The sequence below is a fragment of the Stenotrophomonas daejeonensis genome (genome assembly GCF_001431505.1).
GTDB lineage: Bacteria > Pseudomonadota > Gammaproteobacteria > Xanthomonadales > Xanthomonadaceae > Stenotrophomonas > Stenotrophomonas daejeonensis.
On record NZ_LDJP01000010.1, the window covers coordinates 54474 to 111633 of the forward strand.

Here is a 57160-nt window from a genome sequence, read left to right on the forward strand (position 1 = left end):
GTGGCGCTGGCCACCGCGCTGGAGCAATCCGGCTACCTGGTCGGCGCGATCCGCCCGCCCACCGTGCCCGAAGGCAAGTCGCGGCTGCGCATCACCCTGTCGGCGCTGCACGGCGCCGAGCAGGTCCGGGCGCTGGTCGACGCCATCGCCCGTGCGCGCGACCTGCTGGCCTACGAGCAATCGCTCAACACCGCCAACGCCTGAGCGGAACGCCATGCACATCCACGTCACCGGCCGTGGCCCGGCACTGGTCCTGATCCACGGCTGGGCGCTGCACGGCGGCATCTTCGCGCCGCTGGTCGAACGACTGTCGCCGCGGTTCCAACTGCACGTCGTCGACCTGCCCGGCCACGGTTTCAGCCGCGACGACTCCACCCCGCTGCGCCTGCCGTACCTGGTCAACGCCATCGCCGCGGCCACGCCGCCGGCGGTGTGGTGCGGCTGGTCGCTGGGCGGGCTGGTGGCACTGCACGCGGCGGCGACGCTGCCGCAGGTGCGCGGACTGGCGATGCTGGCCGCCACGCCGCGCTTCGTCCGCGACGACAGCTGGCCCGACGCGGTCGAGCGCAGCGTGTTCGAGCAGTTCGGCCACGACCTGGAACAGGACTACCGTGGCACGCTGGAACGCTTCCTCGCGCTCGACGTGATGGGCTCGCAGCACGCGCGCAGCGAACTGCGGGCGCTGCGCGACGCCCTGGTCGAGCGCGGCGAGCCGGCCCCGCGCGCCCTGCACGAAGGCCTGTCCCTGCTGGAGCGCGGCGACCTGCGCGGCGCACTGCCCACCCTGCGCAAGCCGGGCCTGTGGATCGGCGGCCAGCGCGACCGGCTGGTGCCGGCCAGGGCCATGCACACCGCCGCCGCACTGGCACCGGCCGACCTGCACGTCGCGCACACCATCGACGGCGGTGGCCATGCGCCCTTCCTCGGCCATGCCGACCACGTGGCCGACCTGCTGCGCACCTTCGTCGACCGCTGCTCCTGAATCCCGCTCCACGCCGCCAGACCGCCATGCCCTCCCTGTTCGACCGCAAGCACGTCCGCCGCGCGTTCTCGCGCTCCGCCGCCAGCTACCACGCCGCCGCCGCGCTGCAGCAGGAAGTGGCCAGGCGCCTGCTGGAATCGCTGGACTACCTGGACGACAAGCAGCCGCAGGTGGTGCTCGACGTCGGCAGCGGCCCGGCGCATGCCAGCGCGACGATGAAGAAACGCTGGCCGAAGGCGCAGGTGATCGCGCTCGACCTCGCCCTGCCGATGCTGGCCGAAGCCAAGAAGCAGGCCGGCTGGTGGCGGCCGTTCTCACGCCTGTGCGCCGACGCGCGCGCGCTGCCGCTGGCCGACAACAGCGTCGACCTGATCCACAGCAACCTGTGCCTGCAATGGGTGGAAGACCTGCCGGCGGTGTTCGCCGGGTTCCGCCGCGTGCTCAAGCCCGGCGGCCTGCTGCTGTGCTCCACCTTCGGCCCGGACACGCTGATGGAGCTGCGCGAAGCCTTCGCGCAGGCCGACGACCGCGCGCACGTCAGCCACTTCGCGGCCATCGCCCAGTTCGGCGACGCGCTGATGATGGCCGGCTTCCGCGACCCGGTGCTGGACCGCGACCTGTTCACCCTCACCTACGACGACCTGCCGGCGCTGATGCGCGAGCTGAAGGCGCTGGGCGCCACCAACGCGATGAACGAGCGCCGCCGCACCCTCACCGGCCGCGGCCGCCTCGCCGCCGCGAGCCGCGCCTACGACGCCATGCGCCGGCCCGACGGCAAGTTGCCGAGCAGCTGGGAAGTCATCTACGCCCACGCCTGGGCGCCGGAACCGGGCGCCCCGATCCGCGAGCACGGCCACGACGTCGCCGCGGTGCCGGTGTCGGCGATCCCGATCCGCCGCAAGAACCCCTCGTAGGCGCGCACCTTGGTGCGCGAGAGGCTTTCCCAGCAATGCCCCCTCGCGCACCAAGGTGCGCGCCTACGGGCAGCTCAGCCGCCGACCTGCGCAATCCAGTCCTGCAGGTTGTAGTAGTTGCTGACCCGCGCGATCGCGCCGTCGCGGACCTCGAAGAACGCGCCGCCGGGCAGCACGTAGCGCTGGCCATTGGCCGGCGGCAGCCCCTCGTCGGTGTGGTGGTACTGGCCATGCACCACGTATTCGGCGGCCACCCGCGTGCCGTCGTCGCTGGCCATCACCACCACGTCGTGCAACTGCTCGCGGTAGCTGGCCTGCATGCGCCGCAGGAACGCGGCGAACGCCTCGCGGCCGGTTTCGCGCTCGCCCTGGTTCAGGTCGTGCGCGACGTCGTGGGAAAGGCAGCGCAGCATCCCGTCCCAATCACCGTGGTTGAAGGCGGCGTAGTAGTCGTCGACGAGGGCGGCGGCCCGTTGCCGGGCGGAGGAAGCGTCGTGGTTCATGCGGTTTTCCAGAGGTGGCGCGGCTCAGGCACCGCGGACGAACAGGTCGCGGTGGAAGAAGTAGATTTCCTGCGCGAGGAAGCGCCAGCTGGTGTGGAAGCTGCGGAAGCGCGTGCTCGGCGTGGAGCTGGCCAGCGCGTCGATGCCCAGCTCGTCGGACAGGCGCAGCGCGCGCGCCATGTGCAGCGGGTCGCTGACCAGGATTACCCGGTGCATGCCGTGCGCCTCCATCAGCCGCTTGGCCTCGATCAGGTTCTGGCGGGTGGTGCGCGAGCGGCTTTCGATCAGGATGTCCCGCGCGGGGACGTCCTGTTTCAGCGCATAACGGCGCGCCACCTGCGCTTCGGAGAAGCGCGCGCCGGCGCCGCCGAAGCCGCCGGTGAAGATCAGTTTGGGCGCATAACCCTGCCGGTAAAGGTCCAGGCCGTGGCGGATGCGCTCTTCGAACACCGGCGACGGCTTGGCGTCGTAGGCGGCGGCGCCGAGCACGATGATCGCGTCGGCCGGCGCGGCCTGGTCGCGGTCGCCCACCCAGATGATCCATGCCGCCACGCCCAGCAGCCACAGCAGCAGCAGCACGAGCAGCCGCCACAGCCAGCCGAGCATGCCGCGGGGACGCCTGCGGCTCATGCGCCGGCCCACGGCAGCACGTCCAAATCGACGTTGCCGCCGGACAGGACCACGCCCACGTTGCGCCCGGCGAAGCGCTGCGGCTGCGCGAGGATGGCCGCCAGCACCGTCGCCGACGATGGTTCCACCACCTGCTTGAGCACCTGCCACAGCAGCCGCATCGCCGCCACGGTGGCGGCATCGTCCACGGTGACGACCGTGGCGGCGCCATCGAGCAGCGCGAAGTTGGGCACGCCCAGCGCCGCGCGCAGGCCGTCGCACACCGTATCCGGCACGAACTCCACCTGCCGCGCATGCGCGGCCAGCGAGCGCGCGGCGTCGGCCGCACCGGCCGGCTCGGCCAGCACCAGTTCGCACCCCGGCTGCACCTGCCGCAGCGCCAGCAGCGTGCCCGCCGCCAGCCCGCCGCCGCCGACCGGCGCCACCACCACGTCCAGCGGCGTGCCGGCCTGTTGCAGCAGCTCCAGCGTCGCCGTGCCCTGCCCGGCGATCACCGCGGCATCGGCATAGGGATGGACCAGCGCCGCCCCGCTTTCCGCCTGCACCCGCGCACACTCGGCCTCGCGCGCGGCCTGGGTCGGCGCGCAGCGCCACAGCGTGGCGCCGTGGCGGGCGATGTTGGCCAGCTTGGCCGCCACCGCACCCTCGGGCACCACCACGTGGCAGGGGATGCCGCGCGAACGCGCCGCCAGCGCCAGCGCCGCGCCGTGGTTGCCGGAGGAATGGGTGACCACGCCGCGCGCGGCGCGCGCCTCGTCCAGCAGCCACACCGCGTTGCAGGCGCCGCGGAACTTGAAGGCGCCGCCGCGCTGCAGGTGTTCGGCCTTGAAATGCAGGCGGGCGCCGGCCAGCGCGTCCAGTTCGCGCGAACGCAGCACCGGGGTGACCGTGGCGTGGGGTGCGATGCGGGCGGCAGCGGCCAGTACGTCGGCCGTGCCTGGCAAGATGAGTTCAGGCATGGGGAAAGGTTAACGTAGGCCCGCCATGTCGGACCATCGCACCGCGGCCGCGGGAAAGTTAAGGGCCGATTCAACGCACGGGCCGGAAGCTGCCCACATACCTTGATTGGGGGGATCTCCATGAAAACACGCCTGATCCTTTCGGCCGGCCTGCTGCTGGGTCTGTCCGGCTGCGCCACCTACGATTACGTCGGCGGCGGCTCCGGCGGTTATTACCATGGTTCCCCGCAGGTGCAGCGCACCTATCCCTACGGCTATCCGTATGGCGCCTACGGCTACGGAGCCTACGGCTATGGCGGCTATTACGGTGGTTATGGCAGCTACGGGTACCCGTACCCGGTCTACCGTCCGCCGCATCGCCCGCCCCACAATGGGCATCGTCCGCCGCCGCAGGGCAACGGCCATGTCCCACCGCGCCCCGGCAACGGGCAACCGCCGCACCCGCCGCCGGCCAACGGCAGCGGCAAGGCGCCGTGGCGCGACCTGGACCGGCTGCAGCGGCCGCAGCCGCGCCCGGGCAAGACCGAGTCGCGGCCGGTACGGCGGCCGGTGCCGCAGGCGATGGCCCCGGCGCGCCCGGTGGTGCCGCAGCGCGCGGCACCCGAGCGACGGCCGTCACAAACCCGCAGCAGCCGCAACGTGCGCCAAGTGGAGCCTTGAAACACTTGCATTTGCGGAAAATACAGGCATCCTCTGCAGGACCCGGTGACCGATCACGTCATCAACTGACGCGGATCGGCATCACCTGAAACTTTCCATGTCGATGTCCGTCGGGAAATCTGGATCCCCCCTGTTCCGGCCCTGCCGGACATCGGCGCCTACGAAGAACGAAGCCCCGGCCAAGCCGGGGCTTCGTTCTTTCCGCAGTGCGGGCAACACCGCCGGTGGCAATGGCTCCCCGCGGTTTCCGCAAAGAAAAGGCCGACGAGTCCTGCGACCGTCGGCCCATGCTTCCCCGTTGTGCGCGTCGGCCGGCCCCTGTTCCAATTCCAGCCGCATGCGCTCGCAGCGCATTGCCACAGCGGGTGCAAGGTAGTTAGCTGCACATGACGTGCCAACTTTAGGGCGCGATTGCCGATGGCGGTAAAATCACCACGCCGTCATCACCGCGCATCGCACGCCCGTGACGACGGATTTCACACTTTCGATTCCCCACGCCCATGAACGACTCCTTCCATCGCCACGACGTCATCGTCATCGGCGGCGGCCACGCCGGTACCGAGGCCGCGCTGGCCGCGGCACGCGCCGGCGCGCGCACCCTGCTGCTGACCCACAACGTCGAGACCATCGGCGCGATGAGCTGCAACCCGGCCATCGGCGGCATCGGCAAGGGCCACTTGGTCAAGGAGATCGACGCGCTGGGCGGGGCGATGGCGCACGCCGCCGACCTGGCCGGCATCCAGTGGCGCACGCTCAACGCCAGCAAGGGCCCGGCGGTGCGCGCCACCCGCTGCCAGGCCGACCGCAACCTGTACCGCATGGCGATCCGCCGCATCGTCGAGGCGCAGCCGAACCTCACCGTGTTCCAGGCGGCGGTCGATGACCTGCTGATCGAGGGCGATGCGGTGCGCGGCGTCGTCACCCAGACCGGGCTGAGCTTCCACGCCCCGGCCGTGGTGCTGACCGCCGGCACCTTCCTCGCCGGCAAGATCCACATCGGCCAGACCCAGTACACCGCAGGGCGCATGGGCGACCCGCCGGCGACCACGCTGGCCGCGCGCCTGCGCGAGCGCCCGTTCGCGATCGACCGGCTCAAGACCGGCACGCCGCCGCGCATCGACGGCCGCTCGCTGGACTATTCGGTGATGGAGGAACAGCCCGGCGACGATCCGCTGCCGGTGATGTCCTTCATCGGCGACGTGGCCGAGCACCCGCGCCAGGTGAGCTGCTGGATCACCCACACCAGCGAACGTACCCACGAGGTGATCCGCAACGCGCTGCACCGTTCGCCGCTGTATTCCGGGCAGATCGAGGGCATTGGCCCGCGCTACTGCCCGTCGATCGAGGACAAGGTGGTGCGCTTCGCCGAGAAGGCCAGCCACCAGATCTTCGTCGAACCCGAAGGGCTGGACGTGGTGGAGATCTACCCCAACGGCATCTCCACCTCACTGCCGTTCGACGTGCAGCTGGAGCTGGTGCGCAGCATCCACGGCTTCGAGCACGCGCACATCACCCGCCCCGGCTACGCCATCGAATACGACTTCTTCGACCCGCGCGGGCTGAAGGCCACGCTGGAAACCCGGCAGGTCGCCGGCCTGTTCTTCGCCGGCCAGATCAACGGCACCACCGGCTACGAGGAAGCCGGCGCACAGGGGCTGCTGGCCGGCCTCAACGCCGCGCGCCTCGTGCAGGGCAGGGACGGCTGGTGCCCGCGCCGCGACGAGGCCTACATCGGCGTGCTGGTCGACGACCTGATCACCCACGGCACCAACGAGCCGTACCGCATGTTCACCAGCCGCGCCGAGTACCGGCTGCAGCTGCGCGAGGACAATGCCGACGCACGCCTGACCCCGGTCGGCCGTGAGATGGGGTTGGTCGATGACCGCCGCTGGGACGCGTTCTCGCGCAAGCAGGCCGCCGTGGCCGTCGAAACCGAACGCCTGCGCGGCCTGTGGGCGACGCCGGCCAACGCGCTCGGCCGCGAGGTACAGGAAGCCACCGGCGTGGCCGTAAGCCGCGAAACCAACGTGCTCGACCTGATCAAGCGCCCGGAACTGGATTACGCCAGGCTGATGCAGGTGCCCTCGCTCGGCCCCGGCGTGGACGATGCGAAAGTCGCCGAGCAGGTGGAAATCGGCATCAAATACGCCGGCTACCTCGGCCGCCAGCGCGAGGAAATCGAACGCCAGCAGCGCCACGAAAACACGGCGATCGCCGAAGGCTTCGACTTCGCCGCCGTGCGCGGCCTGTCCGCCGAGGTACTGCAGAAGCTCGAACGCGCGCGCCCGCAGACCATCGGCCAGGCCCAGCGCATCCCCGGCATGACCCCGGCGGCCATCTCGCTATTGCTGGTGCATCTGGAACGCGCGCGGCGCGGCAAGGTGGCCTGAGCCACGGCCTGCGTTCACTGCGGCGGCAGCCGGTACAGGCGATTTTCCATTCTGGATTGGATTCCCGTGGAACCCCGAATGCCGACGTGTCGCCTCACGCGCGGCACGCCATGCGGATCACGGCCAGGCCGGTGGGTTGGCCGCCCACGCCTGCTGCACTTCCGCCAGCGTGGCGCGCTCTTCGTCCTTCCATTCCGGCAGCAGCTGCGGGAAGCGCGCGGCATCGTTCCATTGCTGCGGCTCGGTACGCGCCGCCGCGGCATACCAGGCGATGGCTTCATCGCGGCGGCCCAGTTTCCACAGCGCCAATGCCAGCGTCGGCGGCACCCAGCCGGCGTTGCCGCGCACGCCCTCGGCGGCGATGCCCCAGTGCGCGAGGGCGGCCTGGGCGTCACCGCTGCGGTACAGGTCCCAGCCCTGGTTCCAGTGGATGCTGCGCGCCTGGATGGAGTTGGCCGATACCGACGACAGTGCCTCGCCGTAGAGCTGGGTGCCCAGTTCGGCGCGGCCTTCCGCATAGGCGATTCCGGCCAGCTGCACGGTGGCGTCGGCGCCCTTGCGGCCGCGTTCGCGCAGTTTCATCAGCTGGTCGACCAGCCCGTCCTGCTCCGGCGGCAAGGCCTGGACCGGCTTGGCGGCCATGTCCTCGTCGAAATAGAACTCGGCGATCTTCGGCAGGTTCTGCGCCTGCGCCGACGACAAGAACAGGCTCGCCAGCAGCGCCAGACCGGCAGCCACGGACTTCGTTGTACCCATACCCCACTTCCCCATCATTGAAGTTGTTGCCAAGCCAGCGATCCTAACGGTTCGGCGCACGGACCGCGACTTTGCCGGAATATCGCCGAAATCCGCACTGTTACAATCGCCAGCCGCGCGCCGCCCCGGTGCGGCTGCGGATGCCAGCCGTTCCTGCTTTGGGCCAGCCATGACCAGTACCGCCGAACTCACCTCGCCCGCCTCCGCCAACGATCCGTTGCTCGGGGTGCGCGACCGCGACTACACGCTGGAGCACAAGTACACCCGCATCGACGGCCGCATCTACCTGAGCGGGGTGCAGGCGCTGGTGCGGCTGCCGCTGATGCAGCAGCAGCGCGACCTCGCCGCCGGGCTGGATACCGCCGGTTTCGTCAGTGGCTACCGCGGCAGCCCGCTGGGCGGTTTCGACCTGGAGCTGTGGCGCGCGCGCAAGCATCTGGACGCGGCGAAGGTGAAGTTCGTGCCCGGCCTCAACGAGGACCTGGGCGCGACGATGGTATGGGGCACGCAGCAGGCCAACCTGTTCCCCGGCGCCAACGTCGATGGCGTGTTCGGCATGTGGTACGGCAAGGGCCCGGGCGTGGACCGCTGCGGCGACGTGTTCAAGCACGCCAACGCCGCCGGCACCTCGAAGCACGGTGGCGTGCTGGCGCTGGCCGCCGACGACCATGCCTGCCGCAGCTCGACGCTGCCGCATGGCAGCGAGGAGGAGTTCGTCAGCGCGATGATGCCGGTGCTGAACCCGGCCGGCGTGCAGGACATCCTCGACATGGGCCTGGTGGGTTGGGCGATGAGCCGCTACACCGGGCGCTGGATCGGCTTCAAGACGATTGCCGAGACGGTGGAATCCTCGGCCTCGGTGGATGTGAATCCGTTCGCGCGGCAGATCATCCTGCCGGAGGATTTCGAGATGCCGGCCGCCGGGCTCAACATCCGCTGGCCGGACCCGCCGCTGGAGCAGGAAATGCGCCTGCACCGCTATGCGGTGAAGGCCGCGCAGGCCTTCGCCCGGGCCAACGGCATCGACAAGGTGGTGATGGATTCGCCGCGCGCGCGGCTGGGCATCGTCACCACCGGCAAGAGCTACCTGGACGTGCTGCAGGCGCTGGAGTACCTGGGCCTGGACGAGAAGGCCTGCGCCGAGATCGGCATCCGCGTCTACAAGGTCGGCATGACCTGGCCGCTGGAACCGCAGGGCATCGGCGCCTTCGCGCGCGGACTGGAAGACATCGTCGTGGTGGAGGAGAAGAAGGCCTTCATCGAGCGGCAGATGAAGGAGTATTTCTACAACTGGCCGGCCACCTGGGGCGCGCGCCCGTCCATCGTCGGCAAGTACGACGAGCAGGGCGCGTGGATCCTGCCTTCGACCGGCGAACTGACCCCGGCCACCATCGCAGGCGTGATCGGCCGCCGCGTCCAGCGCCTGCTTCAATCCAGCTCGATCAATACCGAGTCGATCGAACAGCGCCTGCGCTGGATGGACGAGAAGGAAGCCGAGATGGCCCTGCCGCGCGCGCAGTTCCCGCGCGTGCCGCACTACTGCTCCGGCTGCCCGCACAACACCTCGACCAAGGTGCCGGAAGGTTCGCGGGCGATGGCCGGCATCGGCTGCCATTACATGGTGACGTGGATGGACCGCGACACCGACACCTTCACCCACATGGGCGGCGAAGGCGTCACCTGGGCCGGGCAGGCCGCATTCACCGACACCGAGCACGTGTTCCAGAACCTCGGCGACGGCACCTATTTCCACAGCGGTTCGCTGGCGATCCGCCAGGCCATCGCCGCCGGCGTCAACATCACCTACAAGATCCTCTACAACGACGCGGTGGCGATGACCGGCGGCCAACCCGTCGATGGCACGCTGACCGTGCCGCAGATCGCGCACCAGATGCGTTCGGAAGGCGTGCACACCATCGTGCTGCTGTCCGACGACGTGACCAAGTGGAAGCGGCGGCGCCACGAATTCCCGGGCGAGGTCGAGTTCCACGACCGCGCCGAACTGGATGCCGTGCAGCAGAAGCTGCGCAAGGTGAAGGGCACCAGCATCCTCATCTACGAACAAACCTGCGCCACCGAAAAGCGCCGCCGCCGCAAGCGCGGCAAGCTGGTCGACCCACCCAAGCGCACGATGATCAACTCGTTGGTCTGCGAAGGTTGCGGCGATTGCGGCGAAAAGAGCTTCTGCGTGTCGGTGCTGCCGAAGGAAACCGAGTTCGGGCGCAAGCGCGAGATCGACCAGTCCAACTGCAACAAGGATTTCACCTGTACCACCGGCTTCTGCCCGAGCTTCGTCACCGTGCATGGCGGCCAGCTGCGCAAGGACAAGAAGAGCGGTGCGGCCAGCCTGCTCGACAACCTGCCCGACCCGGCGTTCCGCAGCGATTTGTCGCAACCGTGGAATATTTTGATCACCGGCGTCGGCGGCACCGGCGTGGTCACCATCGGCGCGCTGCTCGGCATGGCCGGGCATCTGGAAGGCAAGGGTGCGACCGTGCTCGACCAAACCGGGCTGGCGCAGAAGGGCGGCGCGGTCACCACGCACATCCGCATCGCCAACACCCCGGCCGACATCCACGCCGTGCGCATCGCCGCCGGCGAGGCCGACCTGGTGCTGGGCTGCGACATGGTGGTGGTCAACGACTACTGGGCGCTGTCCAAGGTGCGCGGCGAGCGCTCGCAGGTGGTGCTCAACACCTACGAGGCGATGCCCGGCACCTTCACCACCCGCCCGGACATGCAGTTCCCGGCTGCCGACATCATCGCCGGGGTGAAGGTGGCGCTGGGCGGGCGCGACCCGATCCTGCTCGATGCCACCCAGCTCGCCACCGCGCTGCTCGGCGACGCGCTGGCCACCAACCTGTTCATCCTCGGCTTCGCATGGCAGCAGGGCCTGGTGCCGCTGTCGCTGGAAGCGCTGATGCGCGCCATCGAACTCAACGGCGCGGCCATCGAAATGAACCAGCGCGCGTTCGCGTGGGGCCGGTTGACCGCCATCGACCCGCAGGCCGTGCAGCAGGCCGCCGGGCTGGTGCGCAACGCGCCCACCGAGGCCGAGCGCACGCCCGGTGCGTTGCAGGAACTGCCGCCGGGCGACTGGGAAGGCAGCGAGGCCGGCGCGCCGTCGGCACCGCGCAATCCGGGCAACGAGCCGGAAGTGCGCGGCCTGCCTTCCAACGACGCACGACCGGGCGACGTCACCTTCGCCACGCTGGACGACGCGCGCCTGTCGCGCTCGCTGGACGAACTGATCGCCCGCCGCAGCGCCTTCCTGATCGACTACCAGGACGCCGCCTACGCCACCCGCTACCGCCAATTGGTGGATGCCGTGCGCAAGGCCGAGCAGCACGTCGCACCGGGCAGCACCGCGCTGACCGAGGCGGTGGCGCGCTACTTCTTCAAGCTGATGGCCTACAAGGACGAGTACGAAGTGGCCCGCCTCTACACCAGCGGCGATTTCCTCAGGCAGGTGCAGCAGAAGTTCGACGGCGACTACCAGGTGCGCTTCCACCTCGCACCGCCGCTGTTTGCCAAGCGCGACGAACACGGGCAGTTGCAGAAGAAGGAATACGGCCCGTGGATGTTCAAGGCCTTCGGCCTGCTGGCGAAGCTGAAGTTCCTGCGCGGCGGCCGCTTCGACGTGTTCGGCTACACCGCCGAGCGCCGTGGCGAGCGCCAGCTGATCGCCGACTACGAAAAGACCGTGCAGGAACTGTTGGCCACGCTCGACGCCAACCGGCTGCCGCTGGCGGCGGAGATCGCCAGCATCCCCGAGCACATCCGCGGCTACGGCCACGTCAAGGAACGGCACCTGCACGAGGCCAAGGCACGCGAGGCAGCGTTGCTGGCGACGTGGCGCAACCCGAGGGCGCTGCATATCGTGCAGGCGGCTTGAAACACCAGAAATAGCAACCCATACATTGCATTTCGCAAATGCAATGTATGGGTTGCATCTTGGAATTGAAACCTATCGGTTGCATTTGCCATCGGCAAGGCATACGTTGCCAAGTCACTGCCGGGGTACCGATATGGAACGCATGACATCCACCGCATTTACCATCCGCACAGCCCGGCAACTGGGTCCACTGATGCGTGCCTTCCGCAAGCAGGCCGGGCTCAGTCAGGCCCAACTGGCCGAGCGCCTCGGTATTTCCCGCCAAGCCATCACCGCCCTGGAGCGCGCGCCGGAGTCCGCCACCTTCGAGCGGTTGATGCGGGTATGGGCCGAACTGGGGCTGGCCGTCTCCCTGCAACCGGACCTGCGCGTCGCCTCTCCGCCAGCGCTGGAGTGGTAAGCCATGCCCGAACTGCGGGTCTGGATGAATGGTGTGGAAGTCGCCATCTGGCAGGACGAACCGCGCGCCGGTTCGCGCTTGACCTACCTCCCCACATGGCTGGAATCCCCGTTGCCGCGCCCCCTGTCGCTGTCGCTGCCACTGTTGCCGGCCGGCGAAAGCCACCGCGGCCAAGCCGTCGCCGATTACTTCGACAACCTGTTGCCCGACAACGGCGCCATCCGCAACCGCATCCGTGACCGTTTCGGCACGCGCTCCACCGGCACCTTCGATCTGCTGCAGGCCATCGGCCGCGATTGCGTTGGCGCGGTGCAGTTGCTTCCGCCCGGCTACGCCCCTGACGATCTCCACGAAATCCGCTGCCGACCGCTGAGCGATGCACAGGTCGGTGGGCTGCTGCGCAACGTCACCACGACCGCACTGCCGGGGCAGCGCACGCGCGGCGAAGACGAGTTCCGCATTTCCATCGCCGGCGCGCAGGAAAAAACCGGCCTGCTGCGGCACCACGGGCAGTGGTGCATTCCCACCGGCAGCACGCCCAGCACCCACATCTTCAAACTGCCGCTGGGACTGGTCGGCAACATGCGCGCCGACATGCAGTCGTCGGTCGAAAACGAATGGCTGTGCTTGCAGCTGCTGGCCGCGTTCGATATTCCCGTCGCCAACACCTCGATCGGCCAATTCGGCGACCAGCGTGCGTTGATCGTGGAACGCTTCGATCGCCGGCTGGCCCGCAACGGCCACTGGTGGCTGCGGCTGCCGCAGGAGGACATGTGCCAGGTCTTCGGCCTGCCCTCGTCACGCAAATACGAAAGCGATGGCGGCCCCGGCATCGTGCAGATCATGGAACTGCTGCGGCAATCGGAGCAGCCGGAAGACCGCGCGATCTTCTTCAAGACCCAGTTGCTGTTCTGGATGCTCGCGGCCACCGACGGACACGCCAAGAACTTCAGCATCCACATCGAAGCGGCCGGCCGCTTCCGGCTGACGCCGATCTACGACGTGCTTTCGGTCCATCCGATCCTCGGCCGCAGCCCGGGCCAGCTTTACCCGCACAATGCGGCACTGGCGATGGCGGTTGCCGGCAAGAAGCGCCATCGCAAGCTCGTGCAGATCCGCCGCCGCCATTGGAACGAAACCGCACGCGCCTGCGGCATTGCCGAAGGCGCCGAACCGTGGATCGCACAATTGCTGGAGCAGGTGGAACCGGCCATCGCCACGGTACGCGCACGCTTGCCGCCCGGCTTCCCCGATTCGGTGGCTACGCCCATTTTCAATGGCCTGCAAACGTCGGCCGAACGATTGGCGGCAATGCCTGCCGACACCTGAACTTCGGTGCCGCGGCGAAAATCCCGCCAAGCGGGGTTCAGCTGCACCTTGAGCTCGGAGAGTACTGGCCATCCTTGCCCAACTGTCCCGGTATCAGGAATGCATGCGCTGCCACACCAGCGTGCGGTTGTTGGCCGGCATCGCCACGTCCTCGCGCAGCGCCAGCCCCTGCATGCGGGCCAGCGTATCCACCGCCTCGAAATCGCGGATGCCCGAACGCGGGTCGCGCGCCTTCAACCAGCCATCGAACGCGCGGTTGCTGTCGCTGCTGAAATCGCCGCCGTAATTGAACGGCCCATAGGCAATGAACAGGGCGCCCGGCGCCATCAGCGACGACAGCCCGGCGAATAGCGCCTGCACGCTGTCCCAGCCCATGATGTGCAGGGTATTGGCGGTGAACACCGCATCGAAGCCGGCCATGCCATCGGCCTGCGGCAAGGCCGGCAACGGCTGCAGGCCAGGCACCGTGGCGGGTACGGCCTGCAGCTCCAGCGGCGGCGGCGTGTTCGGCAGCGCGGCTTCGTCCAGCCAGCGGCCGATGCCGGGCAGGTTGTCGCGGTGATCGCTGGCCTGCCAGCGCAGCCACGGCATCGCCGCGGCGAAATGCACCGCATGCTGGCCGGTACCGCTGCCGATCTCCAGCACGTCGCGGGCAGTGCCGAGGTGCCGCTGCAGCACTGTCAGGATCGGCTCGCGGTTGCGGTCGCAGGATTCGGCGTAGGGTTTTCCGGTCATCGCGGCTTCCCCGAAGATCGGGCCGATGGTGCCGCAGTCGGCCATGACGGTGAAAGCGCGGGGGCCGGCGTCTGTACCCGTTGCCGTTGCCTGCGGACCGGGCCGATTCTCAAGCCACGCCCTGCAGGTGCTCGTAGAGGATGCCGCTGCCGACCAGGATCAGGATCACCCCGCCGATGATTTCCGCGCGCTTGCCGACCAGGGCGCCCAGCGCGCGGCCGAGCATGATGCCCAGCGTCACCATCAGCAGCGTGCACAGGCCGATCACCAGCGCCACCACGCCGATGTGCACGTCGAGGAAGGCCAGGCTCACGCCCACCGCGGCCGCGTCGATGCTGGTGGCCAAGCCGGTGGCGGCCAGCGTCCAGAAGCGGTGGTGTTTCCGGTCATCCTCCGGCGCCGGTTCGGCGGCGTCCTGCGGCTCGGGGCGCAGGCCGGCCACGATCATGTGCACGCCCAGCGCGCCGAGCAGGGCGAAGGCGATCCAGTGGTCGAACGCCTCCACGTAGCGCGCGGCGGCGCGGCCCAGCAGCCAGCCCAGCAACGGGGTGAACGCCTCGATGGCGCCGAAGATCAGCCCGGCGCGCAGGGCGTCGGGCAGGCGCGGGCGGCGCATCGCCGCGCCCTTGCCGATGGCCGCGGCGAAGGCGTCGGTGGACATGGCCAGGCCGATCAGGAGGATGGAGAGCGGGGACATTCACAGGACTCGCAGGCCGGGCGGACGACGCATACGACATGCGCACACGCCCAACCTGTCGTTGCGCGCGCATGCCGCTGGTCTCGCCAACCGGGTCTGGCTGCCCGCGCCACGGCGCAATGGCCGAGTGTGTTGACGCGGGCGCTTCCGATACCGGAAGCAGGCTACTCCCCAAGGGAGCGCGGATTCTAGCAGCCTTCGCAATCGTCCGTAGGAGCGCACCTTGGTGCGCGATGAAGCTTTCCCGGTGAAGCCCCATCGCGCACCAAGGTGCGCTCCTACGGGGGGGGGATGGGTTGAGCACAGCGAAGCCCAACGTCACGCGGGACCCGCATGGTGGTGGCGGATGCCGGTCGTTGGTCGGCACCGCCGTTCTGCCGCATGAACCCCGGTGGCGCTGCGCGCCGTCACCCAGCCAACGGTCGGGCGCCACCAAAGCAGGTGGGTTGGCGAGGATCAGTCCTCTTCCGGCGGGAGGACGATGCCGTCGTCGTCGATCGCCAGCTTGCCGGCCATCAGCACCGCCTGGGTGCGGTTGGTGACGCCGAGCTTGCGCAGGATGGCGGTGACGTGGGCCTTGATGGTGGCCTCGGATACGCCCAGGTCGTAGGCGATCTGCTTGTTCAGGCGGCCTGCGCCCAGCATCTGCAGCACGCGGAACTGCTGCGGGGTGAGTTCGCGCAGGCGCTGGCCTACCTCGCGTTCCTCGTGGTCGGTGGGCGGCACGTTGTGCGCCTCGGCCGGCGCCCAGCGCTCGCCGTCGAGGATGGTGCCCAGCGCCTGGCCGATGGTGTCCGAGTCGGCCGACTTGGGGATGAAGCCGAACGCGCCGTGGTCGAGCGCGCGACGCATCACCGTGGCCTCCTCGCGCGCGGACACCACCACGATCGGCAGCTGCGGGTGCAGCGCGCGCAGGTGCACCAGCGCGTTGAAGCCCTGCGCGCCGGGCATGTTCAGGTCCATCAGCACCAGGTCGGCGTCGGGGTGCTGCTCGGCCAGCGCGTACAGCGCTTCCACGCTGTCTGCCTCCAGCAGGGTCACGCCGGGAATCACCCGCTGCACCGCGCCGCGCAGCGCTTCGCGGAACAGCGGGTGGTCGTCGGCGATCAGCAGGGTGGGCATGTCAAGGTTCGGATTTGGCGGGATGCTGAAGCCCCTCTCCCTGCGGGAGAGGGGTTGGGGTGAGGGTACGGGGGCGAAGCCCTCGCAATGTTCACTCCACGAGGCTTCGCCCGTACCCTCATCCGCCCCTTCGGGGCACCTTCTCCCGGAGGGAGAAGGAAAAACAGCGCGGTCTCATCGCTCCCCGCCTCACCGCACCTTGCGTTCGTCCACCAGCGAAGCCACCACCGACGGGTCGGCCAGGGTCGAGGTGTCGCCGAGCTGATCCGGGGCGTTCTCGGCGATCTTGCGCAGGATGCGGCGCATGATCTTGCCCGAGCGGGTCTTGGGCAGGCCCGGCGCCCACTGCAGGTGGTCGGGGGTTGCGGTGGGGCCGATGACCTTGCGTACCCAGCCGATCAATTCCTTCTGCAGTTCGTCGCTGGGCGCTTCTTCGGCAACGAGGGTGACGTAGGCGTAGATGCCCTGGCCCTTGATGTCGTGCGGGAAACCGACCACCGCGGCCTCGGCCACCTTCGGGTGCAGCACCAGCGCGCTTTCCACCTCGGCGGTGCCGATGCGGTGGCCGGAGACGTTGATGACGTCGTCGACGCGGCCGGTGATCCAGTAATAGCCGTCTTCATCGCGGCGGCAGCCGTCGCCGCTGAAGTAGTAGCCGGGGTAGGTGCGGAAATAGGTGTCGATGAAGCGCTGGTGGTCGCCGTAGACGGTGCGCATCTGCCCCGGCCACGAGTCGCACAGCACCAGGTTGCCCTCGGCCGCGCCTTCCAGGATCTCGCCCTCGGCGCTGACCAGCGCCGGCTGCACGCCGAAGAACGGCAGCGTCGCCGAGCCGGGCTTGAGGTCGATGGCGCCCGGCAGCGGCGAGATCAGGATGCCGCCGGTCTCGGTCTGCCACCAGGTATCGACCACCGGGCAGCGCGAGTCGCCGACGTTCTCGTAATACCAGCGCCATGCCTCCGGGTTGATCGGTTCGCCGACGCTGCCGAGCAGGCGCAGGCTCTTGCGCGAGGTGCGCTTGACCGGCTCCTCGCCCTCGCGCATCAGCGCGCGGATCGCGGTGGGCGCGGTGTAGAAGATGGTGACCTGGTGCTTGTCGATCACTTCCCAGAAGCGCGAGACGTTCGGGTAGTTCGGTACGCCCTCGAACATCACCGAGGTGGCGCCGTTGGCCAGCGGGCCATAGACGATGTAGCTGTGGCCGGTGACCCAGCCGACGTCGGCGGTGCACCAGTAGATGTCGTCCTCGCGCAGGTCGAACACCGCCTCGTGGGTGTAGGCCGAGAACAGCAGGTAGCCGGCGCTGGTGTGCAGCACGCCCTTGGGCTTGCCGGTGGAGCCGGAGGTGTAGAGGATGAACAACGGGTCCTCGGCGTTCATGCGTTCGGGCTCGCACTGCGCCGGCTGGCCGTCGACCACGTCGTGGAACCAGCGGTCGCGCGGGGCCTGCATGTCCACCGACGAACCGGTATGGCGCACCACCAGCACGGTTTCGACGGTATTGGTGCCGGGCAGCTTCAGCGCGGCATCGACGTTGGCCTTCAGCGGCACCTTCTTGCCGCCGCGCAGGCCCTCGTCGGCGGTGATGATCAGCTTGCTGCCGCAGTCGGCGACGCGGTCGGCGATGGAGTTGGCGGCGAAACCGCCGAACACCACCGAGTGGATCGCGCCGATGCGCGCGCAGGCCAGCATCGCCACCGCGGCATCGACGATCATCGGCAGGTAGATAGTGACGCGGTCGCCCTTGGCCACGCCGAGGTTGCGCAGCGCGTTGCCGAGCTTGCACACGCGCTCGTGCAGTTCGCGGTAGGTCACCTTCTGCGCCGGCGCGTCGGGGCTGTCCGGCTCGAACAGGATCGCGGTCTTGTCGCCGCGGCTGGCCAGCTGGCGGTCCAGGCAGTTGACGCTGACGTTGAGCTCGCCGTCCTCGAACCACTTGATGCGGAAGTCGTCCAGCTTGTAGCTGACGTTCCTCACCCGGGTCGGCTTGACGTACCAGTCCAGGCGCTCGGCGGCCTTGCCCCAGAAGGCGTCGGGGTTCTCCACCGATTCGCGGTACAGCTTCTGGTAGGTGGACGTGTCGATCCGCGACGTGGCGGCGAACTGCGGGTCGACGGGATAGAGATCAGCCATGACAACACCCTCACCTTTGCACTTGTAACCAATGGGGGAGCCGCATCGCGCGATGCGGCCGGTACTTCCCAAGTGTGCCGCATCCACCCCCGGTCGCGCTGCCCGCGGCGTTAGACGATGGTCGAATGCGGCCATTCCTTCGACTAATGGCGAATAGCCGCCCGCCACGCAGGCCGCGCACCCTGCCGGGAGCCGTGCACCGACGCGGCCATCGACGCCAGCCGGAGAGAGGCAGAGCAATGAACAGACACACCACCCAAATGGTCCGTCGCCCACTTGCCGCCGCGTTGTTCGTGGCGTTGCTTGCGCCGGGCATGGCCTTGGCCGACACGGCGAAGGAAAAGGCGCTGGAGGCCCGCGTGGCCGAACTGGAGCGGCAGGTACAACTGCTGCTGACCACCCAGCAGCAGCAACAGGGCAGCATCGCCCAGACGCAGAGCGAAGTGCAGCAGGCACGCGCCGAGCAGGCAGCCATCGCCGCGGCCGCACCGGCGCTGCCGGCCGGCAAGCAGCCGATCCAGGCCACCAGCATCACCCCCGGCGCGGCGCCGGGCACCACCTTCAAGTTCGGCGGCTTCATCAAGGCCGACTTCCTCGCCACCCGCACCGGCGACGGCCAGCTGGCCGACGACGCCACCGGCCGCGCCCTGTACCTGCCCGGGCAGACCCCGGTGCACGGCGCCGGCGGCTCGGGCCAGGCCTCGGACGTGGACTACAACGCGCACGCCAAGTTCTCGCGCTTCAACCTCGGCGTGGACCACGTCACCGAGGGCGGCGACAAGGCCGGCGCGATGGTGGAGATGGACTTCTTCGGCAACGCGCTGGGCAACCAGAGCGCCACCAACACCTACGGCGTCACCCTGCGCCACGCCTACATGTACTGGAACAACTGGCTGGCCGGCCAGACCTGGTCCAACTTCATGGACGTGGCCGCGCTGCCCGAGGCGGTGGATTTCGTCGGCCCCACCGACGGCGTGATCTTCGTGCGCCAGACGCAGGTGCGCTACACCAACGGCGGCTTCAGCGTGGCGCTGGAAAACCCGGAAACCACGCTGGTCGGCGCGGCCAATTCCGACCGCGGCGCGCTGCCCGACCTGACCGCGCGCTACGGCTGGAAGGGCGACTGGGGCACGTTCGGCGTGGCCGGCCTGCTGCGCCAGCTGAAGGTGGACAACCAGGCCACCGGTGCCGACGCCAGCAAGATGGCCGGCGGCCTGACCCTGGGCGGCAAGTGGGTGATGGGCGGCAGCGACAGCCTGCATTACCAGCTCACCGGCGGCGAGGGCATTTCCCGCTACATCGGCCTGGGCATCACCGGCGACAGCGCCTACGACGCCATCCGCGACGAACTGGACCCGACCGGGGTGGTCGCCGCCTACGTCGGCTGGCGCCATGCGTTCACGCCGAAGCTGCGCACCAACCTGATCTACGCGCGCAGCGACTACGACAACAACGCCGCGCTGACCGGCAACCTGGTGACCAAGAGCGTGCAGTCGATCCGCGGCAACGTGTTCTACACGCCGATGCCCAAGGTCGATATCGGCGCCGAGCTGATGTACGGCGTGCGCGAGATCGAGGACGGCCGCAAGGGCGACATCAGCCGCCTGCAGTTCACCACCAAGTACAGCTTCTGACGCATCCGCCGCCGGCGCCCCCGCGGCGCCGGCGTTGCAGCACCTCCCTACCCCCACGGGGAGCACTTCATGCCGCCGCCCGCGCACGCGTTGCGCCGTGACGGCCCGTTTCCAACGACTGTTCCTGTTCGGAGGACCCCGAATGAATGCTTCCACCGACCCCCGCGTCGAGCGGATCGCCAACCACCCGGCCTACCAGCGCCTGCGCCGCAGCCGCAACCGCCTGGGCTGGGTGCTGACCGTGCTGATGCTGCTGGCCTACTACGGCTACATCGGCCTGATCGCCTTCGACAAGGCGTTCCTGGCCACCCCGCTCTCCGCCGGCAGCATGACCACCATCGGCATCCCGATCGCGATCGGGTTGATGGTGTTCACCATCGCCATCACCGGCATCTACGTGCGCCGCGCCAACAAGGAGTTCGACCAGTTGACCCACCAGATCGTGGAGGACGTGCAATGAGCCGCTCCCCCCTGCTCCGCTCCGGCGCACTGCTGGCCCTGCTCGCCGCCAGCGGCGCCGCGCTGGCGGCCGGCGGCGACATCGGCCAGACCGTGCGCCAGCCGACCAACTGGACCGCGATCATCATGTTCGCCGCGTTCGTGTTGGCCACCCTGGGCATCACCAAGTGGGCCGCCACGCGCACCAAGTCGGCGTCGGACTTCTACACCGCCGGCGGCGGCATCACCGGCTTCCAGAACGGCCTGGCGATCGCCGGCGACTACATGAGCGCGGCCTCGTTCCTGGGCATCACCGCGGCGGTGATGACCAACGGCTACGACGGCCTGATCTACGCCATCGGCTTCCTCGTCGGCTGGCCGATCCTGACCTTCCTGATGGCCGAGCGGCTGCGCAACCTCGGCCGCTTCACCTTCGCCGACGTCGCCGGCTACCGCTTCCAGCCCAAGCCCATCCGCCTGTTCGCCGCCTCCGGCACGCTGGTGGTGGTGCTGTTCTACCTGATCGCGCAGATGGTCGGCGCCGGCGCGCTGATCAAGCTGCTGTTCGGCCTGGACTACTGGATCGCGGTGGTGCTGGTCGGCGTGCTGATGATGGTCTACGTGCTGTTCGGCGGCATGACCGCGACCACCTGGGTGCAGATCATCAAGGCCTGCCTGCTGCTGTTCGGCGTGACCTTCATGGCGCTGATGGTGATGTGGAAGTTCGGCTTCAGCTTCGAGAAGCTGTTCGCCACCGCGGTGCAGATCAAGACCCAGATCGCGGCCAACGCCGGCAAGGAGGCGGGCGAGGCGGCCAGCGCCGGCCTGTCGATCATGGGCCCGGGCGGCTTCGTCAAGGACCCGATCTCGGCAATCTCCTTCGGCATGGCGCTGATGTTCGGCACCGCCGGCCTGCCGCACATCCTGATGCGCTTCTTCACCGTCCCCGATGCCAAGCAGGCGCGCAAGTCGGTGTTCTGGGCCACCACCTGGATCGGCTACTTCTACATCCTGATCTTCATCATCGGCTTCGGCGCCATCGCCCTGGTGCTGAGCAACCCGGCCTACGCCGACCCGGCCACCGGCGCCATCCAGGGCGGGCCGAACATGGCCGCGGTGCTGGTCGGCAAGGCGGTGGGCGGCAACATCTTCATGGGCTTCATCTCCGCGGTGGCCTTCGCCACCATCCTGGCGGTGGTCGCCGGCCTGACCCTGTCCGGCGCATCGGCGGTGTCGCACGACCTGTACGCGACGATGATCATGAAGGGCAAGCCGCCGGCAGGCTCGGAGCTGCGCGTGTCGCGCATCACCACCGTGGCGCTGGGCGTGATCGCGGTGCTGCTGGGCATCGCCTTCGAGAAGCAGAACGTGGCCTTCATGGTGTCGCTGGCCTTCGCCATCGCCGCCTCGGCCAACTTCCCGGTGCTGTTCCTGTCGCTGCTGTGGAAGGACTGCACCACCCGCGGCGCGGTGATCGGCGGCTTCCTCGGCCTGGCCTCGTCGCTGGTGCTGACCCTGCTGTCGCCGTCGGTATGGGAAGCCACGTTGGGCAACCCGGCCGGCAGCGCGCCGTTCCCGTACACCAGCCCGGCGCTGTTCTCGATGACCTTGGCCTTCGTCGCCATCTGGCTGTTCTCGATCACCGACAAGAGCCGCAACGCGCAGGCCGAACGCGCCGCCTACCCGGCGCAGCAGGTGCGCGCCGAAACCGGCATCGGTGCCAGCAAGGCGTCCGGGCACTGAACCCGGCCACCGCATGACGACGGGAAACGCCGGCCATTGGCCGGCGTTTCCTTTCATGGCGCCGGGTCGACGCCGTCGAACACGCCGTCCAGGCCACGGTATTCGCTGGGAGTCATGCCCACGGTGGCCTTGAACTGGCGCGCGAACGCGCTCTGGTCGCTGAAGCCGCAGCACTGGCCGATGCCGGCGATGCTGCCGTCGCCGCGCAGCAGGCGCATCGCCATCTCGATGCGCAGCTTGATCAGGTATTGCTGCGGGGTGACCTGGAACACGTGGCGGAAGTGGCGTTCCAGCTGTGCCAGCGAGATGCCGGCCAGCTCGGCCAGCTGCGGGGTGCGCGGGTTCTCGCCGGAATGCTCCTGCATGTAGTTCACCACCCGTTCGAGCTGGGCATAGGCGGAGTGCCGGCTGTTGGGCCGGCCGAGGTCGCGCGACACACCGATCAGGCCGGTGATGCGGCCATCGTCGAACAACGGCCGCTTCAGCGTCAGGCACCAGCCGGGGCGGCGGTTCGGGTACAGGTGCACTTCCAGCCGGTCGGCGATGGGCGTGCCGGCCAGCACCTGCCGGTCCTGCTGCAGGTAGCGGTTGCCCAGCGGCGGCGGGAACACCTCCAGCGGCGAGCGGCCGATCACCTCGCCACGCCGCTTCCTGCCCAGCCGCTGCACCAGGGTGACGTTGCAGTGCGTGTAGCGGCCCTCGCGGTCCTTGACGAAGAACACGGTGTCGGGCAACGCGTCGAACAGGTGCTGCACTTCGCTGGAAGAATGCTGTGCGTCCATTGGCGTCGTCCTCGCGCTGGCGGCCGTCGGCGTGGCTGCGGCCGATGCTAGCGCATGCCTCCGGGCGCAGACGGCGTTGTGCCGACTTCCGCATCGGTACGGCGGCGCGGCCGCTATTCGGCCCCGCGGCGGCGGTGGGAGCATGGCCGCATGCACCGGATAGACGTCATCGATTCGCATACCGCGGGCGAACCCACGCGGGTCGTACTCGGCGGGTTCCCCGACCTCGGCGGCGGCAGCCTGCGCCAGCGCCGCGAGCGGCTGCTGCGCGATTTCGACCCGTGGCGCGCGGCACTGGCCTGCGAGCCGCGCGGCTCGGACACAATGGTCGGCGCGCTGCTGCTGCCCGCCGACGACCCCGCGGCCTGCACCGGGGTGATCTTCTTCAACAACGTCGGCTGCCTGGGCATGTGCGGCCACGGCACCATCGGCGTGGTTCGCACGCTGGCCGAGCTGGGTCGCATCGGCCCGGGCGCGCACCGCATCGAGACGCCGGTGGGCACGGTCGGCGTGGAGCTGTTCGACGATGGCCAGGTGGCGGTGGACAACGTCGAGAGCTGGCGCCACCGGCACGACGTCGCGGTCGAAGTGCCCGGCCACGGCACGGTGCGCGGCGACGTGGCCTGGGGCGGCAACTGGTTCTTCATCACCGGCACCGCGCCGTGCGCGCTCACCCTGGACAACCAGCGCCCGCTCACCGCCTATGCCGAAGCGATACGGCAGGCATTGGAGCGCGATGGCATCGCCGGTGCCGACGGCGCCATCGACCATGTGGAGATCAACGCGATCGCGCCGGACGGCAGCGGCCAGGCGCGCAACTTCGTGTTGTGCCCGGGCCTGGCCTACGACCGCTCGCCCTGCGGCACCGGCACCAGCGCGAAGCTGGCCTGCCTGGCCGCCGACGGCACACTGGCCGAAGGCGTGCCGTGGGTGCAGCAGGGCATCCTCGGCAGCCGTTTCGAGGCGTCGTACCGGCGCGGCGGGCGCGGCATCCTGCCGCGCATCGTCGGCCAGGCCTGGATCACCGCGCGCGCGACCCTGCTGATCGACCCGGCCGATCCCTTCGCCTGGGGCATCGGCGGCAGCCGGCCGTGATCCACCGCAGCCGCCACGACCTGATCGTCATCGGCGCCGGCATCGTCGGCGCCGCCTGCGTCGAGGCCGCGGTCGCGGCCGGGCTGCGGGTGGCGCTGGTCGAAGCCGGCGCCATCGGCGGTGGCGCCAGCGCCGCGGCGATGGGGCACCTGGTGGCGATGGACGGCGACCCGCACGAACTGGCGCTGTGCGCGCATTCGCTGCGGCTGTGGCAGCGCTGGGCGGGCTGGCCGGAAAGCGAGTACCGGCGCTGCGGCACCTTGTGGGTCGCGCGCGAGGAAGGCGAACTGCAAGGCATCGGCGCGCGCATCGACGCGCTGGCGGCGGCCGGCGTGCAGGCCGAGGCCGTGGATGCGGCTGGCCTGTACGCGCTGGAACCGCAGCTCGCCCCCGGCATGCGCGGCGGCATGCACGTGCCCGGCGACGCCGTGGCATACCCGCCGCGCGTGGCATGGCGACTGGTCCGCGAGGCGCAGCAGGCCGGGGCCAAGGTGTTCGCCGGCAGCCGCGCCGAAACGCTGGTCGATGGCGGCGTGCGCCTGGCCGACGGCCGCGTGTTGTCCGGGCCGGTGCTGGTCGCCACCGGCGCGGCCCTGCCGCAGCTGCTGCCGGAACTGCCGATGCGCGCGCGCAAGGGCCAGCTGCTCGTCACCGAGCGCCACGCGCCGCTGCTGCGCCACCAGCTGATCGAGATGGGCTACGCCGCGGCCGCGCACGGCAGCGACGCGGCCAGCGTGTCGTTCAACGTGCAGCCGCGCCCCAACGGCCAGTTGCTGATCGGTTCCTCGCGCGAGTACGGCGCCGCCGGCACGGACATCTCCCTGCCGCTGCTGCGGCGCATGCTGCAACGGGCCATCGCCTTCGTGCCGGCGCTGCGCGAAGTCCGCGCACTGCGCAGCTGGTGCGGTTTCCGCCCGGCCACCGCCGACGGCCTGCCCTACCTGGGCGCGGTACCCGGCCGCCGCGACGTATGGGTGGCCGCCGGCCACGAGGGCCTTGGCATCACCGCCGCGCCGGGCAGTGCGCAGTTGGTGATCGATGCCTTCCTCGGCCGCGCACCGGCACTGCCGTTGGCACCCTACCTGCCGCAGCGGGCAATGCGGGGCGGCGCATGAACACCATCGCGCTGCTGGTCGATGGCCTGCGCGTGGAGGTGCCCGAAGGCGCCACCGTGGCTGCCGCGGTCGCCCGCAGCGGCCACGCTTTCCGCCGTTCCAGCGGCGGCGAGCCGCGCGCACCGCTGTGCGGCATGGGCGCGTGCTTCGAATGCCGGGTCAGCATCGACCACGTGCCACACCTGCGCGCCTGCATGGTGCTGGCGCGGCCGGGCATGCGGGTGGAGACGCAGCAATGAAGCAAAAGCGTTTCGACCTGCTGGTGGTGGGTGCGGGGCCGGCCGGGCTGGCCGCCGCGCATGCGGCGGCCCGGCGCGGGGCGAAGGTCGGGCTGGTGGACGCGCAACCGCGCGCCGGCGGCCAGGTATGGCGGCACGACCTGCGCTTCGGCGTACCGGCGATGGCGCGGGCGCAGATCGACGGCCTGTACGGCGCCGGCATCGAATGGCTGGCCGGGCACGAAATGGTGCTGGCCGACGACCACGTGGTGGTCGCCGCGCATGCCGACGGCGCGGTGGCGCTGCACTGGCGCACGCTGGTGCTCGCCACCGGCGCGCGCGAACTGCTGCTGCCGTTCCCCGGCTGGACCCTGCCTGGCGTGACCGGCGCCGGCGGCCTGCAGGCGCTGGCCAAGCAGGGCTGGCCGGTGGCCGGCAAGCGCGTGGTGGTGGCCGGCAGCGGCCCACTGCTGCTGGCGGCGGCGGCCACGCTCCGGCGCCACGGCGCGCGCGTGCTGGGCATCCACGAACAGGTGCGGGCCGATGCGCTGCACGCCTTCGCACGCAGGCTGTGGCGCTGGCCGGCGCGGCTGGCGCAGGCGGCGGCGCTGCGCGCGCGCCTGCTCGGCGTGCCCTGGCATACCGGCAGCATGGTGCTGGCGGCGCACGGCGACACCATGCTGCGCGCCATCGAGCTGGACCGCGGCGATGGCCGCGAACGCATCGACTGCGACCTGCTCGCGGTGGGCTGGGGGCTGGTGCCGAACGTCGAACCGGCACGCCTGCTCGGCTGCGAACTGGATACATCGCCGACCCATCCGGTAGTGCGCGCGGACCGACGCCTGTGCAGCAGCCGGCCCGGCATCCACGCCGCCGGCGAGGCGCTCGGCATCGGCGGGCGCGATTGCGCGCGCATCGAGGGCGCGATGGCGGCCTGCTTCGCGCTGGGCGACGAGCGTGGTGGCGAGGCGCTGCGCGCGCGCCGCGACCATGAGCGCGCCTATGCCGCATTGCTGCACGAATGCTTTGCCACCAGCGCGCGCGCCCGCGCGCTGGTGGCGCCCGACACACTGGTCTGCCGCTGCGAGGACGTGCCGTTGTCGGCGGTGCAGGCGCACGCCGACCCGCGCCAGCTGCGGCTGGTCACGCGCTGCGGCATGGGCGCCTGCCAGGGCCGGATCTGCGGCGCCGCGCTGCGCGAACTGCGGCTGGCTTCGCCGTCCCTCTCCCCCACCGCGGTACGGCCGCCGCTGGCCCCGGTCACGCTGGCGGCACTGGCCGATGATCCCTCCGACGAACCCGAACAAGGTACAGACAGATGAGCAATGCAGGTTTCTGGCGCGGCGTGCTGCCGGCCATCACCACGCCCTTCACCGCCGACGGTGCAGTCGACCATGCGTTCCTGGCCGAGCACGCCAGGCGGCTGGTCGATGCCGGCTGCAGCGGCATCGTGCCGCTGGGCTCGCTCGGCGAAAGCGCCACGCTGGCCTTCGACGAGAAGATAGCCATCGTGCGCACGCTGGTCGCGGCGGTAGGCGGGCGCGTGCCGGTGGTGGCCGGCATCGCCGCACTGTCCACCGCCGAGGGCATTGCACTGGCGCAGGCGGTCAAGGATGCCGGCGCCGGCGGGGTGATGGTGCTGCCGCCGTACGTGTACTCCAGCGACCGCCACGAGATGGACGCCTACATCCGCGCCATCCTCGCCGCCACCGACCTGCCGGCGCTGCTCTACAACAATCCCATCGCCTACAAGACCGACTTCACCCCCGCGCAGATCGCGCGGTTTGCCGCCGAGTTCCCGCACGTGCAGGCGGTCAAGGAATCCTCCGGCGACGTGCGCCGCTTTGCCGCCATCCGCGAGCTGATCGGCGACCGCCTGGTGCTGATGGTGGGTATCGACGACGCCATCGTCGAAGGCATCGCGATGGGCGCCGAGGGCTGGATCGCCGGCACCGTCAACGCTTTCCCGGAAGAAGCCGTGCAGTTGTTCGAGCAGGCACGCAGCGGTGGCTACGCGGCCGCGCGCGAACTGTACGAGTGGTCGCTGCCGCTGCTGCGGATGGATACGGTTCCCAAGTTCGTGCAGCTGATAAAGCTGATGCAGGAGCGCGTCGGGTTGGGCAGCGAGCGCGTGCGCGCCCCGCGGCTGGTGGTGGAGGGCACCGAGCGCGAACAGGCGCTGGCGCTGATCGACCACGCCATCGCTGCCCGGAGGCGCTGAGGTGAATACGGTCGCGCCGTTGCTCATCGCCGGCCAGTGGCAGGCCGCACAGGACGGCACGGGCAGTTTCCGTGCGTTCGACCCAGCCAGCGGTGAGGCCATCGGGCCGGTGTTCCCGCGCAGCGGCGTGGCCGACGTGGAACAGGCGCTGGCGGCCGCCAGCGCCGCTGCACCCCAGCTGGCCGCCACCGGCCCGGAATGCATCGCCGCCTTCCTCGACGCTTATGCGGCGGCGCTGGAAGCCGACGCCGAGACGCTGGTGCAGCTGGCGCATGCGGAAACCGGCTTGCCGGCCACGCCGCGCCTGCGCGGCAACGAACTGCCACGCACCTGCAACCAGCTGCGCCAGGCCGCCGCCGCCACGCGCAACCGCAGCTGGACCCAACCGGTGATCGACACCGCTGCCGGCCTGCGCACGCACCACGCGCCGCTGGGCAAGCCGGTGCTGGTGTTCGGGCCAAACAACTTCCCGTTCGCCTTCAATGCCGTGTCCGGTGGCGACTTCGCCGCGGCCATCGCCGCGCGCAACCCGGTCATCGCCAAGGCGCACCCGGCGCACCCGGCCACTAGCCGACGCCTGGCCGAACATGCGCGGCGCGCCGCCGACACCGCCGGCCTGCCAGCGGCCACGGTGCAGTTGCTGTACGACGTCGAACCGGCACTTGGCCTGCGTCTGGCCGGTGACGCGCGGCTGGGCGCAATCGCCTTCACCGGCAGCCGCGCAGGCGGGCTGGCCTTGAAACAGGCCGCCGATGCCGCCGGCATTCCCTTCTTCGGCGAGCTGTCCAGCCTCAACCCGGTGTTCCTGCTGCCCGGTGCGCTGGCCGAGCGCGGGCCGGCGTTGGCCGAGGAGTTCAGCGGCTCGTGCCTGCTCGGCAGCGGCCAGTTCTGCACCAATCCCGGGCTGGTGATCGTGCCGGAAGGCGCGGCCGGCGATGCCTTCGTCGCCGACGTGCAGGCGCGCTTCGCCGCGACCGCGCCGCTGCCGCTGTTGTCGCAGGGCGTGCTGGCATCGCTGCGGAAGGCCATCACGGCGCTGCGTGAGGCCGGTGCGCAGCTGCTGTGCGGTGGCGAAGCGGGCGACACCGGCTTCCGCCATGCACCCACGTTGTTGACGGTTGCCGCGCAGGATTTCCTCGCCAACCCGCAGGGCTTCCAGCACGAGGCCTTCGGCCCGTGCAGCCTGTTGGTGCGCGTGGCCGATGTCGCGCGGATGCAGGCGCTGGCCGCCACCCTGGAAGGCCAGCTCACCGGCACGCTGTATCGCGCCGCCGATGGCAGCGACGACGATGCTTGGCAGGCGCTGGCCGCCACGCTGCGCCCGCGCGTGGGCCGGCTGATCGCCAACCGCATGCCCACCGGCGTGCTGGTCAGCCCGGCGCAGCAGCATGGCGGCCCATTCCCGGCCTCGACCCAGCCCGGCTTCACCGCCGTCGGCCTGCCGGCGGCGATCCTGCGCTTCACCGCGTTGCAGGCCTACGACAACGTGCCCGACGCACTGCTGCCGCCCGAACTGCGTGACCGCAACCCCGGTGGCCTGCTGCGCTGCATCGACCGGCAATGGACCACCGCCGACATCGGAGCCGGCGCATGACCACGCAGATCGGACATCTCACCCTGGAACAGGCCCGCGCGCAGCTTGCCGCGACATTGCCGAACCGCCCCGCCCCGATTTCCGCGGACGAATACGCCGCGCGCCTGGCACATGCGCGCCGCCTGATGCGCGACGCCGGCGCGGATGCGCTGCTGGTCACCGCCGGCATGTCGTTGCGTTGGTTCACCGGCATCGGCTGGGGCGCAAGCGAGCGCCTGGTGGGGCTGCTGCTGACGCAACACGGCGAGCCGCTGCTGATCGCGCCGAACTTCGAGGAAGGTTCGCTGGACGCGGTGCTGCGCATTGCCGCCGGCAAGCGCCTGTGGGAGGAACACGAAGACCCGCATGCGCTGGTGGCCGGTGCCATGCGCGAACGTGGCGCGAAGACGCTGGCGCTCGACCCCGAGGCCGCCTTCCGCATCCACACCGGGCTGGCCGCGCATCTGGGCGCGGGCGCGATCAGCAATGCCACGTCGATCATCGATGGCTGCCGCATGTGCAAGAGCGCCGCCGAACTGGCGCTGATGCAGCATGCCTGCGACATCACCTTGCAGGTGCAAAAGCTGGCCGCCGGCATCGCCCGCGAAGGCATCGGTACCGACGAACTGGTCCGTTTCATCGACGAGGCGCATCGCGCGCTCGGCGCGGACGGTGGTTCGACGTTCTGCATCGTGCAATTCGGCCATGCCACCGCATTCCCGCACGGCATCCCCGGCGTGCAGCACCTGCGCAAGGGCGAACTGGTGTTGATCGACACCGGTTGCAGCGTGGACGGCTACAACTCCGACGTGACCCGCACCTGGATCTTCGGCGAGGCGAACGCGGAGCAGTTGCGCATCTGGAACCTGGAGCGCGCCGCGCAGCAAGCCGCGTTCGATGCGGTGCGTCCCGGCGTTGCCTGCGAAGCCGTCGATCAGGCCGCGCGCGATGTATTGGAAGCCGCCGGCCTCGGCCCCGATTACCGCCTGCCCGGCCTGCCGCACCGCACCGGCCACGGCTGCGGGTTGGCGATCCACGAGGCGCCGTACCTGGTACGCGGCAACCGCCTGCCGCTGGCGCCGGGCATGTGCTGCAGCAACGAACCGATGATCGTGGTGCCGGGCCGGTTCGGCGTGCGCCTGGAGGACCACTTCCATGTCACCGCCGCCGGCGCCCGGTGGTTCACGCCACCGTCCGTCGCCATCGACCAGCCATTCGCCGATTGACGTGCACCTCCGCGCGAACAGCCACGGAGCCCCTCTCCCTCCAGGCGAAACCGCACGGTTTGCATGCCATTGGGGAGCGGGCAAGGCGAAGCATCCGCACGCCGGCTCCACAGCGCATTGCCGCACCCTCATCCGCCCTCCGGGCACCTTCTCCCGAAGGGAGAAGGACAGAGCAGGACACCAGGGGAAACGACGCATGTTCCATTTCGCAGCTATCCGCCGCCATGCCTTCGCCTGCCTGTTGGCGCTTTCCTGCGCCGCCATGCCGGCAGCGGCGCAATCCTCCCCGCCCGCCGCACCGGACGAGGCCGCCTACCGGCGCTCGCTGCAGTTGCGCGAGCAATGGATGTACCTGACCACGGGACTGGCCGGCCCGGCGACCTGGACCGACGGCGAGCGCTACCGCTACCGGCGCACCTCACCGGGCGGCTTCGAGTTCGTGATGCGCCGGGTGGGACAGGCGCAGGCCGAGGCCGCGTTCGACCAGGCCCGGCTGGCCACGGCACTGTCGCCGCTGCTCGGCCGCGACGTGGAGGGGCGGCGCCTGCCATTTTCCGACTACGAGATCGACAAGGACGGCAGGGCGCTGCGTGCCTGGGTGGACGACGGCTGGGTGCGCTGCGAGCTGGCTGGCGAGTACCGCTGCGCGCGCTGGAGCGCGTCGGGCCCGTCGCCGCGGCCACGCGGCTGGGGCGTGGTGCGCGATCTCTCGGTGGCGGCCGACGCCACGCCGCAGCGTTCACCGGACGGGCGCATGGAAGCCTTCGTGCGCGACGGCAGCGTGCTGCTGCGCACGCTGGCCGACGGCAGCAGCAGGGTGCTGGCGCGCGATGGCGCCGACAACGATTTCTACGACCCCGAAAGCATCGTCTGGTCGCCCGATTCCAGCCGCTTCATGGTGCTGCGGGTAAAGCCGGGCGATGCGCGCCGGGTAACGCGGGTGGAGACCTCGCCGCGCGACCAGCTGCAGCCGCGCGTGCGCACCCAGCTCTATCCCAAGCCGGGCGATGCGGTGGACATCGACCGCCCGGTGATCTTCGAGGTCGCCACTGGCCGCCGCATCGACGTGCCGACCGCGCTGTTCGCCAACCCCTACGAGATCAGCCCGCCGCAGTTCCGTGCCGATGGCCGCACGCTGGCGTTCCGCTACACCGAACGCGGCTTCCAGCGGGTGCGCCTGATCGAGGTGGACGCGCACACCGGCGCGGCACGCAGCGTGGTGGAGGAGCACAGCGACACCTTCGTCAACAGCTGGTGGCACCGTGCCGATTTCCACGACGTGGACAAGCGCGGCGAGCAGATCGTCTGGCAGTCCGAGCGCGATGGCTGGAACCACCTGTACATGGTCGATGGCCGCAGTGGCCGCCTGCGCCAGCTCACCCGTGGCCCGTGGGTGGTGCGGCAGATCGTCCAGGTGGATGAAAAGAACCGGCAGGTCTGGTTCTCCGCCAATGGCCGCGAGCCGGGCGACCCCTACATGCAGCATTTCTACCGGGTGAACTTCGACGGCAGCGACCTGCGCCACATGACGCCGGGCGATGGCTGGCACGAACTGAGCCTGTCGCCGGACATGAACCATTACGTCGACACGTACTCGCGCCTGGACCAACCGAACATCACCGAGCTGCGCGACGCGCGCGATGGCCGCCTGCTGCAGACGCTGGAACGCGGCGACGCCAGTGCGTTGTTCGCCGCCGGCTACCGCGCGCCGGAAACCTTCACCGCCCCGGGCCGCGACGGCAAAACCCCCATCGTCGGCCTGATCGTGCGGCCTTCCGATTACGACGCAACGCGCAGGTACCCGGTGATCGAAAGCATCTACGCCGGCCCGCACGATGCGCACGTGCAGAAGAAGTTCTGGCCGTTCGACAACCAGTCCAGCAACGAGCGCCTGATCGGCGCGCAGGCGCTGGCCGACCTTGGCTTCATCGTCGTGCAGATCGACGGCATGGGCACGATGAACCGCTCCAAGGCCTTCCACGACGTGGCGTGGAAGAACCTCGGCGACGCCGGCTTCCCCGACCGCATCGCCTGGCACAAGGCGCTGGCCGCGCGCGATGCCTCGTATGACATCAGCGGCGGCGTGGGCATTTATGGCGCATCGGCGGGCGGGCAGAACGCGCTCAATGCGCTGCAGTTCCACCCGGAGTTCTACACCGTGGCGGTGGCCTACAACGGCTGCTACGACAACCGCATGGACAAGCTGAGCTGGAACGAGCAGTGGATGGGCTGGCCGGTGGATGAGAGCTATGCGCGCGCCTCCGGGGTGGACAACGCGGACAAGCTGCGCGGCCACCTGCTGCTGATCGTCGGCGAGCAGGACGAGAACGTCGACCCTGCCTCCACGTATCAGGTGGCCGATGCGCTGATCCGCGCCGGCAAGGACTTCGACCTGCTCGCCGTACCCGGCACCGGCCACGGCGTCGGCCGCTCGCAGGAGCCGATCGACTACATCCAGCGCCGCAAGTTCGATTTCTTCGTGCGCCACCTGATGAAGCAGCAGACGCCGGACTGGAACGCGCGCGGCGCAGGCAAGCCATGACCGACTGCAGCCGCCAGCCGCGCACCGTCGATTGCATGCCGGCGGTGAGCCGCTGCGCGTGCTGCTGACCGGGCTGCCGCCCTCGCCGGCGGGCATGGTGCCAAAAGCGCGCGTGGCTGCGCGCGCAGCATGACGACGTCCGCCGCTTCCTGATGCTGGAGCCGCGCGGGCATGCCGACATGTACGGCGCCTGCCTGTTTCCGCCGGGCATGCCGGGCACGGATTCCGGCGTGATCTTCCTGCACGACGAAGGCCACGAGGTGATCGCCGCCGGCCAGTGCGAGGCCTGCCGGTCGCATGGCACCTACCGCATGCTGTCCTGCGCGCAGACGGTGCATACCGGCAAGGTGGACGTGCATGCCGAGCCGGTATTCGAAGCCGATGGCAGCGCGGTGGTACGGGTGGATGCGCGCTTCGCGCGCCTGCCGTCGCGGCGCCGCTTCATCGCCCACGAGCGCAGCCTGCGCGAGGGCGCCAGCGTGCCGGCGGGGCTGTACGGGGAAGTGCCGGCAACGGCTGGAACCCTGCGTTCACGGCATCTCGCAGCAGCGTTTCCGCGCAATGGCATGACGGAGAGGCGGCCCCGGTTTCCCGGGGCCGCCTCTCGCCCAGATGCACTTGCGTTGCTTACTTAAGCTTGTACTCCAGCGTGAGGAAGTACTCCCTGCCCGCCGGGTTGTACTTGCTGATGTCGGCATACGGCCACCACTTCTCCGAATCCACCATGTTCGGCTTGCGGTCGAGCAGGTTGGTCACGCTGAGGCCGGCCCACAGCGCGTCGCCGAAGCGCCAGCCCAGCGACAGGTTGGCGGTGGTCCAGGCCGGCATGCGCTTGTAGGTATCGGCCCAGCGTTCCGGCGAGCTGCCCAGGCGGTTGATGTGCAGGTTGGCGTTGAACCTGTCCAGCGCCCAGCTGATGGTGCCGTAGCTGCGGGTGCGGAACTCGTTGTTCCACTGCGCATCGCGGATGTCGGTGACCTCGTCTTCCGGCAGGTAGCGTTCCAGCGTCTTCAGGATGTGGGTGTAACCGAAGCGGAAGGCGAAGTCGCCGTAGGGCGTGCCCTCGTACCTGCTGTTCCAGGTGAAATCGAAGCCGTCCTGCTGGCGCATGCCGGTGTTGAACGGGCTGGTGATCGCCGAAGTCACGCGGTCCTTGTTGTTGCGGGTCACGCGCGACAGCATTTCCCGGCACTTGGGTGAATTGATGTCCACGGTTTCGCCGGCGGCATTGAAGCCGAGCTGGCACTCCGCGGCGTACTGCACCACGGTGTAGGCACCGATCACGCCCACCTGGTCCTCCAGGTAAATGCGGAAGCCGTCCAGCGTGAACGAATGGTGCTTGCCGAGCTGCGCCACCATGCCGATGCTGTTGGTGTAGCCGGTTTCCTCGCGCAGGTCCGGGTCGCCTTCCGAATACTGGCGGATCGAGCCGGTGCCGTATTTCTCGCCGCAACCCTGCCAGCTTTCACCCGCCTTGATGCCCTCGGTCTGCACGCAGGTCAGGAAGTCGGTGGCGCTGGTGTAGGACGAGCTGCGCTCGGCGAACATCACGTGCATGTCCGGCGCGCGGAACGAGGTGGCACGCGAGACGCGGAACATCAGCGCGTCGATCGGCTTCCATGTCAGGCCCACCTGGTAGGTGCTGGCGCCACCGACGCTGGAGGCATCGTCGTAGAAGTCGTAGCGTGCGGCGACCTTCGCATCCACCTGGCCGATGGCCGAATCGGCGCCGGCCAGCGGAATCGCCAATTCGCCGCCGCCGGCGTAGCGGTTGCGCCTGCCTTGGCCGCGAATGCCGCTCCAGCCGTAGATTTCGCCATCCACCGTGGCCTGGTCGGTGAGGAAGCTGTAGGTGTCATGGCTGACTTCCAGCACGGCGGCAAAGTTCAGCGGGCCGGCCGGTAGTTGCAGCATCTCGCCGCTGATGTCGGCGCTCAGCGATTGCGAGGTGGAGCGTCCCTTGCCAACCGACGTGCGCGCGGCGCTGGCCAGCATTTCCGGCGTGATTGCACCGAAATAATCCAGACCCCCGGGCAACAGATTGGCATCCAGCGAGTCACGGCTCACGGTCAGCCAGCGGTCCGGGGCCCACGGCTGCGCCCAATCGGTGCCCTTCTCGCCGAACAGCAGGCCCATCATGGTCTGGTCGTCGAAGCGCACCACCGAATCGGTGTAGCGGTAGGTGCCGTAGGTGTAGCCGATGTTGTAGTCCAACCTGCCCAGCGGGCCGCTCAGGCTGGTGCTGAAGACATGGCTGGTTTCGTTGAAGTGCTGGTTGCTGGTGGGCGTTTCGAAATCGCGGAACGAGCGCCAGACCTGGCGCGAGCCGTACCACTCGGAATCAAGGTCGTTGGCATCCTCCAGCACGTCGTAGTCCACGCCGTAGCTGTAGCGGTACAGGCCGGCATCGGCCTTGGAGCGCGAGGACATCAGGTTGGCCTGGAGGCGATGCGCGCCGAAGTCGTGGGTCAGGTTGGCGAAGCCGAAGAGGCGCTCGCGCCCATTGCGCACGGTGTAGGTGTCGAAGATGTTGTCGCCGCAGTATTTCTCGCTGCCGGGGCCGGCCCAGCCCGGGCGCACCGCTTCATAGCCCAGCGCGTCACAGCGGCTGCCGAGGTCCAGCAGGCCCCAGCCACCCGGCGCGCCACGGTCCCAGAACGACATCACCTGCTCGGCGCCGCGGTAGTCGGGATCGGGCGACTTCGACGGATCGGAGAACCATTCGCGCTGGTTGCCGCGGATCAGCTCGCGCTTGTCCCATTCCAGCCCGTAGCTGAGGTGGGTGTCGCCGTGCGAGAAGCCGGAGGACACGGTGAAGTTGTCGGAGCGGCCACCGCCGTGGACGGTGTCGCCATAGCGGTACTTGAAGGTGGTTTCGTCGATGTCGTCCTTCAGGATCACGTTGACCACGCCGGCCACCGCATCGGAACCGTAGATGGCCGAGGCACCGCCGGTCAGCACTTCCACGCGCTCCACGGCGGAGGACGGGATCATCGCCAGGTTGATGATGTTGCCGGAGATGTTGCCGGCCGGCTTGGGCATCAACGGCATGCGCTTGCCGTTGAGCAGCACCAGCGTGTAACCCGGGCCGAAACCACGCAGGTTCAGCGCCTGCGCATTGGCATTGAAGTTGTTGGTGTTCTCCTCACCGATGAATATGCCGGTATTCACGCTGAGGTTGGACAGCGCGTCGTACAGCGTGGCGTAGCCCTGTTTGGTCAGGTCTTCCGCCGTGAACAGCTGGATCGGATCGACGGTTTCAACGTCGGTGCGCTTGATGCGCGAGCCGGTGACTTCCACCTTGTCCAGCGAAGTGGTGGTGCCGCCGGCCGCGGTTTCCTGCGCCATCGCCAGCGATGGCAGCAGCGCCGCGGCAATGGCGGCGGCGATGATGCTGCGTGTGCGTGAACCCCTCATGCTTCCTCCCCGAAGTATGCCGGCCGCGCGCGCGGCGGAGGCCGCACCGCGGGTGATGGCGCAATGACGCCACCGACATGGTGTTGGGCATGCGCGGGCGCAGATAGCACGAAACGCCGGCGACCAATGCGGAACTCCGCACAGCGCGGGCAGCGCCCGCGCGGGGAGCCGCGGCAACGGATTTCCCGCCGCTGGCGACGGCAATGCATCGACCGTTTGCAGCGATGCGACGGCGGGCGTCAACCACGCCGCGCGTGGCGGGCGCCCGCGCTCAGCCCGCGGTTTCCCACCAGATGAAGGCCCAGCGGCGGGTGGGGGCCAGCCCGAGCCGGTTGTCGGGCGAGGCCGCATGCCAGGCGCGTACCGACTGCTGTTCCGCCGGCGTGAGTTCGCCGAACAGCGACTCGACCTGCTGCAGCAGTTCCTCCGCATCCCTTTCGCGGTCGGGCGGCGACAGCGGCAGGTAATCGACACGCGGTTCGCGGCCCATGTCCAGCAGCAGGTTGATCGGGTAGCGGTGGTCCGGCATCGGTATCCATGCACGACCCAGCAGCGCGGCCAGTTCGGTGACGCCGGCGCGCGGGCCGGTGGCGAAGGTGATGCAGGCGCGCCGGCGGGCGTGCGCGTCCAGCTTCGCCAGCGCCTGCGCCAGGTCCGGCACCATCAGCGAGCGCGAGGCGATGGCCACGTCGCAGCGCGGCACCGCGCTCCAGTCGTCGTCCCAGGCCAGCTGCCACGGCTGGATGTTGTCGATGCCGTCGCGGGCGATCGCTGCGCGCAGGCCATCGAGCATGCCGGGGCTGTAGTCCAGCGCATGCACCTGCCGCACCCGCGCGGCGATGGGCAGGCTGAGCAGGCCGGGGCCGCAGCCGACGTCGAGCACGCTGTCCACGCCGCGCAGGTCCAGCCGCGCGAGGAAGGCGTCGCTGTAGTCGTCGTGGCGGCGCTTCCAGCCCGATTGCGCCGCGCGCGCGTCCCACGCGCTGGCCGGCTTGGGCGTGTAGCCACAGGCCTGCAGGTGCTGGCGGTAACGGGCGGCGTGGTCGATCGGCGGGGGCAAGGCGGTCATCGGAGGGTTCCGGCAACGGGAAGGGCGGCGGCGATGCGCGCGGCATCCACGCTGTACAAGGCTGCCAGCCGTTCGGGCGTGGCGACGTCATGCGCGGGCCCCAGCGCCTGCAGGCTGCCGCCCGCCATCAGCGCGATGCGGTCGGCCACCTGCAGGGCGTGCTGCGGCTGGTGGGTGGACAGCAGCACGCCGATACCGCGCCCGGCCAGCGCGCGCACGGTGTCGAGGATGCGCAACTGGTTGCCGAAGTCGAGGCTGGCGGTGGGTTCGTCCATCACCAGCACCCGCGCCTGCTGGGCCAGCGCCCGCGCGACCAGCACCAGTTGCCGTTCGCCGCCGCTGAGGGTATCGACCGTGCGTGCGGACAACGCAGCGATGCCTAATTCGTGCAGGCAGGCGTCGGCGATCTCCTCGTCGGTACGGCCGGGCATGGCCAGCAGGCCCAGGTGCGCGGCGCGGCCCATCGCCACCAGCTCGCGCACGCGTCAGGCGAACGGCAACGGCGCGGCCTGCGGCACGTAGCCGAGCAGGCGCGCGCGCTGCGCGCGGTCGTGGGCGCGCAACGGCCGGCCATGCAGCCGCACCTCGCCGGCCACCGCCGGCAGCAGGCCGAGCAGGGTGCGGAACAGCGTGGTCTTGCCGCAGCCATTGGGGCCGAGCAGGCACACCACTTCGCCGGGCTGCACCGACAACGCCAAGGGCGCGCCCAGCGCGACGCCGGCATGGCCGATGGCCAGCCCGTGCGCTTCCAGCAAAGGGACCGCGGCGTTCATGCGCGGCCCCCGCTGCGGGCCAGTACCAGCAGGAAGCACGGCACGCCGACGAAGGCGGTGAGGATGCCCAGCGGCAGTTCGATCGGCGCCAGCGTGCGTGCCAGCGTGTCGGCGGCCAGCAGGAAGCTGGCCCCGAGCAGCAGGCTGGCCGGCAGCAGCCGGCGGAAGTCGGCGCCGACCAGCAGGCGCGCGATGTGCGGCACCACCAGCCCGACCCAGCCGATGATGCCGGCCAGCGACACCGCTGCCGCCGTGCACAGCGTGGCCGCGGCGATCAGCGTCCAGCGCAGCGGCACGACCGCCACGCCGAGCGCGGCGGCCTCCTCGTCGCCGAGGGCCAGCAGGTTCACCCGCCAGCGCAGCAGCACCAGCGGCAGCAGCCCGGCCAGCAGCAGCGGCGCGGTGATGCGCAGGTCGTCGGCCACCACCGCGTTGAGGCCGCCGAGCAGCCAGAAGGTGATCGACGGCAGCTGCGTGTAGGGGTCGGCCAGCAGCTTGAGCAGCGAGATGCCGGCGCCAAGCAGGGCCGACACCGCCACGCCGGCCAGCACCAGCACCAATACCGGCTCGTGCCGGCGCACCAGCGCGGCGACCAGGCACACCAGCCCCACCGCCGCCAGCCCGCCGGCGAAGGCGAAACCCTGCACCAGCAGCATCGGCAGGCCGAGGAACAGCGCCAGCGAGGCGCCCAGCCCGGCGCCGGCGGAGACGCCGAGGATGTCCGGCGACACCAGCGGGTTGCGGAACATCGCCTGGTAGGCGGCGCCGGCCGCCGACAGCACCGCGCCGATCAGCACCGCCGCCAGCACCCGCGGCAGGCGGATGTGCCACAGCGCCGCATGCACCGTCGGCGGGACCGGTTCGCCGATGCCGAACAGCTGCGATCCCAACGCCTGCAACAGCATCGCCGGCCGCACCGGGAACTGGCCGACCGCGAAGGCCAGCAGCGGCATCGCCAGCAGCAGGCCCCAGCCACCGGCGTGCCAAAGCCAGCGCGGCACCGCGCCGGCTCTCACCGCCCGCGCTCCAGTGCAGCTACGGTGCCGGCCGGCAAGCGCGAGCCCCACAGCAGGCGGTGCAGCGCGTCGATGCGGGCATGCAGCGCGCCCGGCGCCAGCGCCGGCACCGCGCCCGGGTGCAGCCGCGCCAGCAGCCACGCCAGCCCCGGCAGGCGGTTGATGCCCGGCGGGCCGTCGAGCCAGCCGAACGGCAGGGTCGGCGCGCAGTGCAGGCGTCCGCTGCGCACCGCGCGCAGGCTGCGCCAGCGCGGGTCCTGCGGTGCGCTGGCGGCGAAGGCCGCGTCCTGGGTCAGGATCACGTCCGGGTCCCATGCCAGCAGCTGTTCCAGCGACACCCGCGCCAGGCAGCCGTTGCCGGCGGCGGCGGCGACGTTGCGGCCGCCGCAGAATTCGATGACCTCGGTGTTGATCGAACCGGCCAGGCCGCTCTCCAGGCCATCGCCGCCACGGCCGTAATAGACCGTCGGCCGGGCATCGGCCGGGCGCGCGGCCAGCACTTCGCGGACCAGCGCCAGCTGGGCCTCGGCGGCCTGCGCCAGCGCTTCGCCGCGCGCGGCCACGCCGAGCAGCCGGCCGACATGGCGCAGCTGGGCCGGGTGGTCAGGCAGGCGCCCGGCCACCAGTTCGATGGGAATGCCGGTCTGTCGCCAGACCCGTTCGGCGGAGGAGCGGTAGTTGGCGTCGAAATCGCCGGCGTCCAGCACCAGGTCCGGCTGCATCGCCAGCAACCGTTCCAGGCTCACCGTGCTGCCCCGCCCCGCGAGCCGGCCGACCACCGGCAACGCGCGCAACGGCGCGGGCAGCAGCGCCAGTGCCTCGGGCGAAACCCGCATCGGCCAGCCCAGCAGGCGTTCGGGCGCCAGCGCGGCGATCAGCACCGCGGCCGGGGCACCGGCAGCGAATACCCGCTTGGGCGTGTCCGCGGGCGCGCCCAGGCGCAGCACGCGCTGCGCCGGCATCGCGCGCATCAGGCCACTGCCCGCCGCCAGCAGCGGGGCCAGCGCCAGCGCCTGCAACAGCGCGCGGCGCTTCATGCCACCGCTCCCGGCGTGGCGCGGCAGGCGTCCCACCACTGTTGCAGGGCTGCGTCGCGGGGCGGCAGTTCCAGTGCCTGCCCGCCGGTGAAATCGCGCCACGCGGCCAAGTAGCGCGTGTTCACCACGGTGAGCAGCGGGATGCCGGCCAGCATCAGCGCCAGCAGTTCGTCGGCCATGCCCTGCCCGGTCGATTCCAGCGTGCCGAAACGGTTGGCGATGGCCAGTTCGGCCCGCTCCCGCAATGCCCGCCGCAGCACCCCGCTGGCATCGGCGATGCCGCGCGGGTCCAGGTTGCAGCCGCAGGCGGCCGGCCCCAGCGCCTGGCTGATCGGGTAGCGCGAGGCGGGGTCGGCCACGTCCACCAGCACCATGCGCTTGCCGTTGGGCGCGGGCTCGTGCGGCAATGCCACCAGCCCGCGCACGCGGTGGCCGGCGGCCAGCTGCCGCGCGGCGAAGGCGGCCAGCACCGCGTCCGGGTCCGGTTCCTCGCCGGCTTCGTGGACCAGCGCGGCGATGCGCGCGGGGACGGGCTCGGCCATGCTCAGAACCTCCAGTTGGCGTTGACGAACCAGGTGCGGCCCGGCATCGGGTAGCCGTCGGCCAGTTCATACCACTTGTCGCCGACGTTGCGGACGCCCAGGTCCAGGCCCAGCCCGTTGCGCGGCATCCAGCTCGCCTTCACGCCCACCGCGCCGAAGCCGGGCAGGTCGCGCACCGGGGTGGCGGCGTTGGCGTAGCTGGCCTTGCGGCCCTGCTCGGCCTCCAGCGTGGCCTGCAGGCGCAGCTGCGGCAGCGCGGCCCAGCCCAGCGCCAGGAACAGGCGCTGGCGCGGGCTATCCAGCAGGGCCACGTCGCGGTTTTCCAGATTGGTGCGGCGCAGCCAGGCGTAGCTGCCCTGCAGGTCCCAGCCTTCGCCCAGTTGCTGTTGCAGGCCCAGTTCGACGCCGACGTGGCGTGCGCGGCCGATGTTCTGCGCGCGGTTGCAGGTGCTGCCGCCGCAGGCGTCGGAGGCGACCACCTCGTTCTGGATCAGGTCGTCGATCAGGCTGTGGAACACCGCCGCCTGCACCTGCGCGCCTTCCCACCAGCGGCCGCGCAGGCCGAGTTCGAGGTGGGTGGCGTGCTCCGGCGCGAGATCCGGGTTGGGCAGCGCCGCGCCCATGCGCGCCGAATAGCGGTCCTTGATGGTCGGGAAGCGGGTGCGGCGCGCGGCGCTGGCGTACCACTGCCGGTCCGGCGCCAGCTGCTGCACGTATTCGAGCACGGCGTTGGTGGCGTCGGCGCTGCCGGTGGGCCAGTAGTAGACCCGCCTGGCCTCGCGGCGGTCGTGGCCGAGGCCGAAGCGCAGGTGCGAGGCGGCGGTCAGCGCGAAGCGGTCCTCCACCGCCACCGAGGTGGTGACGTCGCGGTAGTCCTTGGTCGGCGCGTTCGGGTTGCGGTCGCTGTGGCGGTCGTCCTTGTAGTGGAGGGCCAGTTGCAGCGCGTGGCGCTCCAGCGCGGTGCTGACCAGGGTCACCGAGCCGCCGACGGTGCGGTCGTCGTAGACGCTGGGGAAGCTGGTGTTGTTCAGCCCGGTGGCGTAGCTGCCGTCGGTGTAGGCCTCCAGGCCGTTGCCGTAGGTGTCGCGATAGACGCGGGTGCGCAGCGTGGCGTGCGCGCCCAGCCGGGTGTTGCCGATGAAGTACAGGCTGTCCTTGTCCCATCACGGCCAGCGCCAGTAGCGGATGCCGCTGCCTGCGGTGCCGGTATAGACCGGGTTGCCCTTCTCCCCGTCCTGGCGGGCGTAGCCGATGGCGTACTCGTCGCCCTCGCGCGGGGTGTAGCCGAGCTTGAACGACAGGCGGCGGTCGTCGCGGTCGGCGTTGCGGCGCGCGTCGCCGGTGTCGGTGGGCGTGGCCTTGTAGTCGCGGAAACCGTCGGGCAGCGGGAACTCGTCGGCCTTCAGCTGCGACCAGCCGAGCTGGTAGTACCAGTCGCCCCGGCGGCCGCCGAGGTTCACCGCGGCCTTGCGCTCGCCGCCATCGGCGATGCCCAGGCGCAGGTTGCCCTCGAACGGGCGCTCGGGGCGGCGGCTGACCAGGTTGATCGCGCCACCGAGGATGTTCGGCCCGTACAGCAGCGAGGCGCCGCCGCTGGCGACCTGGACCTGCGCCAGGTCGAAGGTGGTGAAGCGGCCGAAGTCCACATAGCCGTCGTAGGGGACGTACAGCGGGACGCCGTCGAGGAACACCGGCACCTGCCGCGGGTCGAAGCCGCGCAGGTAGAGCATGTCCTCGTTGCGCGAGTTGCGCGCCAGGCTCGCGCCAGGCAGCACGGCGACCGCCTCGCCGACGGTGTCGAGGTCCAGCTGCCGGATGCGCGCGGCGTCCAGCGCGCGCTCGGCGACGGTGGTCGAGCTGCCGCGCTCGGCATGGACGTCGACGCTGCCCAGGGTGAACACCGGCGTGGTGGAAGGCGGGGCGTCGGCGGCGAGGGCCGGCAGTGGCAGGAACAGCGCGGACAGGGGCAGAACGAAACGGCGGGTACGCATCTTGGCGGTCCTCGGGTTCGCTATATCCGGAATGATATAGCGGTGGGCATGGCCGGCAGTCGCACCAGCCCGGCTGCGGATTCTTGGGCCGCCCGCGCCCGGCGTCCTTGATGGAAATCAAACGTGGCCTGCGGGGGTGCCGCCGTACACTGCCTGCCCTTGCAGCGTGACGGACGAGCAACCGCGACATGGCCGATTCCCCCGCACCCGCCCCCATCGAGCCCCACGGCCACCTGTGGCTGAGCGTGGCCGGGCAGAGCCTGGGCGGCCGCGGCCGCTTCGCGCTGCTGGGCCTGATCGACGCCTGCGGCTCGATCAGCCAGGCCGCCAAGCGCATGGGCATGACCTACAAGAACGCGTGGGACGCGGTGGACGCGATGAACACCGCCGCCGGCGAACCGCTGGTCGCGCGCACCGTGGGCGGGCGCGGCGGCGGCGGCGCACAACTCACCGAGCGCGGCCGCCAGCTGATTCGCCATTTCGAGCAGCTCGAACGCGAGCACCGGCTGTTCCTGCACTCCCTCCAGTCCCGGCCGGGGCTGGGGGACGACTTGGCCCTGATACGGAGGATCGGCATGGTCACCAGCGCGCGCAACCAGTTCCACGGGCACGTCCGCGGCATCGTGGCGGGCGCGGTCAACGACGAGGTTCTGCTGGAAGTGGCACCGGGGTTGCAGATCGTGGCCACCATCACCCACGACAGCGTGCGCAGCCTCGGGCTGGAGGTGGGGACGCCGGCCTTCGCGCTGGTCAAGGCGTCGTCGGTGATCGTCGCCAGCGACGTGGAGGGCGCGCGTTACTCCGCGCGCAACCGCTTCGCCGGCACGGTCGCCCGCATCAGCCAGGGCGCGGTCAACGACGAAATCGTCGTGGACGTGGGCAATGCCTGCAGCATGGTGGCGATCATCACCCGGGAGAGCACGCGGGCGCTGGGGCTGGAACCGGGGGCCGCGGCCACGGTCCTGTTCAAGGCCTCCAGCGTCATCGTCGGCGTACCCCACTGAGCCGCGCGGCGCGGTTTGACCGGCCTGTCCATTCGGCGCAAGCTCTTCCAAGGCACACCCCGAGAGCGAGAACCATGAACGCCGCGACTTCGATGAGCGCACCGGACGGCAAGTCCCCGCCCTCGCACCTGTGGCGCGTGTTCTGGCTGCAGGGCGTGATCCCCAGCAACCTGCTGTGGGCGGCGGCATTGTGGGCGCTGGCGCAGGGCCGGACCGAGCTGCTGCTGGGCCTGTTCGCGGCGCTGCTGCTCTACACCGGCTGGATCATCCCGGCCGTGTGGCGCGCCGCGCCCGGCGCGCGCAACCCCAACTACGGCGTGGCCGCGCGCGGCCTGACCGTGGCCTGGGGCCTGAACACCGTGCTGGTGGTGTTCTTCCTGACCCTGCAACTGGTCGCTCAGTAGAACTGCACCGGGTCGCCGGCACGGTCGAAGGCCGCGAAACGGCTGACCTGCCCGTCGTTGATCGCATTGACCATCAGCCGCAGCGGCTGGGCCGCCTCGTCGGCGGACGGGGCGACGCCGGCGCGGCCTTCCAGCGCGGCGACGAACACCAGGTCCCACGACTGGCCGGTACCGGCTGATTCGGCCACCAGCGCGGCGAACGAGGCGACCTCGTCCGGCGCCTTGTCCACGCACAACACCGGCGCCAGCGTGCCGCCCTCGCCCGCGGCATGGCGCGCGTGCTGGTCGCTGCTGGGGGATTCGGGAAGCTCGGCGCGCACGAACACGAACAGCAGGCGCTGCGGCTCCGGCTGTTGCCCGGCCGCGCGCAGCAGCCCATCGAAATCGCTCAGCATCATGGCATCGTCACGGAACGGGAATACGGGGTTGGCATGCTGCCACACCTGCCCGGCGGGTGATTGATCCAGGTCATGTCGGCGCCGATGCGCGGCGGGTAGGCTGGCAACCCATTGACGCAAGTGGGAGTATCCCGGCGTACCGGGCCAGTGGAAGACGGTGGAACAGCCATGAGCCAACTCACCGATGGCTTCGGTCGCAGCTTCCCTTACCTGCGGCTGTCGCTCACCGAGGCATGCAACTTCCGTTGCAGCTACTGCCTGCCCGATGGTTACCACGCCGACGGGCGGCCGCGCTTCCTTGCCGTGGATGAAATCGCCCGGCTGGTGCGCGCCTTCGCCACCCTGGGCATGCACAAGATCCGCCTGACCGGCGGCGAGCCGAGCCTGCGCAAGGACCTGACGCAGATCATCGCCACGGTCGCGCGGGTACCGGGGATCCGCAAGGTCGCCATCACCACCAACGGCACCTTGTTGCCGCGCCACCTGCCGGACTGGCACCGGGCCGGGCTGACCGCGCTCAACGTCAGCGTGGACAGCCTGCAGCGCGAGCGCTTCCACGCCATCACCGGCCATGACCGGCTGCCGGAAATACTCGAAGGCATCGGCATGGCGCAGGCCCTGGGCCTGCAATCGGTCAAGCTCAACGCGGTGCTGCTGCGCGGCCGCAACGACGACGAGCTGCCGGCATGGATGGAATTCCTGCGCGAGCGCGCGCTGAGCGTGCGCTTCATCGAGCTGATGCGCACCGGCGACAACGGCGACTATTTCCAGCGCCACCACCTGCGCGCCGACGTGCTGGTGGAGCAGCTGCACGCCGCCGGCTGGAGCCTGCGCCCGCGCGCGGCCGACGCCGGGCCGGCGCGCGAATACACCCACCCCGGCTACCGCGGCAGCATCGGCATCATCGCGCCGTATTCGCGCGACTTCTGCGCCGGCTGCAACCGCCTGCGGGTCACCGCCCGCGGCGACCTGCGGTTGTGCCTGTTCGGCGATTTCGGGGTGGCGCTGCGGCCGTTGCTGCAATCCGACGCCGACCACGACGCGCTGCTGGCGCGCATCACCACCCAGCTCGGCCTGAAGGCAGCCGGGCACGGATTGCACCAGGGCCGGACCGGGTTGACCCCGCACCTGGCCTCGATCGGAGGATGAAGAACACGATGAGTGGTCAGATGAACGCGGCCTTCCACATGGCCGATGTCCGCGACAAGCGCATCACCCGCCGCCGCGCGGTGGCGGTGGGCGAGCTGCACGCCGGGCCGGTGGCCTACCCGCTGATCGTCGAGCGCCGCCTGCCCAAGGGCGACGCGCTGGTGATGGCCGAGATCGCCGGCCTGCAGGGGGCGAAGATGGCCTCGGCGCTGATGCCGCTGTGCCACCCGCTGCCGCTGGAGCTGGTGCATGTGTACTGCGCGCCGGTGCCGGAGCGGCAGGCGATCCGGGTGTGGTGCGAATGCGCCAGCGAGGCGCGCACCGGCGTGGAGATGGAGGCGCTGGCCGGGGTCAACGCGGCCCTGCTGACCCTGTACGACCTGAGCAAGCCGGTGGAACCGGCGCTGCGCATCGAGGGCATCCGCCTGCTGTTCAAGGAGGGCGGCAAGAAGGGCCTGTGGCTGCACCCGGACGGCATGGGCGAAGCCGAGCGCGAGCGCTTCAAGCCGCGCCCGCCGCACGGCCTGCACGGTGCCGCGTGCGCGGTGCTGACCTTGAGCGACCGCGCCAGCCAGGGCATATACGCGGACGAATCCGGTCCGAAGCTGGCCGCCGGCCTGCGCGCGCTGGGCGGCGAGGTGGTCGTGTCCGACGTGCTGCCCGATGGCATCGAACCGCTGGCCGGGCGCCTGCGCGCGCTGGCCGCCGACGGCGTGCGCCTGTGCCTGTGCAGCGGCGGCACCGGGCTGGGGCCGCGCGACCTCGCGCCGGAAGCCCTGCAATCGCTGGGCGCGCGCCGCGTGGACGGGCTGGCGCAGATGCTGCGCGCGCTCAGCGCGCAGCACACGCCGATGGCCTGGCTCAGCCGCGCCGAGGTGGTGCAGCTGGACGGCATGCTGGTGTTCGCGCTGCCGGGCAGCCCGCGCGCGGCGGCGCAGTGCCTGGACATCCTCGCCCCGGTCCTAGGCCACGCGCTGGCGATGGTCGACGGCGGCGGCCACGGGGGCGCGGCATGATCGCCTACGACGAAGCACTGCGGCTCCTGCTGGACGCCGCCGCGCCGCTGCCAGCCGAGCGCGTGCCGCTGGAGCGGGCCGAAGGGCGGGTGCTGGCCAGCGACATCGTCAGCGCGCAGTCGCTGCCGCCGTTCGACAACTCGGCGATGGACGGCTTCGCCCTGCATGCCGGCGGCAAGGCGCTCGACGCCGGCCTGGAACTTGCGGTCCAGGGCTGGCAGGCGGCAGGCGATCCCGGCACGCGCGGCGCCCAGGGCGCGTGGGAAATCATGACCGGCGCGCGCATGCCCGCCGGCCTGGACAGCGTGATGCCGGTCGAACAGGTGGAGATCCTCGACAGCCACGACGGGAAACCCACGCGCATCGCCCTGCGCGCGCCGGTCAGGCCCGGCCAGCACGTGCGCCTGCGCGGGCAGGACGTGAACGAAGGCGAGCGCGTGCTGCGCGCCGGCCAGGCGCTGGACCTCAACGCCCGCACCCTGCTGCACGCCATCGGCGTAGGCGAGGTGGCGGTCGCCGCGCGGCCGAAGGTGGCGGTGATCGCCACCGGCAAGGAGCTGGTCACCGAAGCGGCGCAGGCGCTGGAATCCGGGCAGATCCGCGACAGCAACCGGCCCTACCTGGTCGGCCGCCTGCGCGCCGCCGGCGCCGAGGTGGCGTGGCAGGGCACGGTCGGCGACGACGTGGCCGCCTTCGACGCGGTGCTGGAGCAGGCGCTGGCCGCCGGCGCGCGGGTGCTGGTCAGTACCGGCGCGGTGTCGCAGGGCCGCTACGACTTCATCCCCGACGCGCTGCGCGCCCGTGGCGCGCGCATCGTCTTCCACAAGGTCGCCATCCGCCCCGGCAAGCCGCTGCTGTTCGCGGTGCTGGCCGACGGCGCGCTGTATTTCGGGCTGCCCGGCAACCCGGTGTCGGCGGCGGTGGGCCAGCGCTTCTTCGTCGAGCCGGTGCTGCGGCGCATGCTCGGCATGGACCCGGAGCCCGCGCTGTACCTGCCGCTGCTGGCCGATGCGCGCAAGCCGCCGGGCCTGCGCTTCCACGCCCGCGCGCGGGTCGAGGCGGACGAACGCGGGCAACTGGGCGTGCGCTTGCTGGCCGGGCAGGAATCCTTCCGCCTGATGTCGATGCTGCAGGCCAATGCCTGGGCGGTGCTGGAAGGCGACGCCGACCTCGCCGCGGCTGGCGGCCACGTGCGCGTGCAGGGCCTCGGGCACCACGATCCGGTGCGGCTGGTGGGCGGGGAGCGGTCATGAAACAGGTGAACCTGCAATTGTTCGGCGCCTTCTCCGAACTGGACGCCTCGCGCGAGATCGTGGTGGAGGTGCCCGGCGACCGCGTGGCCGACCTGCGGCAGGTACTGCGCGAACTGCTGCCGCAGCGCTGGCCGCAGTTCCGCGCCGGCCTGCTGGACTACTCGGTCTTCGCCGACCAGCAGTGCGTGCTGCGCGACCACGAGCACCTGCCCGAGGATGGCCGCGTGGCGATCCTGCCGCCGGTGAGTGGAGGTTGAGATGGGCAACGACGTCTTCATCGGCAAGGTGCTGGACCGCGCCAGCGCCGCCGTCGACCCGGCCGAGGCCATCGCCGCGGTGTCCGACCCCGGCTTCGGCGGCATCGACGTGTTCATCGGCAAGGTGCGCGACCTCAACCAAGGGCGCGCGGTGCGTGGCATCACCTACGACCTGTTCGAGCCGCTGGTGCTGAACGAGTTCCGGCGCTTGGCCGCGGAGGTGGAGGCCGCCTTCGGCCCGCGCGTGAAGCTGTACGTGGCCCACGCCAAAGGGCGGCTGGCGGTGGGCGAGGTGGCGGTGGTGGTCGCCGCCGGCAGCCCGCACCGCGACGAGGCGTTCCGCGCCTGCCGGCAGCTGATCGAGGCGGTGAAGCACCGCTGCCCGATCTGGAAGCAGGAGCATTACGAGGACGGCGACAGCCAGTGGAGCGAAGGCTGCGCGCTGTGCCATGCCGACCCTGCCGAAGGCGACGCGGCGCATGGCCACGATCACGCCCATTAGCCGCCCCGCCCCGCCGGCCGGCATCGTGCTGGCCGGCGGCCTGTCCAGCCGCATGGGCCGCGACAAGGCGCTGCTGCCGTGGCACGGGCGCACCCTGCTGGAACACATGCGCGGGCTGCTGCGCCAGGCCGGCGCGCAGCAGGTCTGGATCAGCGGCGCCTACCCGGCCTTCGCCGGCATCCCCGACCGGGTCGCGCGCTGCGGCCCGCTCGGCGGGCTGTACAGCGTGGCGATGGCCATGCCCGACGGGCCGGCCTGGGTGGTGGCGGTGGACATGCCGCGCCTGGCCCCGGCCCTGCTGCGGCGGCTGCACGCCGCCCACCACGGCGGCTGCACGACACTGGCCGGGCACCCGCTGCCGATGCTGCTGGACATCGACCCGGCCTGCCGCGCGCTGCTCGAAGCGATGCTCGCCGACCCGGACGGCCCGCGCTCGCTGCAGGCCCTGCAGCAGCGCCTCGGCGCGCGGCGGCTGCCGCTGGCGCCCGGCGACGAGGCCTGCCTGTTCAACTGCAACACCCCCGGGCAATGGCAGGAGGTTGCTTCATGAAGACCCAGTTCCGGCAGCAGTCGTTGCGCCTGCGCGTGGACGAAGACGAACTGGCGCGCCTGCTGGCCGGTGAAACGGTGGTGAACGCGCTGCAGTTCGGCGACGGCGCGGGCTGGTCGCTGGCGTTGCGCCTGCACGCGGACGCTGCCCGTGTTTCGGCCACGGCCGGCGATTGCCACGTGGCGCTGCCGCTTGATGCGGTGCGGGAATTGCAGGCCCGCCTGCCCAGCCGCGAGGGCCTGTGCTTCGAACTGCCCGCAGGCAGCGGTGGCGTGCAGTTGCGGCTCGACGTGGACGTGCGCGACAGCGTGCGCCGGCGCGGCCCGGCACGCCCAGTCAAGCCCGCGGCTTGACATTTGTCAGGTGGAGATCGAAAACCGGCCCTGATTGATTGAGATCAACCCCTGCAAAATCGCCTGCTGGCCTAATCCCGGTCCAGACAGGTACTGCCTGAATCCGTACCTACACGTCGTCATCTGCAGCCTTGGAGCCACGCATGACCGCCGGTAGCGAAGTGGTACAACGCAGCAACGCAGGCCCCGGGCGGACCATCGGCGACTGGCAGCCGGAGGACGCCGGCTACTGGGAGCGCACCGGCCGGCGGGTCGCCGCGCGCAACCTAGCGATCTCGATCCCGGCGCTGCTGCTGGCCTTCTCGGTGTGGGTGCTGTTCTCGGCGGTGTCGATCAGCCTGCCGCGCATCGGCTTCGGCTTCAGCACCGACCAGCTGTTCTGGCTGGTGGCGCTGCCCAGCCTGTCCGGCGCCACCCTGCGCGTGGTCTATTCGTTCGTGATCCCGATCTTCGGCGGGCGCCGCTGGACCGCGCTGTCCACCGCCTCGCTGCTGCTGCCGACGCTGTGGCTCGGCTTCGCGGTGCAGGACCCTGCCACGCCGTACTGGGTGTTCGTGGTGATCGCGATCCTGTGCGGCTTCGGCGGCGCCAACTTCTCCTCGTCGATGTCCAACATCTCCTTCTTCTACCCCAAGCAGAAGCAGGGGCTGGCGCTGGGCCTGAACGCCGGGCTGGGCAACGTCGGTGTGTCGGTGGCGCAGCTGGTGGTGCCACTGGTCATCACCGTCGGCGCGCTGGGCACGCTGGCCGGGCCGCCGCAGGCGCTGGCCGACGGCAGCGGCCAGCTGTTCCTGCAGAACGCCGGCTTCGTCTGGGTGCCGGCCATCGCGCTGGTCGCGGTCGCGGCCTGGTTCGGCATGAACGACCTGACCAGCGTGCGCTCCTCGTTCACCGAGCAGGCGGTGATCTTCCGCCGCAAGCACAACTGGCTGATGTGCTGGCTGTACATCGGCACGTTCGGCTCGTACATCGGTTTTTCCGCGGGCTTCCCGATGCTGGTCAAGAGCCAGTTCCCGGACGTGAACCCGATGACCTACGCCTTCATCGGCCCGCTGCTCGGCGCGCTGATGCGCTCGGTCGGCGGCAGCCTGGCCGACCGCTGGGGCGGGGCGCGGCTGACCTTCTGGGTGTTCGCGCTGATGGTCGCGGCCGTGTTCGGAGTGCTGCACTTCCTGCCCGACCACGGGCAGGGCGGGCACTTCTTCGGCTTTTTGGCCTCGTTCATGGCCTTGTTCGTACTCAGCGGCATCGGCAACGGCACCACCTTCCGCATGATCCCGGTGATCTTCCGCACCCTGCACGAGCGCCTGTCGGCCGGGGCCGACGCGCAGGGCAAGGCCGCCGCCAGCCGCCAGGCCGGCATCGAGTCGGCCGCCGTGGTCGGTTTTTCCGGGGCCATCGGCGCCTATGGCGGCTTCTTCATCCCCAAGAGCTACGGCTCGTCCATCACCTTGACCGGCAGCCCGGACATGGCGCTGTACGGCTTCATCGCCTTCTACATCACCTGCCTGGCCGTGACCTGGTGGTGGTACTACCGGCGCGGCGCCGAAGCGCCCTGCTGACAACCCGAGCCCGCACCGCAGCCATGAACGCCACAGCCACGATGCAGATGTCCGCAAAGGGAGATCCACGATGAGTTATTTCCTCGACCGCTTGCAGTTCTTCAAGCGCGACCCGCAACCCTTTGCCGACGGACACGGGTTCAGCAAGAGCGAGGGCCGCGACTGGGAGAACGGCTACCGCGCGCGCTGGCAGTACGACAAGATCGTGCGCTCCACCCACGGCGTGAACTGCACCGGCTCGTGCAGCTGGAAGATCTACGTCAAGAACGGCCTGGTGACCTGGGAAACCCAGCAGACCGACTACCCGCGCACGCGCCCGGACCTGCCCAACCACGAGCCGCGCGGCTGCCCGCGCGGGGCCAGCTATTCCTGGTACCTGTACAGCGCCAACCGCCTGAAGTACCCGCTGGTGCGCGGTACCCTGCTGCGCCTGTGGCGGCAGGCGCGCAGGACGCTGTCGCCGGTGGAGGCGTGGGCCAGCATCGTCGAGGACAAGGAGAAGGCGCGCTCCTACAAGAGCCGCCGCGGCATGGGCGGCTTCGTGCGCCTGCGCTGGGAGGAGGCCAACGAGATCATCGCCGCCTCCAACCTGTACACGGTCAAGCAGTACGGCCCGGACCGGGTGGTCGGCTTCTCGCCGATCCCGGCGATGTCGATGGTGTCCTACGCCGCCGGCGCGCGTTACCTGTCGCTGCTCGGCGGCGCCTGCCTGTCCTTCTACGACTGGTACTGCGACCTGCCGCCGGCCTCGCCGCAGGTGTGGGGCGAGCAGACCGACGTGCCCGAATCGGCCGACTGGTACAACAGCCGCTACATCATCGCCTGGGGCTCGAACGTGCCGCAGACGCGCACCCCGGACGCGCACTTCTTCACCGAGGCGCGCTACAACGGCACCAAGACCGTGGCGATCTGCCCGGACTACTCGGAGCTGGCCAAGCTCACCGACCACTGGCTGCACCCCAAGCAGGGCACCGACGCGGCGCTGGCGTTCGCCTTCGGCCACGTGATCCTGCGCGAGTTCCACGTCGATTCGCCGTCGCAGTATTTCCAGGACTACTGCCGCCAGTATTCGGACATGCCGATGCTGGTGCGGCTGGAACGCCGCGCCGACGGCCGGCTGGTGCCGGGCCATTTCCTGCGCGCAAGCGAACTGGGCGGGCTGGGCGAGAGCAACAACCCGGAATGGAAGACGCTGGCGTTCGACGAGAACAGCGGCGGCATCACCGTGCCCAACGGTTCGATCGGCTTCCGCTGGGGCGAGCAGGGCAAGTGGAACATCGAGGAGAAGGCCAGCAACGGCGCCGGCACCCGCCTGCGCCTGAGCCTGGCCGACGGCAACGACGGCATCGAGGCGGTCAGCTTCCCCTACTTCGGCGGCATCGAGACCGACGGCTGGACCGCCGCCCCGGCCGAGGAAGTGCTGGAGCGCAACATCCCGGTGCGGCGGCTGGCGCTGGCCGCGGGCGGCGAGGCGCTGGTAGCCACGGTCTACGACCTGCTGCTGGCGCAGTACGGCGTGGACCGCGGCTTCGGCGGCGGCAACGTGGCGGCCAGCTTCGACGACGACGTGCCGGGCACCCCGGCGTGGCAGGAGCGCATCACCGGCGTGCCGCGCGCGGAAGTGGTCGAGATCGCCCGCGAGTTCGCCCGCACCGCCGACAAGACCCGCGGCCGCAGCATGATCATCGTCGGCGCCGGCATGAACCACTGGTTCCACAACGACATGAACTACCGCGGCCTGATCAACATGCTGGTCATGTGCGGCTGCGTGGGCCAGACCGGCGGCGGCTGGGCGCACTACGTGGGCCAGGAGAAGCTGCGCCCGCAGACCGGCTGGCAGCCGCTGGCCTTCGGCCTGGACTGGAGCCGGCCGCCGAGGCACATGAACGGCACCTCGTTCTTCTATTTCAACACCGGGCAGTGGCGCTACGAGAAGCTGCAGGTGGACGAACTGCTGTCGCCGCTGGCCGATGCCTCCAAGTACGGCGGCAGCCTGGCCGACCTGAACCTGCGCGCGGTGCGCATGGGCTGGCTGCCGTGCGCGCCGCAGCTGGACCGCAACCCGCTGCAGCTGGTGCGCGAGGCCGAGGCGGCCGGGGTGGCGCCGGCCGAGTACGCGCTGGGCAAGCTCAAGGACGGCTCGCTGGACTTCGCCTTCGCCGACCCCGACGCCAGCCAGAACCACCCGCGGATGATGTTCATCTGGCGCTCGAACCTGCTCGGTTCCTCCGGCAAGGGCCACGAGTACATGCTGCGGCACCTGCTGGGCACCCGCCACGGCTTGCAGGGCAAGGACCTGGGCGAGATGGGCGCGGTCAAGCCGGAGGAGGTGAAGTGGCGCGACGAGGCGCCGGAGGGCAAGCTCGACCTGCTGGTCACGCTCGACTTCCGCATGTGCACCACCGCGCTGTACAGCGACATCGTGCTGCCGACGGCGACCTGGTACGAGAAGGACGACCTCAACACCTCGGACATGCACCCGTTCATCCACCCTCTGTCCAAGGCGGTGGACCCGGCGTGGGAATCGCGCAGCGACTGGGAGATCTTCAAGGGCGTGGCGCACGCGGTCAGCGACATGGCGCCGGGCGTGCTGGGCGTGGAGAAGGACCTGGTGCTGGTGCCGACCCTGCACGACACGCCCAACGAACTGGGCATGCCGTTCGGCGTGGCCGACTGGAAGAAGGGCCAGTGCGAGGCCATTCCCGGCCAGACCATGCCGAGCATGGCCGTGGTCGAGCGCGACTACCCGAACCTGTATCGCAAGTTCACCTCGCTGGGCCCGCTGCTGGACAAGCTTGGCAACGGCGGCAAGGGCATGAACTGGGACACGAAGCACGAGGTGGAATTCCTCGGCAGGCTCAACCACACCGTGCGCGAGGACGGCGTCAGCCACGGCCGCCCGGCGATCGACAGCGCCATCGACGCGGCCGAGGTGATCCTGCACCTGGCGCCGGAAACCAACGGCCACGTCGCGGTGAAGGCGTGGGAGTCGCTGGGCACCTTCACCGGCCGCGAGCACACCCACCTGGCGGTGGGCAAGGAACACGAGGCGATCCGCTTCCGCGACATCCAGGCGCAGCCGCGCAAGATCATCTCCTCGCCGATCTGGTCGGGGCTGGAGGACGAGAACGTCAGCTACAACGCCGGCTACACCAACGTCCACGAGCTGATCCCGTGGCGCACCGTCACCGGCCGCCAGCAGTTCTACCAGGACCACGAGTGGATGATCGACTTCGGCGAGGCCTTCATGGGCTACCGGCCGCCGGTCAACACGCGCACGGTGGAACCGCTGCTCAACCAGCGCCCGAACGGCAACAAGGAGATCGTGCTGAACTGGATCACCCCGCACCAGAAGTGGGGCATCCACAGCACCTACAGCGACAACCTGATCATGCAGACGCTCTCGCGCGGCGGCCCGATCGTGTGGCTCAGCGAGGACGACGCGCGCAGCGCCGGCATCGAGGACAACGACTGGATCGAGCTGTTCAACGTCAACGGCGCGATCGCCGCGCGCGCGGTGGTCAGCCAGCGGGTGATGCCGGGCATGGCGATGATGTACCACGCCCAGGAACGCATCATCAACGTGCCGGGCTCGGAGATCTCCGGCACCCGCGGCGGCATCCACAACTCGGTCACCCGCGTGGTGCTCAAGCCCACCCACATGATCGGCGGCTACGCGCAGCTGGCCTACGGCTTCAACTACTACGGCACCTGCGGCACCAACCGCGACGAGTTCGTGATCGTGCGCAAGATGGACAAGGTCGATTGGCTCGACGGCGAAGATGCCGTGGTTGCTGCACGGGAGGTGGTGTGATGAAAGTGCGCGCACAGATCGCGATGGTGCTGAACCTGGACAAGTGCATCGGCTGCCATACCTGCTCGATCACCTGCAAGAACGTGTGGACCTCGCGCGAGGGCGTGGAGTACGCCTGGTTCAACAACGTGGAGACCAAGCCGGGCATCGGCTACCCGAAGGAATGGGAGAACCAGGACAAGTGGAACGGCGGCTGGGTGCGCACCCGCGCCGGCAAGCTGGTGCCGCGCGCCGGCGGCCGCTGGCGCATGCTCGCCAAGATCTTCGCCAACCCGGACCTGCCGCAGATCGACGACTACTACGAGCCGTTCGACTTCGACTACCAGCACCTGCACGACGCGCCGGAGGTCAAGCACCAGCCGACCGCGCGGCCGCGCTCGCTGATCAGCGGCCAGCGCATGCAGAAGATCGAGTGGGGCCCGAACTGGGAGGAGATCCTCGGCACCGAGTTCTCCAAGCGCGCCCGCGACTACAACTTCGACCAGGTGCAGAAGGAGATCTACGGCGCCTTCGAGAAGACCTTCATGATGTACCTGCCGCGCCTGTGCGAGCACTGCCTGAACCCGGCGTGCGTGTCGGCGTGCCCGTCCGGGGCGATCTACAAGCGCGAGGAGGACGGCATCGTGCTGATCGACCAGGACAAGTGCCGCGGCTGGCGCATGTGCGTGTCGGCGTGCCCGTACAAGAAGATCTACTACAACTGGAAGAGCGGCAAATCCGAGAAGTGCATCTTCTGCTACCCGCGCATCGAGATGGGCGAGCCGACCATCTGCTCGGAAACCTGCGTGGGCCGCATCCGCTACCTCGGGGTGATGCTGTACGACGCCGACCGCATCGCCGAGGCCGCCTCGGTACCGGCCGAGAAGGACCTGTACCAGGCGCACCTGGACATCTTCCTCGACCCGGAGGACCCGGCGGTGATCGAGGCCGCGCGCGCCGAAGGCATCCCCGACAGCTGGCTGGCGGCGGCACGGCAGTCGCCGGTGTACAAGCTGGCGATCGACTGGAAGCTGGCGCTGCCGCTGCACCCGGAATACCGCACCCTGCCGATGGTCTGGTACGTGCCGCCGCTGTCGCCGATCCAGAACGCGGCCGAGCGCGGCCGCATCGGCATGAGCGGCGAGCTGCCCGACGTGGCCTCGCTGCGCATCCCGGTGCGTTACCTGGCCAACCTGCTCTCGGCCGGCGACGAAGCGCCGGTGGTGCGCGCGCTGGAACGGCTGATGGCGATGCGCGCTTGGCGCCGGGCGAAGAACGTGGACGGCATCGAGGACACCCGCGTGCTGGAGCAGGTGGGGCTGAGCGTGGCCCAGGCCGAGGACATGTACCGCTACCTGGCCATCGCCAACTACGAGGACCGCTTCGTGATCCCCACCGGCCACCGCGAGTACGCCAACGACGCCTTCGGCGAGCGCGGCGGCTGCGGCTTCACCTTCGGCAACGGCTGCAACGGCGACAGCCCGGCCGACCTGTTCGGGCAGCGCAAGACCACCACCTACGCGGTGCACCCGAACCGGCAGCGGCGCCACGAGGTGGTCGAATGAGCCTGCTCAAGCTGATCGGGGTGTTGCTGGACTACCCGCGCGACGAGCTGTGGCAGCACGGGCCGGAACTGCTGGCCGCCTGCGACGACCCGGCGCTGGCCGCGCCGCGCCGGCAGCAACTGCAGCGCTTCGTGCAGGAACTGCTGGACAGCGACCCGCTGGACGCGCAGGCGCGCTGGCTGGGCAGCTTCGACCGCGGCCGCTCGATGAGCCTGCTGCTGTTCGAGCACATCCACGGCGAATCGCGCGACCGCGGCCAGGCGATGGTCGACCTGGTGGAAACCTACCGCCGCAACGGCTTCGCGCTGGACGCGCGCGAACTGCCGGACTACCTGCCGTTGCTGCTGGAATTCCTCGCCCACCGGCCCGAGGCCGAGGCCCGCGACTGGCTGCACCACATCGGCCACATCGCCGGCATGCTGGCCGCGCGCGCCGCCGAGCGCGAGCTGCCGCACGCGGTGCTGCTGGAGATCCTGGTCGAGGCCGGCGACGGCAAGGTCAACCTGGCACTGCTGCGCCAGCGCGCCAGCGAGGAAGCGCGCGACGACACCACCGAGGCCATGGACCGGCTGTGGGAGGAGGAAGCGGTCCGCTTCGGCAGCGATGCCCCCGCGCAGGACTGCGCGCCGCCCCGGCGTTCCCCGGCCCGTCCTTCGCATCCAGAGGTGCAGCCATGAACCACTACCTCCACCAGTTCGCCTTCCAGTTCTACCCGTACATCGCCGTGGCGGTGCTGCTGATCGGCAGCTGGGCGCGCTACGACAAGGCCATGTACAGCTGGCGCACCGGCTCCAGCCAGCTGCTGTCGGACAAGGGC

At 70.2% G+C, this 57160-nt stretch carries 50 protein-coding genes, 2 pseudogenes and 1 riboswitch (2 of these 53 only partly in view); of the genes and pseudogenes, 34 read left to right on the forward strand and 18 right to left on the reverse strand.

The genetic code is table 11. The features are described from left to right. The 3 genes in view from bioF to bioC are tightly spaced (at most 26 nt apart) and all read left to right on the forward strand, a layout consistent with a single transcriptional unit that may run on beyond the window. Positions 1-204: the end of an 8-amino-7-oxononanoate synthase gene (bioF, locus tag ABB34_RS01845; protein WP_057639531.1), read on the forward strand. 1008 nt of this gene lie to the left of the window's left edge; only the last 204 of its 1212 coding nucleotides appear in the window; its start codon lies off the left edge, out of view; the stop codon is at positions 202-204. A gap of 10 nt (positions 205-214) precedes the next feature. Then, positions 215-982, forward strand: coding sequence for a pimeloyl-ACP methyl ester esterase BioH (bioH, locus tag ABB34_RS01850; protein ID WP_057639532.1), 768 nt, complete (start codon positions 215-217; stop codon positions 980-982). A gap of 26 nt (positions 983-1008) precedes the next feature. Then, positions 1009-1896 (forward strand): malonyl-ACP O-methyltransferase BioC, encoded by an 888-nt coding sequence (bioC, locus tag ABB34_RS01855; protein WP_057639533.1) that lies wholly within the window; start codon positions 1009-1011, stop codon positions 1894-1896. A gap of 74 nt (positions 1897-1970) precedes the next feature. Here the strand turns inward: bioC and ABB34_RS01860 are convergent, their stop codons facing one another. Genes ABB34_RS01860 through ABB34_RS01870 form a run of 3 tightly spaced genes read right to left on the reverse strand, consistent with a single transcriptional unit; the run spans position 1971 to position 3988 of the window. Beyond that, the gene (locus tag ABB34_RS01860; RefSeq protein WP_057639534.1) at positions 1971-2399 is read right to left on the reverse strand and encodes a ketosteroid isomerase-related protein; all 429 of its coding nucleotides are present in this window, start codon (positions 2397-2399) and stop codon (positions 1971-1973) included. Positions 2400-2423: 24 nt separating this feature from the next. Continuing rightward, positions 2424-3041, reverse strand: a complete 618-nt coding sequence (locus ABB34_RS01865) for a YdcF family protein (RefSeq protein ID WP_057639535.1) — start codon at positions 3039-3041, stop codon at positions 2424-2426. Beyond that, the gene (locus tag ABB34_RS01870) at positions 3026-3988 is read right to left on the reverse strand and encodes a pyridoxal-phosphate dependent enzyme (RefSeq protein ID WP_057639536.1); all 963 of its coding nucleotides are present in this window, start codon (positions 3986-3988) and stop codon (positions 3026-3028) included. Before ABB34_RS01870 ends, ABB34_RS01865 begins: the two co-directional genes overlap by 16 nt. A 120-nt stretch (positions 3989-4108) precedes the next feature. Between ABB34_RS01870 and ABB34_RS01875 the strand changes: the two genes are divergently transcribed. Then, positions 4109-4648, forward strand: a complete 540-nt coding sequence (locus tag ABB34_RS01875) for a hypothetical protein (RefSeq protein ID WP_057639537.1) — start codon at positions 4109-4111, stop codon at positions 4646-4648. 500 nt (positions 4649-5148) lie between these two features. Then, positions 5149-7038 (forward strand): tRNA uridine-5-carboxymethylaminomethyl(34) synthesis enzyme MnmG, encoded by a 1890-nt coding sequence (gene mnmG / locus ABB34_RS01880; protein ID WP_057639538.1) that lies wholly within the window; start codon positions 5149-5151, stop codon positions 7036-7038. A gap of 117 nt (positions 7039-7155) precedes the next feature. Here mnmG and ABB34_RS01885 read toward each other — a convergent pair whose 3' ends face one another. After that, positions 7156-7794 (reverse strand): hypothetical protein, encoded by a 639-nt coding sequence (locus ABB34_RS01885; protein ID WP_057639539.1) that lies wholly within the window; start codon positions 7792-7794, stop codon positions 7156-7158. 169 nt (positions 7795-7963) lie between these two features. Here ABB34_RS01885 and ABB34_RS01890 point away from each other — a divergent pair, with 169 nt between their 5' ends. The 3 genes from ABB34_RS01890 to ABB34_RS01900 all read left to right on the forward strand — a co-directional run bounded on the left by ABB34_RS01890 (position 7964) and on the right by ABB34_RS01900 (position 13418). After that, on the forward strand, positions 7964-11689 hold the full coding sequence (locus tag ABB34_RS01890) for an indolepyruvate ferredoxin oxidoreductase family protein (RefSeq protein WP_057639540.1): 3726 nt from the start codon (positions 7964-7966) through the stop codon (positions 11687-11689). A gap of 142 nt (positions 11690-11831) precedes the next feature. Further along, positions 11832-12089: a helix-turn-helix domain-containing protein gene (locus ABB34_RS01895; protein WP_057639590.1), complete on the forward strand. Its 258-nt coding sequence runs from the start codon at positions 11832-11834 to the stop codon at positions 12087-12089. A 3-nt stretch (positions 12090-12092) separates the two neighbouring features. Continuing rightward, positions 12093-13418, forward strand: coding sequence for a type II toxin-antitoxin system HipA family toxin (locus tag ABB34_RS01900; RefSeq protein WP_057639541.1), 1326 nt, complete (start codon positions 12093-12095; stop codon positions 13416-13418). 93 nt (positions 13419-13511) lie between these two features. On the opposite strand, the gene ABB34_RS01905 is transcribed toward ABB34_RS01900, so the two are convergent. The 4 genes from ABB34_RS01905 to acs all read right to left on the reverse strand — a co-directional run bounded on the left by ABB34_RS01905 (position 13512) and on the right by acs (position 18105). Next, positions 13512-14153, reverse strand: coding sequence for a DUF938 domain-containing protein (locus ABB34_RS01905; protein ID WP_057639591.1), 642 nt, complete (start codon positions 14151-14153; stop codon positions 13512-13514). Positions 14154-14262: 109 nt separating this feature from the next. Next, entirely contained in the window at positions 14263-14850 is a 588-nt protein-coding gene (locus tag ABB34_RS01910) for a manganese efflux pump MntP (RefSeq protein ID WP_057639542.1), read from the reverse strand. Between the two features lie 15 nt (positions 14851-14865). After that, positions 14866-15025: riboswitch (yybP-ykoY riboswitch) on the reverse strand. Between the two features lie 281 nt (positions 15026-15306). Then, positions 15307-15972, reverse strand: a complete 666-nt coding sequence (locus tag ABB34_RS01915) for a response regulator transcription factor (RefSeq protein ID WP_057639543.1) — start codon at positions 15970-15972, stop codon at positions 15307-15309. A 189-nt stretch (positions 15973-16161) separates the two neighbouring features. Continuing rightward, positions 16162-18105 (reverse strand): acetate--CoA ligase, encoded by a 1944-nt coding sequence (gene acs, locus ABB34_RS01920; RefSeq protein ID WP_057639544.1) that lies wholly within the window; start codon positions 18103-18105, stop codon positions 16162-16164. A 239-nt stretch (positions 18106-18344) separates the two neighbouring features. Here acs and ABB34_RS01925 point away from each other — a divergent pair, with 239 nt between their 5' ends. The 3 genes from ABB34_RS01925 to ABB34_RS01935 all read left to right on the forward strand — a co-directional run bounded on the left by ABB34_RS01925 (position 18345) and on the right by ABB34_RS01935 (position 21920). Beyond that, on the forward strand, positions 18345-19739 hold the full coding sequence (locus tag ABB34_RS01925; RefSeq protein WP_057639545.1) for a DcaP family trimeric outer membrane transporter: 1395 nt from the start codon (positions 18345-18347) through the stop codon (positions 19737-19739). 142 nt (positions 19740-19881) lie between these two features. Then, positions 19882-20199, forward strand: coding sequence for a DUF485 domain-containing protein (locus ABB34_RS01930; RefSeq protein ID WP_057639546.1), 318 nt, complete (start codon positions 19882-19884; stop codon positions 20197-20199). Beyond that, positions 20196-21920, forward strand: a complete 1725-nt coding sequence (locus ABB34_RS01935) for a cation acetate symporter (protein ID WP_057639547.1) — start codon at positions 20196-20198, stop codon at positions 21918-21920. Before ABB34_RS01930 ends, ABB34_RS01935 begins: the two co-directional genes overlap by 4 nt. Before the next feature lie 53 nt (positions 21921-21973). Here ABB34_RS01935 and ABB34_RS01940 read toward each other — a convergent pair whose 3' ends face one another. Beyond that, on the reverse strand, positions 21974-22702 hold the full coding sequence (locus ABB34_RS01940; RefSeq protein ID WP_057639548.1) for an AraC family transcriptional regulator: 729 nt from the start codon (positions 22700-22702) through the stop codon (positions 21974-21976). A 150-nt stretch (positions 22703-22852) separates the two neighbouring features. Here ABB34_RS01940 and ABB34_RS01945 point away from each other — a divergent pair, with 150 nt between their 5' ends. The 9 genes and pseudogenes from ABB34_RS01945 to ABB34_RS15500 all read left to right on the forward strand — a co-directional run. After that, the gene (locus ABB34_RS01945) at positions 22853-23797 is read left to right on the forward strand and encodes a proline racemase family protein (RefSeq protein WP_057639549.1); all 945 of its coding nucleotides are present in this window, start codon (positions 22853-22855) and stop codon (positions 23795-23797) included. Next, on the forward strand, positions 23794-24912 hold the full coding sequence (locus ABB34_RS01950) for an NAD(P)/FAD-dependent oxidoreductase (protein WP_245625383.1): 1119 nt from the start codon (positions 23794-23796) through the stop codon (positions 24910-24912). The genes ABB34_RS01945 and ABB34_RS01950 overlap by 4 nt, the downstream gene beginning before the upstream one ends. Continuing rightward, positions 24909-25151, forward strand: a complete 243-nt coding sequence (locus ABB34_RS01955) for a (2Fe-2S)-binding protein (RefSeq protein WP_057639550.1) — start codon at positions 24909-24911, stop codon at positions 25149-25151. Before ABB34_RS01950 ends, ABB34_RS01955 begins: the two co-directional genes overlap by 4 nt. Further along, positions 25148-26452: an NAD(P)/FAD-dependent oxidoreductase gene (locus ABB34_RS01960; RefSeq protein WP_057639551.1), complete on the forward strand. Its 1305-nt coding sequence runs from the start codon at positions 25148-25150 to the stop codon at positions 26450-26452. The genes ABB34_RS01955 and ABB34_RS01960 overlap by 4 nt, the downstream gene beginning before the upstream one ends. Then, a complete protein-coding gene (locus tag ABB34_RS01965) occupies positions 26449-27351 on the forward strand; it encodes a dihydrodipicolinate synthase family protein (RefSeq protein ID WP_057639552.1) in 903 nt (300 codons plus the stop codon). Before ABB34_RS01960 ends, ABB34_RS01965 begins: the two co-directional genes overlap by 4 nt. 1 nt (position 27352) lies before the next feature. Then, positions 27353-28945: an aldehyde dehydrogenase family protein gene (locus ABB34_RS01970; protein ID WP_083490019.1), complete on the forward strand. Its 1593-nt coding sequence runs from the start codon at positions 27353-27355 to the stop codon at positions 28943-28945. Then, positions 28942-30150, forward strand: coding sequence for a M24 family metallopeptidase (locus tag ABB34_RS01975; RefSeq protein ID WP_057639554.1), 1209 nt, complete (start codon positions 28942-28944; stop codon positions 30148-30150). The genes ABB34_RS01970 and ABB34_RS01975 overlap by 4 nt, the downstream gene beginning before the upstream one ends. A gap of 196 nt (positions 30151-30346) precedes the next feature. Continuing rightward, entirely contained in the window at positions 30347-32692 is a 2346-nt protein-coding gene (locus tag ABB34_RS01980; RefSeq protein ID WP_083490020.1) for a S9 family peptidase, read from the forward strand. Positions 32693-32799: 107 nt separating this feature from the next. Beyond that, a pseudogene (locus ABB34_RS15500) lies at positions 32800-33327 on the forward strand (proline racemase family protein); the annotation flags it as partial. On the opposite strand, the gene ABB34_RS01990 reads toward ABB34_RS15500, so the two are convergent. From ABB34_RS01990 to ABB34_RS15610, 8 genes and pseudogenes are all read right to left on the reverse strand, one after another. Then, positions 33320-36109, reverse strand: coding sequence for a TonB-dependent receptor domain-containing protein (locus ABB34_RS01990; RefSeq protein ID WP_057639556.1), 2790 nt, complete (start codon positions 36107-36109; stop codon positions 33320-33322). The pseudogene ABB34_RS15500 and the gene ABB34_RS01990 sit on opposite strands and share 8 nt — an antisense overlap. Before the next feature lie 271 nt (positions 36110-36380). Further along, complete coding sequence (locus ABB34_RS01995) at positions 36381-37178, reverse strand: class I SAM-dependent methyltransferase (RefSeq protein ID WP_057639557.1); 798 nt, start codon at positions 37176-37178, stop codon at positions 36381-36383. Beyond that, positions 37175-37951: pseudogene (locus ABB34_RS15750) on the reverse strand (ABC transporter ATP-binding protein). Before ABB34_RS15750 ends, ABB34_RS01995 begins: the two are co-directional and overlap by 4 nt. Next, positions 37948-38952 carry a FecCD family ABC transporter permease gene (locus ABB34_RS02005; RefSeq protein WP_245625384.1) on the reverse strand — a complete coding sequence of 335 codons (1005 nt, stop codon included), beginning with the start codon at positions 38950-38952 and terminating at the stop codon, positions 37948-37950. The pseudogene ABB34_RS15750 and the gene ABB34_RS02005 overlap by 4 nt, the downstream one beginning before the upstream one ends. Positions 38953-38963: 11 nt before the next feature. Then, positions 38964-40004 carry an ABC transporter substrate-binding protein gene (locus ABB34_RS02010; protein WP_057639558.1) on the reverse strand — a complete coding sequence of 347 codons (1041 nt, stop codon included), beginning with the start codon at positions 40002-40004 and terminating at the stop codon, positions 38964-38966. Beyond that, the gene (locus ABB34_RS02015) at positions 40001-40546 is read right to left on the reverse strand and encodes a DUF2478 domain-containing protein (protein ID WP_057639559.1); all 546 of its coding nucleotides are present in this window, start codon (positions 40544-40546) and stop codon (positions 40001-40003) included. Before ABB34_RS02015 ends, ABB34_RS02010 begins: the two co-directional genes overlap by 4 nt. 2 nt (positions 40547-40548) lie before the next feature. Then, the gene (locus ABB34_RS15605) at positions 40549-41694 is read right to left on the reverse strand and encodes a TonB-dependent receptor domain-containing protein (RefSeq protein WP_338062542.1); all 1146 of its coding nucleotides are present in this window, start codon (positions 41692-41694) and stop codon (positions 40549-40551) included. A 15-nt stretch (positions 41695-41709) separates the two neighbouring features. After that, positions 41710-42537 carry a TonB-dependent receptor plug domain-containing protein gene (locus ABB34_RS15610; protein WP_245625385.1) on the reverse strand — a complete coding sequence of 276 codons (828 nt, stop codon included), beginning with the start codon at positions 42535-42537 and terminating at the stop codon, positions 41710-41712. Positions 42538-42725: 188 nt separating this feature from the next. Here ABB34_RS15610 and ABB34_RS02025 point away from each other — a divergent pair, with 188 nt between their 5' ends. Then, positions 42726-43541 carry a TOBE domain-containing protein gene (locus tag ABB34_RS02025; protein WP_057639560.1) on the forward strand — a complete coding sequence of 272 codons (816 nt, stop codon included), beginning with the start codon at positions 42726-42728 and terminating at the stop codon, positions 43539-43541. Positions 43542-43615: 74 nt separating this feature from the next. Continuing rightward, on the forward strand, positions 43616-43945 hold the full coding sequence (locus ABB34_RS02030; protein ID WP_057639561.1) for a hypothetical protein: 330 nt from the start codon (positions 43616-43618) through the stop codon (positions 43943-43945). Here ABB34_RS02030 and ABB34_RS02035 read toward each other — a convergent pair. After that, complete coding sequence (locus ABB34_RS02035) at positions 43939-44343, reverse strand: hypothetical protein (protein ID WP_057639595.1); 405 nt, start codon at positions 44341-44343, stop codon at positions 43939-43941. The two genes, ABB34_RS02030 and ABB34_RS02035, sit on opposite strands and share 7 nt — an antisense overlap. A gap of 168 nt (positions 44344-44511) precedes the next feature. Between ABB34_RS02035 and moaA the strand changes: the two genes are divergently transcribed. The 12 genes from moaA to narI form a co-directional block, all read left to right on the forward strand. Continuing rightward, positions 44512-45492, forward strand: a complete 981-nt coding sequence (moaA, locus tag ABB34_RS02040; protein WP_057639562.1) for a GTP 3',8-cyclase MoaA — start codon at positions 44512-44514, stop codon at positions 45490-45492. Positions 45493-45500: 8 nt separating this feature from the next. Further along, complete coding sequence (gene moaCB / locus ABB34_RS02045) at positions 45501-46508, forward strand: bifunctional molybdenum cofactor biosynthesis protein MoaC/MoaB (RefSeq protein WP_057639596.1); 1008 nt, start codon at positions 45501-45503, stop codon at positions 46506-46508. Beyond that, positions 46505-47761: a molybdopterin molybdotransferase MoeA gene (locus ABB34_RS02050; protein ID WP_057639563.1), complete on the forward strand. Its 1257-nt coding sequence runs from the start codon at positions 46505-46507 to the stop codon at positions 47759-47761. The genes moaCB and ABB34_RS02050 overlap by 4 nt, the downstream gene beginning before the upstream one ends. Then, complete coding sequence (locus tag ABB34_RS02055) at positions 47758-48018, forward strand: MoaD/ThiS family protein (RefSeq protein WP_057639564.1); 261 nt, start codon at positions 47758-47760, stop codon at positions 48016-48018. Before ABB34_RS02050 ends, ABB34_RS02055 begins: the two co-directional genes overlap by 4 nt. A 1-nt stretch (position 48019) precedes the next feature. Further along, positions 48020-48520: a molybdenum cofactor biosynthesis protein MoaE gene (locus ABB34_RS02060; RefSeq protein ID WP_057639565.1), complete on the forward strand. Its 501-nt coding sequence runs from the start codon at positions 48020-48022 to the stop codon at positions 48518-48520. Next, the gene (gene mobA / locus ABB34_RS02065) at positions 48498-49070 is read left to right on the forward strand and encodes a molybdenum cofactor guanylyltransferase (protein ID WP_057639566.1); all 573 of its coding nucleotides are present in this window, start codon (positions 48498-48500) and stop codon (positions 49068-49070) included. Before ABB34_RS02060 ends, mobA begins: the two co-directional genes overlap by 23 nt. After that, positions 49067-49423: a hypothetical protein gene (locus ABB34_RS02070; protein ID WP_057639567.1), complete on the forward strand. Its 357-nt coding sequence runs from the start codon at positions 49067-49069 to the stop codon at positions 49421-49423. Before mobA ends, ABB34_RS02070 begins: the two co-directional genes overlap by 4 nt. 143 nt (positions 49424-49566) lie before the next feature. Then, positions 49567-50985: a NarK family nitrate/nitrite MFS transporter gene (locus tag ABB34_RS02075; protein WP_057639597.1), complete on the forward strand. Its 1419-nt coding sequence runs from the start codon at positions 49567-49569 to the stop codon at positions 50983-50985. Positions 50986-51055: 70 nt separating this feature from the next. Further along, positions 51056-54799, forward strand: coding sequence for a nitrate reductase subunit alpha (locus ABB34_RS02080; protein WP_057639568.1), 3744 nt, complete (start codon positions 51056-51058; stop codon positions 54797-54799). Then, positions 54799-56343, forward strand: coding sequence for a nitrate reductase subunit beta (narH, locus tag ABB34_RS02085; RefSeq protein WP_057639569.1), 1545 nt, complete (start codon positions 54799-54801; stop codon positions 56341-56343). Before ABB34_RS02080 ends, narH begins: the two co-directional genes overlap by 1 nt. After that, complete coding sequence (narJ, locus tag ABB34_RS02090) at positions 56340-57020, forward strand: nitrate reductase molybdenum cofactor assembly chaperone (protein WP_057639570.1); 681 nt, start codon at positions 56340-56342, stop codon at positions 57018-57020. The genes narH and narJ overlap by 4 nt, the downstream gene beginning before the upstream one ends. Next, positions 57017-57160, forward strand: the beginning of a protein-coding gene (narI, locus tag ABB34_RS02095) for a respiratory nitrate reductase subunit gamma (RefSeq protein ID WP_057639571.1). 564 nt of this gene lie beyond the right edge of the window; the window shows 144 of its 708 coding nt (coding positions 1-144); it begins with the start codon at positions 57017-57019; its stop codon lies off the right edge, out of view. Before narJ ends, narI begins: the two co-directional genes overlap by 4 nt.

Coding starts and splice junctions, on each gene's coding strand:
- bioH (WP_057639532.1), top strand. CDS start 215: ATGCACATCCACGTCACCGGCCGTGGCCCGGCACTGGTCCTGATCCAC.
- bioC (WP_057639533.1), top strand. CDS start 1,009: ATGCCCTCCCTGTTCGACCGCAAGCACGTCCGCCGCGCGTTCTCGCGC.
- ABB34_RS01860 (WP_057639534.1), bottom strand. CDS start 2,399: ATGAACCACGACGCTTCCTCCGCCCGGCAACGGGCCGCCGCCCTCGTC.
- ABB34_RS01870 (WP_057639536.1), bottom strand. CDS start 3,988: ATGCCTGAACTCATCTTGCCAGGCACGGCCGACGTACTGGCCGCTGCC.
- ABB34_RS01875 (WP_057639537.1), top strand. CDS start 4,109: ATGAAAACACGCCTGATCCTTTCGGCCGGCCTGCTGCTGGGTCTGTCC.
- mnmG (WP_057639538.1), top strand. CDS start 5,149: ATGAACGACTCCTTCCATCGCCACGACGTCATCGTCATCGGCGGCGGC.
- ABB34_RS01885 (WP_057639539.1), bottom strand. CDS start 7,794: ATGGGTACAACGAAGTCCGTGGCTGCCGGTCTGGCGCTGCTGGCGAGC.
- ABB34_RS01890 (WP_057639540.1), top strand. CDS start 7,964: ATGACCAGTACCGCCGAACTCACCTCGCCCGCCTCCGCCAACGATCCG.
- ABB34_RS01895 (WP_057639590.1), top strand. CDS start 11,832: ATGACATCCACCGCATTTACCATCCGCACAGCCCGGCAACTGGGTCCA.
- ABB34_RS01900 (WP_057639541.1), top strand. CDS start 12,093: ATGCCCGAACTGCGGGTCTGGATGAATGGTGTGGAAGTCGCCATCTGG.
- ABB34_RS01905 (WP_057639591.1), bottom strand. CDS start 14,153: ATGACCGGAAAACCCTACGCCGAATCCTGCGACCGCAACCGCGAGCCG.
- ABB34_RS01910 (WP_057639542.1), bottom strand. CDS start 14,850: ATGTCCCCGCTCTCCATCCTCCTGATCGGCCTGGCCATGTCCACCGAC.
- ABB34_RS01915 (WP_057639543.1), bottom strand. CDS start 15,972: ATGCCCACCCTGCTGATCGCCGACGACCACCCGCTGTTCCGCGAAGCG.
- acs (WP_057639544.1), bottom strand. CDS start 18,105: ATGGCTGATCTCTATCCCGTCGACCCGCAGTTCGCCGCCACGTCGCGG.
- ABB34_RS01925 (WP_057639545.1), top strand. CDS start 18,345: ATGAACAGACACACCACCCAAATGGTCCGTCGCCCACTTGCCGCCGCG.
- ABB34_RS01930 (WP_057639546.1), top strand. CDS start 19,882: ATGAATGCTTCCACCGACCCCCGCGTCGAGCGGATCGCCAACCACCCG.
- ABB34_RS01935 (WP_057639547.1), top strand. CDS start 20,196: ATGAGCCGCTCCCCCCTGCTCCGCTCCGGCGCACTGCTGGCCCTGCTC.
- ABB34_RS01940 (WP_057639548.1), bottom strand. CDS start 22,702: ATGGACGCACAGCATTCTTCCAGCGAAGTGCAGCACCTGTTCGACGCG.
- ABB34_RS01945 (WP_057639549.1), top strand. CDS start 22,853: ATGCACCGGATAGACGTCATCGATTCGCATACCGCGGGCGAACCCACG.
- ABB34_RS01955 (WP_057639550.1), top strand. CDS start 24,909: ATGAACACCATCGCGCTGCTGGTCGATGGCCTGCGCGTGGAGGTGCCC.
- ABB34_RS01960 (WP_057639551.1), top strand. CDS start 25,148: ATGAAGCAAAAGCGTTTCGACCTGCTGGTGGTGGGTGCGGGGCCGGCC.
- ABB34_RS01965 (WP_057639552.1), top strand. CDS start 26,449: ATGAGCAATGCAGGTTTCTGGCGCGGCGTGCTGCCGGCCATCACCACG.
- ABB34_RS01975 (WP_057639554.1), top strand. CDS start 28,942: ATGACCACGCAGATCGGACATCTCACCCTGGAACAGGCCCGCGCGCAG.
- ABB34_RS01980 (WP_083490020.1), top strand. CDS start 30,347: ATGTTCCATTTCGCAGCTATCCGCCGCCATGCCTTCGCCTGCCTGTTG.
- ABB34_RS01990 (WP_057639556.1), bottom strand. CDS start 36,109: ATGAGGGGTTCACGCACACGCAGCATCATCGCCGCCGCCATTGCCGCG.
- ABB34_RS01995 (WP_057639557.1), bottom strand. CDS start 37,178: ATGACCGCCTTGCCCCCGCCGATCGACCACGCCGCCCGTTACCGCCAG.
- ABB34_RS02010 (WP_057639558.1), bottom strand. CDS start 40,004: ATGAAGCGCCGCGCGCTGTTGCAGGCGCTGGCGCTGGCCCCGCTGCTG.
- ABB34_RS02015 (WP_057639559.1), bottom strand. CDS start 40,546: ATGGCCGAGCCCGTCCCCGCGCGCATCGCCGCGCTGGTCCACGAAGCC.
- ABB34_RS15610 (WP_245625385.1), bottom strand. CDS start 42,537: ATGCGTACCCGCCGTTTCGTTCTGCCCCTGTCCGCGCTGTTCCTGCCA.
- ABB34_RS02025 (WP_057639560.1), top strand. CDS start 42,726: ATGGCCGATTCCCCCGCACCCGCCCCCATCGAGCCCCACGGCCACCTG.
- ABB34_RS02030 (WP_057639561.1), top strand. CDS start 43,616: ATGAACGCCGCGACTTCGATGAGCGCACCGGACGGCAAGTCCCCGCCC.
- ABB34_RS02035 (WP_057639595.1), bottom strand. CDS start 44,343: ATGATGCTGAGCGATTTCGATGGGCTGCTGCGCGCGGCCGGGCAACAG.
- moaA (WP_057639562.1), top strand. CDS start 44,512: ATGAGCCAACTCACCGATGGCTTCGGTCGCAGCTTCCCTTACCTGCGG.
- moaCB (WP_057639596.1), top strand. CDS start 45,501: ATGAGTGGTCAGATGAACGCGGCCTTCCACATGGCCGATGTCCGCGAC.
- ABB34_RS02050 (WP_057639563.1), top strand. CDS start 46,505: ATGATCGCCTACGACGAAGCACTGCGGCTCCTGCTGGACGCCGCCGCG.
- ABB34_RS02055 (WP_057639564.1), top strand. CDS start 47,758: ATGAAACAGGTGAACCTGCAATTGTTCGGCGCCTTCTCCGAACTGGAC.
- ABB34_RS02060 (WP_057639565.1), top strand. CDS start 48,020: ATGGGCAACGACGTCTTCATCGGCAAGGTGCTGGACCGCGCCAGCGCC.
- mobA (WP_057639566.1), top strand. CDS start 48,498: ATGGCCACGATCACGCCCATTAGCCGCCCCGCCCCGCCGGCCGGCATC.
- ABB34_RS02070 (WP_057639567.1), top strand. CDS start 49,067: ATGAAGACCCAGTTCCGGCAGCAGTCGTTGCGCCTGCGCGTGGACGAA.
- ABB34_RS02075 (WP_057639597.1), top strand. CDS start 49,567: ATGACCGCCGGTAGCGAAGTGGTACAACGCAGCAACGCAGGCCCCGGG.
- ABB34_RS02080 (WP_057639568.1), top strand. CDS start 51,056: ATGAGTTATTTCCTCGACCGCTTGCAGTTCTTCAAGCGCGACCCGCAA.
- narH (WP_057639569.1), top strand. CDS start 54,799: ATGAAAGTGCGCGCACAGATCGCGATGGTGCTGAACCTGGACAAGTGC.
- narJ (WP_057639570.1), top strand. CDS start 56,340: ATGAGCCTGCTCAAGCTGATCGGGGTGTTGCTGGACTACCCGCGCGAC.